The organism is Serratia sp. G204Y, assembly GCF_051172435.1.
GTDB lineage: Bacteria > Pseudomonadota > Gammaproteobacteria > Enterobacterales > Enterobacteriaceae > Serratia > Serratia sarumanii.
This window is the reverse complement of the sequence record NZ_JBPIZA010000007.1, coordinates 114,438-171,707: the sequence shown is the minus strand read 5'-3', so window position 1 is coordinate 171,707 and position 57,270 is coordinate 114,438. Positions and strand designations below refer to the sequence as shown.

Here is a 57,270-nt window from a genome sequence, read left to right as displayed (position 1 = left end):
TTTCGCCCTGGCCGGAAGGTTTTGGCCCGCTCTGGCTGGTGCTGCTGACGCTGGTGGTGTTTCAGTGCATTCGCAGCCAGAAGCGCATCGCCGCGGCGCAGGGCGAGCTGCGGCTGCTGGCGGACCGGCGCTTCAGCTGGCACGGCCGCGAGTGGCGGCTGGCGAAAAAACCGTGGATGCCGGGTTACGGCATGCTGCTGACGCTGCTGCCGATGGAGGGCAAAAAGCGCCGCCGGCTGTGGCTGGCTTCCGACTGCATGAGCAAAGAGGAGTGGCGCCACCTGCGGCAGCTGCTGCTGTATCCGCCGGCGGGTGACGGCGAGGATCCCTGATGAAACCCGTACTCTGGTTGGTGGAGGATGAACCCAGCATTGCCGATACGCTGGTTTACACGCTGGAGAGCGAAGGCTTCGAGGTGCGCTGGTTCGAACGCGCGGAACCGGCGTTGCAGGCGCTGGCGCAAGGCGAGCCCGCGCTCGCTATCCTCGATGTCGGTTTGCCGGACATCAACGGCTTTGAATTGTGTCGCCGCCTGCTGGCTCAGGCGGCCGACCTGCCGATTCTGTTTCTCACCGCCCGCAGTGATGAAGTGGATCGCCTGATCGGGCTGGAGATCGGCGCTGACGACTATGTCGCCAAGCCGTTCTCCCCTCGCGAGGTCAGCGCGCGGGTGCGCACCATTTTGCGTCGCCTGCACAAGCAGCAGCGCCTGCAGCAGAGCGCGCCCTACCATTTCGGCGCTTTCGCGCTCGACGAAGACGCGGCCACCATTTCCTACCATCAGCGGCCGCTGCCGCTGACCCGTTACGAATACCTGCTGCTGAAGACGCTGCTGTTGGCGCCCGGACGGGTGTTCTCGCGGCAGCAACTGATGGAAAGCGTTTGGGCGCAGGCGGAAGAAAGCCTGGATCGCACCGTCGATACCCACATCAAAACGCTGCGCGCCAAGCTGCGTGCGGTTGAACCCGGTGAGCCGCCGATCCACACCCACCGCGGATTGGGCTACAGCGTGAGCCGCCAGCCATGAAAATTGGCCTGCGCCTGCTGCTGGGGTACTTTCTGATCGTAGCGGTGGCCGGGTACTTCGTGCTGAGCATTTTCGTCCAGGAAGTGAAGCCCGGCGTGCGGCGCGCTACCGAAGGCACGCTGGTGGACACTGCCAACCTGTTGGCGCAGATCGCCCGTCAGGACATGCAGCGCGGCGATGCGGCGCATGGCCAACTGGCGCAGGCGTTTACGCAGCTGAATCAGCGGCCGATCGGCGCCAACATTTCCGGCATCCGCAAGGACCGCAGTGAATACCACGTCTATCTTACCGATGCCCAGGGCCGGGTCATCTTCGATTCCGCCGGCCGCGCGCAGGGGCAGGATTATTCGCGCTGGAATGACGTTTATCGAACGCTGCGCGGCCAGTACGGCGCCCGCAGCACCCGCAGCGACCCGCAGGATGAAAACAGTTCGGTGATGTATGTGGCCGCGCCGGTGATAGAACAAGGGCGCATTATCGGCGTGCTCACCGTGGGTAAACCCAACAGCACCATGGCGCCGGTGATCAAGCGCAGCGAACGGCGCATTCTGTGGGCCGGCGCGTTGCTGCTGGGGATCGCGCTGCTGATCGGGGCGGTGTTCGTCTGGTGGATCAACCGGTCGATAGGCCGGCTGGTGCGTTATGCCGATGGGGTGGCGCAGGGCGAAAATGCGCCATTGCCCAAAGTGGGCGGCCGGGAACTGACCCAGCTGGCGCAGGCGCTGGAGAGCATGCGCCTGAAGCTGGAAGGCAAAGCCTATATCGAACAATATGCGCATGCCCTGACGCATGAGCTGAAAAGCCCGCTGGCGGCGATCAGGGGCGCGGCGGAGCTATTGCAGGAGCTGCCGCCGCCGGAAACCGCCCGGCGTTTTCTCACCAATATCGAGCAGCAAAGCGCACGCATCCAGCAACTGGTGGATAAACTGCTGGTGCAGGCGCGGCTGGAGAGCCGGCCAGAAATGGAGACTGCGCCCATCGCGATCGCGGCGTTGATCGACCAGACGGTGGCGGGTAAAGAGGCGCAGGCGACGCAGCGCGGCGTCAGGTTGCGGCTGGAGGCGCTGGCGGAGGTGACGCTGAACGGCGATGCGTTGCTGATCAGCCAGGCGCTGACCAACCTGCTGGACAACGCGATCGACTTTACCCCGCCGGGCGGTTGCGTCAGCGTGCGAGGAGAACGGCGGGAACAGCATTACTGCATCAGCGTTTGCGACGACGGCAGCGGCATTCCTGACTATGCGTTCGATAAGGTGTTCGAGCGCTTTTATTCGTTGCCGCGCGCCGAACGGCCAAAAAGCAGCGGGCTGGGGCTGAACTTCGTGCAGGAGGTCGCCCGTCTGCATCATGGCGGCATTCACCTGCGCAACCGCCGGCCGCACGGGGTGGAAGCGACGTTCAGGTTATCGCTGTGACTTCACCTTCCCTTCACATAACCACATTCTGATTTCACCTGCGGGTTTTATCGTGGCCTCATTACCTACGAGGAGCGAGCATGATGAAATCGGTACTTTTCTGGAAAATAACCACGCTGCTGGGATTGATGGTGGTGATGTTGATCCCCATCGCCCAACTGATGAGCGTGATCGACGAACGCAGCGGCTATCGGCAAAGCGTGGTCGGGCAGGTGAGCGAAAGCACCAGCGGGGCGCAGCGCGTGCTCGGCCCGTTGATTGTAATTCCTTATGTTGAACGAGAAGAAAAAAAAGACGAGAAAGGGCAAACGGTGGTGCAGCGGGTGCAGCATCACCGCTATTTGCTGCCGGAGTCGCTTCAGGTGCAGGGGGCGCCGAATGTGGAAGTGCGCAAGTTGGGCATTTATCAGACGCAGGTTTACCAGGGGCCGCTGAACTTCAAGGTGCGTTTCGGCCAGCCGGAGCTGGCGGATTTGCAACGCGCCAACGTGACCGTCGGCCAGCCGTTCCTGCTGGTGGCGCTGAGCGACTCTCGCGGCATCAAGAGCATTTCCCCGCTGGCAACGCCGCAGCCGGTGGCGTTTGAGCCGGGCACCGGCGTGGGATCGTTGCGCCAGGGGATCCACGCACCGCTGACGCTGGCGGCGCTGCAACAAAAAGCGGGGCTGAGCGCCGACTTCACCCTGACGCTGGCGGGCACCAGCAGCCTGTCACTGGTGCCGCTGGGGCGCAGCAGCGAGCTGCAGCTGCAAAGCAACTGGCCGCACCCGAATTTCCTCGGCAACTTCCTGCCGGACGAACGCAAGGTGACGGAGCAAGGGTTTAGCGCTCGCTGGCGCAGCACCTGGTTCGCCAACAACATCAACAGTGCGTTCCATTACGACGATGGCATTATCGACGAGGACAAGCTGCCGGCCTTCAGCGCCAGCCTGGTCGAACCGGTCGATCACTATCAGTTGACCGAGCGCGCGGTCAAATACGCGCTGCTGTTTATCGGGCTGACGTTTATGGCGTTTTTCCTGTTCGAAACCTTGACCGGGCTGCGGGTGCACCCGATTCAATACCTGCTGGTCGGCGCGGCGCTGGTGTTGTTCTACCTGATTCTGCTGGCCTTCTCCGAACACCTGGGATTCGCTCTCGCTTACCTGGCGGCCAGCATCGCCTGCAGCGGACTGATCGGCTTCTACCTGAGCGCCGTGCTGCGCGGTAAGCTGCGCGGTGCGCTGTTCGCCGCGAGCCTATTGCTGTTGTACGGCGTGCTCTATTTGCTGCTGCAGTCGGAGGACAATGCGTTGGTGCTGGGGGCGGGGCTGCTGTTCGCCATTCTGGCGGGCATTATGCTGTTGACGCGCAAGTTGGACTGGTATCAGGTGGCCGATCCGGCGCGTCTGGCAAAGGAGACGCCGGCCGGCGAAGACGAACCACGCTTCCGTCTGTGGAAATAAGCGGGGGAAATCGGGCGCGTTGAGCGCCCGATAGCGGCTACAGCAGCGGCTCCATTTCCAGCAGGATCTGTTCGCACCATTGCTGCAGGCGCTCTTCGCTCAGATCGTATTGATTGACCTCATCGAGCGCCAGGCCGACGAAGTGTTTGCCGTCGGCGCTCAGCGGTTTGGGGCTGGTGAACTCGAAGCCCTCGGTTGGCCAGAAGCCGATGAACTGCACGCCCAGCGGCGCGATGTGATCGTGCAGCATGCCCAGCGCGTCAAGGAACCACTCACCGTACCCGAGCTGATCGCCCATGCCGTACATGGCGACGATTTTGCCTTTCAGATCCAGCGCCGGCAGCTGCGGCCAGATCGCTTCCCAGTCTTCCTGCAGTTCGCCGAAATCCCAGGTCGGGATGCCGAGGATCAGTATGGAATAGTCCTCCATCAGCTTGGGAGAGACGTCTTTCAGGTTGTGCAGGTCGACCAGGTCTTCACCCAGAATCTCACGGATTTTTTCTGCCGCCATCTCGGTGTAGCAGGTGCTGGAGCCGTAAAACAGACCAATCTTCATGTGTAAACCGTTACGTTGCCGTTTAGAGAATTGCAGCGAGTATACCTGATTTGCGTCGGCTTAAGGCATAATGGCGCGGGTGGAAATGCAACAAAGAGAGGACCGCGTGCAACAGCAAGACCATGCGCTGATTGAACAATTCCTGGATGCGCTGTGGCTTGAGCGCAATCTGGCGGAAAATACGCTGGCCTCCTACCGGCTGGATTTGCAGGCGCTGGGCACCTGGCTTGGCCAGCAAAACACCGCCTTGCTGCAGGCGCAGGCGTTGGATCTGCAGGCGTTTCTCGCCGAGCGGGTGGACGGCGGCTACAAGGCCACCAGCTCCGCGCGTTTGCTGAGCGCCATGCGCCGCCTGTTTCAGTACCTGTACCGCGAAAAGCTGCGCGCCGACGATCCCACCGCGCAGCTGGCGTCTCCCAAGCTGCCGCAGCGTTTGCCGAAGGATCTGAGCGAGGCGCAGGTCGATGCGCTGCTGCAGGCGCCCTGCGTCGATCAGCCGCTGGAACTGCGCGACAAGGCGATGCTCGAAGTGTTGTACGCCACCGGGCTGCGAGTTTCCGAACTGGTGGGGCTGAGCATCAGCGACGTCAGCCTGCGCCAGGGCGTGGTGCGGGTGATCGGCAAGGGCAACAAGGAGCGGCTGGTGCCGCTGGGCGAAGAGGCGGTCTACTGGATCGAAAATTATCTGGAGCACGGCCGCCCGTGGCTGGTCAACGGCCAGACGCTGGACGTGCTGTTCCCCAGCACCCGTTGCCAGCAAATGACCCGACAGACGTTCTGGCATCGCATCAAACACTATGCCATCCTTGCGGGCATCGACAGCGAGCGTCTGTCGCCGCACGTGTTGCGGCACGCGTTCGCCACCCATTTGCTGAACCATGGGGCCGATCTCCGTGTCGTACAGATGTTGTTAGGGCACAGCGATCTCTCTACCACGCAAATTTATACTCATGTAGCGACCGAACGACTGAAACAGCTACATCAACAGCATCACCCGCGCGCCTGAGCGGCGGGTTCGAAAGGATTGGAACAATGAAAAAAGGTTTAATGCTGCTCTCACTGCTGGTGGCTTCGGTGACCGGCGCCGCCCATGCCGATGACGCGGCGATCAAAAAAGCGCTCGCCAGCCTGGGCATCCAGCAGGCGGACGTGCAGCCTTCACCGGTCAATGGACTGAAAACCGTGCTGACCGACAGCGGCGTGCTGTACGCCTCCGAAGACGGCAAGCATATCCTGCAGGGCCCGTTGTTCGACGTCAGCGGCAAAGAGCCGGTCAACGTGACCAACCAACTGCTGGGCCGCAAGATGGACGCGCTGAAAGATCAGATGATCGTCTACAAGGCGCCGAAAGAGAAACACGTGATCACCGTGTTCACCGACATCACCTGCGGTTACTGCCACAAGCTGCACCAGCAGATGAAAGAGTACAACGATCTGGGCATCACCGTGCGCTACCTGGCGTTCCCGCGCCAGGGGCTGGCCTCTCAGGCTGAGAAAGACATGCAGTCGATCTGGTGCACCGCCGACAAGGCCAAGGCGTTCGACGCCGCCATGAAGGGCGACGCCATCTCCCCGGCGACCTGCAAAACCGACATCAGCAAGCATTACGAGCTGGGCGTGCAGTTCGGCATTCAGGGCACGCCGGCGATCATCCTGGAAAACGGCATGATGATCCCGGGCTATCAGGGGCCGAAAGAGATGGCCGCCATGCTGGATGCGCACCAGGCCGCCACCAAAGCCGGTGGTTAATCGCCGGTGAGTATCAAAACGCAACTACGTCGCCGCCCGGCGGCGGACGACACGCATCTGCCCGCCAGTTTGCCGCCGCTGCTGCGCCGGCTTTACGCCCTGCGCGGCGTGCAGGCTGAGCAAGAGCTGGAACGCGGCGTCAAGGGCATGCTGCCCTGGCAACAGCTGGACGGCATCGACGACGCCGTCAGCCTGCTGCAACAGGCGCTGGCCGACGGCCGCCGCATCATGGTGGTGGGCGATTTCGACGCCGACGGCGCCACCAGCACCGCACTGACGGTGCTGGCGCTGCGCAGCATGGGCGGCGCCAGCGTCGACTACCTGGTGCCGAACCGCTTTGAAGACGGCTACGGCCTGAGCCCCGAAGTGGTGGAGCAGGCGGCGGCGCGCGGCGCGGAGCTGATCGTCACCGTCGATAACGGCATCTCCTCCCACGCCGGCGTCGACGTGGCGCACGCCAAGGGCATGCAGGTGCTGGTGACCGATCACCACCTGCCGGGCGAGACCCTGCCGGCGGCCGAAGCGATCGTCAATCCCAACCTGCGCGGCTGCGCCTTCCCGTCCAAATCGCTGGCCGGGGTGGGCGTCGCGTTCTACCTGATGCTGGCGCTGCGCGCCCGGCTGCGGGACAGCGGCTGGTTCGAGCAGCGCGCGCTGGCGATGCCCAATCTGGCGGAACTGTTGGATCTGGTGGCGCTCGGCACCGTGGCCGACGTGGTGCCGTTGGACGCCAACAACCGCATTCTGGTGTATCAGGGGTTAAACCGCATCCGTGCCGGCAAATGCCGTCCGGGCATCCGCGCGCTGCTTGAGGTGGCCAACCGCGATGCCCGCCAGCTGGCGGCCAACGATCTCGGTTTCGCTCTCGGCCCGCGTCTTAACGCCGCCGGCAGGCTGGACGACATGTCGATCGGCGTGGCGCTGCTGCTGAGCGATGACATTGCGCAGGCGCGTATGCTGGCCAACGATCTCGACGCGCTGAACCAGACGCGACGCGAGATAGAGCAGGGCATGCAGGTGGAAGCCCTGCAGCTGTGCGACCAGTTGGAGCGCACCAGTACCGAGCTGCCTTACGGGCTGGCGATGTATCACCCGGAATGGCACCAGGGCGTGGTGGGCATCCTCGCCTCACGTATCAAAGAGCGTTTCCACCGCCCGGTGATCGCGTTCGCGCCGGCGGGCGACGGCATCCTGAAAGGCTCCGGCCGTTCGGTGCCTGGCCTGCACATGCGCGACGCACTGGAGCGGCTGGATATGCTGAACCCCGGCCTGATGATGAAGTTCGGCGGCCACGCGATGGCGGCCGGGCTGTCGCTGGAAGAGGCCCGGTTCGACGAGTTCCGCCAGCGCTTCGGCGAGCTAGTGGGGGAATGGCTCGATCCGGCGATGCTGGAAGGGGTGATCTGGTCTGACGGCGAGCTGGCGATGCAGGAGCTGTCGCTGACGACGGCGGAGCTGCTGCGCGAGGGCGGCCCGTGGGGCCAGGCGTTCCCGGAACCGACCTTCGACGGCAAATTCCGCATCCTGCAGCAGCGGCTGGTGGGCGAGAAACACCTGAAGCTGATGGTGGAGCCGCTCGGCGGCGGCCCGCTGCTCGACGGCATCGCATTCAACGTGGACACCACGCTGTGGCCGGACAGCAGCGTGCGCGAGGTCGAACTGGCCTACAAGCTCGACGTCAACGAGTTCCGCGGCAATCGTAACGTGCAGCTGCTGATCCAGCATCTTTGGCCGCGCTGAGGCGAAATTGAACACAATTCGGGGATTGGGCTCTCCAATCCCCCGCATCCTTCCCGATCGCCACAAAAACTGACCAACTCGCTATAAACTGCCGCCCGGATCCGTTAGAATTAGCGGTTCCAATGGCATTCCGCCATCGACGACATCAACGTAAAAGAACGAAACCATGTTTGAAATTAACCCGGTAAAAAACCGAATTCAGGACCTGTCCGAGCGGACTGCGGTTCTTAGGGGGTATCTTTGACTATGATGCCAAGAAGGAACGCCTAGAAGAGGTCAACGCCGAGCTGGAGCAGCCGGACGTTTGGAACGAGCCGGAGCGCGCACAGGCGCTCGGCAAAGAGCGCGCCGCGCTGGAAGCCATCGTTGAAACCATCGATCAGCTGGAGCAGGGCGGCGAAGACGTCGGCGGGCTGCTGGAACTGGCGGTGGAAGCCGACGATGAAGAGACCTTCAACGAAGCGGTCGCCGAGCTGGATCAACTGATGAGCAAGCTGGATCAGTTGGAATTCCGCCGCATGTTCTCCGGCGAATATGACAGCGCCGACTGCTATCTGGATATCCAGGCCGGCTCCGGCGGCACCGAAGCGCAGGACTGGGCCAGCATGCTGCTGCGCATGTACCTGCGCTGGGCCGAAGCCAAGGGCTTCAAGACCGAAGTGATCGAAGAGTCCGACGGCGACGTCGCGGGCCTGAAATCCGCCACCATCAAGATCATCGGCGACTACGCGTTCGGCTGGTTGCGCACTGAAACCGGCGTTCACCGCCTGGTGCGCAAGAGCCCGTTCGACTCCGGCGGCCGTCGCCACACCTCGTTCAGCTCGGTGTTCATCTACCCGGAAGTCGACGACGATATCGATATCGAAATCAACCCGGCGGATCTGCGTATCGACGTGTACCGCGCCTCCGGTGCGGGCGGTCAGCACGTCAACAAAACCGAATCCGCCGTACGTATTACTCACCTGCCAACCAACATCGTGGTGCAGTGCCAGAACGATCGTTCTCAGCATAAGAACAAGGATCAAGCGTTTAAACAGCTGCGAGCCAAGCTGTACGAGTTTGAGATGCAAAAGAAAAATGCTGATAAGCAGACGATGGAAGACAACAAGTCCGACATCGGCTGGGGCAGCCAAATCCGTTCTTACGTGCTGGATGACTCCCGCATCAAGGATTTGCGCACCAACGTCGAAACGCGTAACACGCAGGCCGTACTGGATGGCGACCTGGATAAATTCATTGAGGCAAGTTTGAAAGCCGGGTTATGAGGAATAGAAATGTCTGAACAACAAGTACAGGGCGCCGATCAGGCGCTGGATCTCAATAACGAACTGCAGTCCCGCCGCGAGAAACTGGCCGGCCTGCGCGAGAACGGCATTGCGTTCCCGAACGACTTCCGTCGTGACTCCACCTCCGACAAACTGCATGCCGCGTACGGCGATAAAGACAACGAAGAGCTGGAAGCGCTGGGCGTAGAGGTGACCGTCGCCGGCCGCATGATGACCCGCCGCATTATGGGCAAGGCATCCTTCGTCACGCTGCAGGACGTGGGCGGCCGCATTCAGCTGTACGTCGCGCGCGACGATCTGGCTGAAGGCGTGTACAACGACCAGTTCAAGAAGTGGGACCTGGGCGATATCCTCGGCGCACGCGGCAAGCTGTTCAAAACCAAGACCGGCGAACTGTCGATTCACTGCACCGAGCTGCGTCTGCTGACCAAAGCGCTGCGCCCGCTGCCGGACAAATTCCACGGCCTGGCGGATCAGGAAACCCGTTACCGCCAGCGTTACCTGGACCTGATCGCCAACGAAGAATCGCGCAACACCTTCAAGGTGCGTTCTCAGGTGATGTCGGCTATCCGCAACTTCATGGTGGAACGCGGCTTCATGGAAGTCGAAACCCCGATGATGCAGGTGATCCCGGGTGGCGCGTCCGCGCGTCCGTTCATCACCCACCACAATGCGCTGGATATCGATATGTACCTGCGCATCGCGCCGGAACTGTATCTGAAGCGTCTGGTGGTTGGTGGCTTTGAGCGCGTGTTCGAAATCAACCGTAACTTCCGTAACGAAGGCGTTTCTCCGCGTCACAACCCAGAGTTCACCATGATGGAACTCTACATGGCTTACGCGGATTACAAAGACCTGATCGAGCTGACCGAGACGCTGTTCCGCACCCTGACCGAGAAAGTGCTGGGCACCTCTCAGGTGCAGTACGGCGACGAAGTGTTCGACTTCGGCAAGCCGTTCGAGAAGCTGACCATGACCGAGGCGATCAAGAAATACCGCCCGGAAACCGATCTGGCTGACCTAGCCGACATGGGCAAAGCGGTGGCCATCGCCGAATCCATCGGCATCAAGGTTGAGAAGAGCTGGGGTCTGGGCCGCGTCGTGACCGAGATCTTCGAAGAAGTGGCGGAAAGCCATCTGATTCAGCCGACCTTCATCACCGAGTACCCGGCTGAAGTGTCGCCGCTGGCGCGCCGCAACGACGTGAACCCGGAAATCACCGACCGCTTCGAGTTCTTCATCGGCGGCCGTGAAATCGGCAACGGTTTCTCCGAGCTGAACGACGCCGAAGACCAGGCGCAGCGCTTTGCCGATCAGGTGAACGCCAAAGACGCCGGCGACGACGAAGCGATGTTCTACGACGAAGACTACGTCACCGCGCTGGAGCACGGCCTGCCGCCGACCGCCGGTCTGGGCATCGGTATCGACCGCATGGTGATGCTGTTCACCAACAGCCACACCATCCGCGACGTGATTCTGTTCCCGGCGATGCGCCCACAGAAATAATTCCGTTTAGCGTGAAACCACCGGTGCAGGCAACTGCGCCGGTTTTTTTCGCCCACCGGACTTAACCGCTTAAAACATCGACAGTTACGCGCCATCTCCGCTTGCCCGCCGCCGATAACCGGTTATAATGCCTGTCGCACACCGATGCGGGTGTAGTTCAATGGTAGAACGGCAGCTTCCCAAGCTGCATACGAGGGTTCGATTCCCTTCACCCGCTCCAGCACTCCCTCTTGAAAACATCCTGATTCTTCGAAACGTTATCCCGAACCAATCCTTTGTTCATAAAGCGCTGTTTCTGTTTGTCCGCCATTCCAACCGCATCATCAGCACTGTGGTGAAGAAAGCGGGGCAAAAAAATGCCGCCCCTGGGGACGGCATGTCGGCATTCAGCGAACCAGATGCAAGAAATGCAGGTGTTTCTCGTACTGGTCAAGAATATCGTTGATCAACTGCTCCTGATTCCAGCCCATGACATCGTAGTTCTGGCCGCCTTCTTTCAGGTAGATCTCCGCGCGATAATACTTGTGCTGCTCGGCTTGCTGTTCATCGTTATCCAGCCCGGCCAGAGCGAACGTCGGCGAACTGTAGCCGCGCAGTCTGACTTCATAGATGAAGTTAAGCTCATCGCCCAAATCGACCTCGAAACGAATGCGGTCTTCCGCGGTGGCATTGATGCTGCTGAGCGTGTTTTGTTTACTCAGCTCTTCCTGCACCAGCGTCATGGCAGGCTGGATGACCTCATCCATAAAGCGCTTAACCAGCGAGCGTTTTGGCAGATAGGCGATATTGCGCAGCCTGCGCTGCCAGGGAATGGGGTTGCGGGCGGCGGTGGGGGCGATGGTGGCCATATTTTGGCTGTCGCGTTTGGTCAGATCGCGGCGCAGGGCCTTAAGCAAGCCGTAAATGGATATCAGCAAGATGGCCGAGAAAGGCAATGCGCTGGCGATGGTGACGGTTTGCAGCGCGCTGAGCCCCCCGGCGATCAGCAAGGCGATGGCGACGATGCCCATCAGCGACGCCCAGAAAATGCGTTGCCAGACCGGCGTGTTGCTGGAGCCGCCCGAAGCCAGCGTATCCACGACCATGGCGCCGGAATCGGCGGAGGTGACGAAAAAGACGATAACCATCGCCATGGCGATAAACGAAAGCACGCTGGAGAACGGGAAATGCTCCAGGAAGTTAAACAACGCCAGCGCCACGTCTTGTTGTACCGTAGCGGCGAGGTCTGTCGCGCCCTTTTCCATGATGAGGTAAATGGCGCTGTTGCCGAACACCGTCATCCACATGAGGGTGAAGCCGGCCGGGACGAACAGCACGCCCGTGACAAATTCGCGGATGGTTCGGCCGCGGGAAACTCGTGCGATGAACATACCGACGAAAGGCGACCAGGAGAGCCACCACCCCCAATAGAGCAGCGTCCATCCGCCTAACCAGTTGCTGGATTTCGGCTCATAGGCATACAGGTTGAACGTCTTGCTGACCAGCTCGGACAGATAGCCGCCGGTATTTTCCACAAAGGATTTCAACAGCAGAACGGTTGGCCCCAACAGCAAGACCAAGGCCAGGAGCAACAGCGCCAGGCCAAGGTTCAGCTCCGACAGAAAGCGTATGCCTTTCTCCAGCCCTGAAACCACGGAAATGGTGGCCAGCCCGGTAATCACCACGATCAATATCACCTGAACGGTTTCGTTGATCGGCACGCCAAACAGGTGGTTAAGCCCGGCGTTGACCTGCAATACGCCATAACCCAGCGAGGTCGCGACCCCGAATACGGTGCCGATGACCGCGAAGATATCGACGGCGTGGCCGATAGGGCCATAAATGCGGTCGCCGATGATCGGATAAAGCGCAGAGCGCAGGGTCAACGGCAGGCCATGCCGATAGCTGAAGAAGGCCAGAATCAACGCCACGATGGCGTAGATCGCCCAGGCGTGCAGCCCCCAGTGGAAAAAGGTCAGGCGCATGGCCTGTTTGGCCGCCTCTACGCTCTCGGGCGTGCCGACCGGCGGCGAAAGATAGTGCATAACCGGTTCTGCCACGCCGAAGAACATCAGGCCGATGCCCATCCCCGCTGAAAACAGCATGGCAAACCATGAGTGGTAGCGAAAATCGGGTTGCGCATGATCGGGGCCGAGTTTGATGTCGCCGTAGCGGGAAAGCCCCAGAAACGTCACGCTGAGCAAAATCAGCGCCACGGCCAAAATATAAAACCAGCTGGCGTTGGTGAAGATTTGTTGCTGCAGAAGTTTGAAGTTCTTGTCAGCGACGTCGGGGAAAAAGGCGGCGAACGCGACCAGAAGAAAAATGAGGACTGCAGAGGTGAAGAATACCGCTTTGTTGATATGGCTTTGCGGATTTTTTAGGGGGGTGTCTTTCTCACTCATAAATTGATTTATTCCATTTGTTTGATTATCGCCCTGAATGGAGGAGAGGTGTAACCTGTTATATCGTAGCAAAATAGTCAGGCTGTCGGTGTCGGTCAATAGGGCGGAATTACCGCTGCCTGAGTGCGGTAATTCCGAGTTATTCCGTGTTGCCGTTAGTTAAATAAAAATGCCAATAACCCCGTCACCTTATTTTTATTTTCCCATCCTTCCAATTTCATGCAGGCATTAACGTGTTCTGTTCTGCGCATTGCATTGCTGTCCGAGGGAAAGGCGCCGCCACCGGCGTTGGGGATCTCCGTGCCGTTGATCGTCATGGAGGAGAAGGTCGGTGAGCTGGCGTGCAAAGACAGGCTGACGGGATAGCGTTGCTCGGCTTCTTGCCGGCAGCTGGCTCTGGCCGCTTCCAGGGGCGTCGGGGTTGCCGTTTGCGCTTCCCATTTCTCCGGCGTGGCGCAGGAAGACATCATCAACGCGGCGGCGATAACTGCATATTTTCGCAAAGTAAAAATCCATTTCTAAAATAAAATCCTCTGTATTCTACCCCCGGCGTTGCGCGATGGGCAGCGTTGGTGAAGGCGTCTGTTGTTTGACCGATATGGCCTGCGAAAGATGTGGCACTGTGCGGCCCGCTCAATAAGGTGAGCGGGCCGATGTGGCGAGTTAACTGAGGATATCTTCGGCGATCACTTTAAACAGCGTGTCTATTTCACTCTGGGTGTTGTAGTGCATCATGCCGATGCGCAGCACGCCGCCGTCCTGTAACCCCAACTGCTGGATCAGGCCCTGCGCATAGAAATGCCCGCTGCCGGCGCAGATGTTGTGCTGCCCGAGATGACGGGCGATTGCGTCAGGCGTCTGGCCGCTGAAGGTCAGGGCGAAGGTTGGCGTGCGGCGCGCGCTGTCCGCCTGTGAATGGCCGTAGAGCCGCACGCCGTCGAGTTGCTGCAGCCGTTGCAAAAAGTGGCGGCACAGCGCCTCTTCATGCTGGTGGTAGGCGGCGAAACTCTCCTGCAAGCGCTGCCTTAACGGCGCGCCGGGCGTGCCCCACTGCGCCAGATAGTCGATCGCCGCCGCGACGCCGGCCAGCGCCTCGAAGCTTTGCGTGCCGGTCTCGAAACGGCCGGGGCCGACGTCGGTGGCCGGTTCGACTTTATATGGCCGCAGGCGTTGCAGCCACTGCGGCGCAAGGTAGGCCATGCCGACGTGCGGGCCAAAGAACTTGTAGGCGGAGCACACCAGGAAATCACAGCCCAGCGCCTGCACGTCGATCAGGTTGTGCGGCGCATAGTGCACGGCGTCGACATACACCTGCGCGCCGACCCGATGCGCGGCTTCGACGATGGTTTTGATATCGACGATGCTGCCGGTGACGTTGGAGGCGTAGCTGACCGCCACCAGGCGAGTGTTGGCGTTGATGCGTTCACACACCTTTGCGGCGTCGAGAGAACAGTCTGCGCTCTCCAGCGGTATCTGATGCACCACGGCTCCTTTGTCGGCGGCGGCCTGCTGCCAGCTGGAGACGTTGGCGTAGTGATCGAGCGCGGTGACGATGACCTCATCGCCGGCCTGCCAGTCGCGGCTGATGATGCGGCTGAGATGGAAAGTCAGCGTGGTCATGTTCATGCCGAAGACAATGTTGTCGGGCGACGGCGCATTTAACAAGGCGCGCACCGATTCTCGCGCCTGGCCCATCACCTCGCCGGTGACCCGGCTGGAGAAGTAGTGGCCGCCCAGGTTGGCGTTGTATTTCCCCAGGTAGTCCGTCATTTTTTCCAGCACGCTCCGTGAAACCTGCGCTCCGCCGGGGCCGTCGAAAAAGATCGCCGGTTTGCCGTCGATTTGCTGAGACAGGGCGCTGAACTGGCGTCGGGCGAGCTCGGGCGTAAAGGTCATGCTTTCTCTCCCCGCGCGGTGAGGACGAAGAGATCCAAATGGCCTTCCTCAGTTGGGTTCACGGCGTTGATCGGCGTGGCGTTGTGCCACAGTTTGCTGTCCGCCAGCAGCACGGCCTCACCGTCCGCCAGCGCTTTTTTAAAGAAGGGATCGTGGTGGCTGTCGTCGTACAGCATAATTTCACCGCCGACGATGTTGTGCCGGTGAATGGCGATCATCGCGATATGGTCGAAACCGTCCTGGTGAATGCCTTCCGGCGCCACCTGGGTGTCTTTCTCGATGGCGACCACGCGCATCTGATGGATCTCAATCTCGGCGCCTTCCGGCAGCTCGTTGCTTTCTGCAAACAGGTTGCACATCTCCGCCATGCCGGCGCTCTGCAGTACGGCGCTGTCGATAGGCTCGAAGCGGCGCACCACGTTGCCCTGGAAATGGTTGATCTGATCGGACTGCATGAAGGTGCGTGGCCCCACTTCGGCGACGTTGGGGTTGAGGTATTTAACGACCGAATAACGGCGCAGGCGATATTTGCCGTCGGCGTGTTGCGTGTGGGGCAAGGAGGAAAACGAAGGCATCAGTTGTTGGGTGGCTTGCGGGCTTAGTACAGTCATACTTATTACGTTTTCGTGTTTCTGTAACATAATCACCTCTAATAATAATAATTTCTGATGTTGTAGGGGGTAATTCGATTGAATTGTAGACGACTCTATAACCAACGCAATTTGGCGGTGGCGAGGTGTGACGGCGGTCGTAAAGTGGGGTGAACAGCAGAGAGGGGGCGGTTGCATCAACGCACTTTTCGGTGGTAATGAGAGGCAAACGTCATTTTTACAAGAGCATCCCAATCAAGCTTGGTTTACACCTGGCTAAGGAGTGGGGGCATGATAGAACACTGCCCGTCAGATGAGGGGGGAGGGATAAGAGGACAAATTATCGAATGGTGTGCACAAGACTATCATATCTATTGGCGATTTTCCGTCAGGGCAGAGGTCTGCTTTATTATATTGAATTTTTTAACTTTAGTGAAAAGGAACGGTGGTCAAAGATATTTTATCCAAGATTTTTATGCATAGGTAAACCATTGTGAAGAACAAAATATCAGGCGGGCGTTGATTTTTTAGATTTAAACTTCAAAGTAAAAGTCTATAACTAGAAAAGTGGAGGAAAAAAAGCGCTGAGCTATTTTTATAAATAAGTGTCTGTATTGTGAGCTTGGAATATGAATAATCCATTAGCCTCATTATCATTAGCGTGGATGCTTTCTGGCTGTACCAGCCCTTATCCGATCTCGGTAGAAAAACCTCGGCCCGCACCGTGGTCGGTCGCGGCAGAAAAAAAACCTAAGATTGATAACATTAAAAAAATCGCTTTGGTTTATCGAGAATTATGGCGAGGGAAATACATAAGTCTTTATCGGAAAACCTATGGGTATAATGAGGTGGGTTTTTTTGGTACTCTCGTCGCTGTAATTTCTGCCGCAAGTGGTTCAGTGACGACTGCGATGTACAGTGGCGGCATTGCTGTTGGCGATAATATTTTTTCTGGTCATTATAATTATGCGGCGCAAATCTATAATTACAAGACGGCTGCGGCATCGGCTAATTACATGTATGAAGTTATCAACCTTTTAGACCAGGGTGTTGTGTTAATTATTGATAATAACAAGGCATACTATACTGATGTGGGAAATTATCTTTACCAAAATCTGGGGGATTTGGCATATGAATTGGAAATCAGGCTGGCGGGTGTTGAATTAATCACGCCTAATCTTGATGCAATGGCGGAGGCTATTAAAAAAGAACAACAAAACAAAGCAAGGTTGTTGGGTGTCACAACGAGTCAGGGGTATAAGTTTTACAGTAAAGAAGATAAAGAGTTAGCTGTCGCCTCTGTGACGTTGAAAATAAAAATCTGCCGAATTAATATGGCCGACAAACCGTCATAATTTATTATGTATGTCTTTATGCTTGTCGGTAATATATATCATTTGGCTCCATGCTTTCACCGAGGGTAACATTATGTCAAATGTCATCACCCACTCATGGAAAAATAGCCGGACTTCTCCAGGTGAGCCGGTCATGCCAGATCCTGTTGTTATGATTAAAGATGATGGCCATATTTTAATTATTGCCGATGCAGATACGGATGCCGATGGTAGTCCTGATGCGGAGGAAATCGATCCGACAGGTCAAAAGGAAACCAGCTTAAGAAGAGGAAATGGTTGGCGAGGTGAGGGAGATTATGTCAATGCGCGAATTATTCCTTATTTTGTTATTCCAGGTAATTGGAAGAAGATCACCGGAGTCGCTGTAAATATGGGGGATATGGCTAAAATAAATTATAGAGATAGTCATATCTATGCAATCTGTGCAGACGTCGGTGGAAAAGAGTCTATCGGAGAGGCTTCCATTGCCGCAGTTGAAGCGCTTGGCGTTAACCCATGGAGTAAAAATAAGGAAAAAATAATCAGAGGGATCGGGTATGGAGTGACCTATGAGATCATTGCAGGCTCTGCAAGCTTGGGGGCCACGGTGAGTTTTGAAACGATCCAGGCATATGGTCGAGAGTTGTTCAAGGAAAATTTGCCTTTTAGTTTGCCGATGAAAATCGAAGATATCTCAGGTGTTATGTTAGGTAGTAATGGAAAGGGAACGCCGACGGTAGTTATCTCGTCGAAATCGGGAGAAAGTCATGTTAAAGAATATAGTGATACTCAGGAACTTGCTCTGATATTGCAACTGCTGCCCAAAACAAAGGTCACGATAGATGCACCGTTTGTCGCGCAACTGGCTGATGCCGTGGTGTGGGATGATCATTTTTACAGCAGCGCTGAGCGGTTTGTCGGGATGTTTAAAGAAGATTACCGTTCAATCCGGGAAGCGGTAGAAGACTGGTTTGTGCCGGAATACAGCCCTACCGCGACAAGCAATGCCTGCGTTGCACACCAGGTTAGTTGCCTTAAGCTCTGTGGCTTGCCTTATCCGAAACTTGGCAGCATGCAGTCTATCAATGTTGATTACTTCGTTGAATGGGCTCTAGAGCAGGGATGGCAGAAGATAACCCACCGTGCGAGTCTGGCGCCGGGAGATATTTGTGTCTCCGGGCCGATTGGCCACCCCAAGGAATTTGACCACGTTTATTGCTTTGTCTCGTTTTCTACCGAGCAGGTTGGTTATGCAGTTATTTTTGATAATCAATACTTTGGCATCCATACACGTTCTCTCGACGGTATAGGTTCAAAGATAGGGGAATGGCGTTACGCAATAAGAATGCCCTAGGGAATTTTTATTGGCGTGATATCCAAAGCCGCCGCTCAAGAGAGCGGCGGCTACTGAGTTAGCTTTTTTTAAACAGATTCGCCGCCTGGAACAGCGCAAAGGAGCTGACCAGCATCTCGATGCCGACGATCGCCGTCACCAGCGTGACCGACGCCGCCGGGCCTGAGCCGATCAGCATCCAGGCGATGATCAAATCGAGCACGCCGATAACGAACTGCAGCCAGTTGCCCGGCAGCCCGCGGCGCATGTAGCCCGCCGCCAGGCGCGCGATACCGCCGAGCGCGAACAGCACGGCGAGGTACACCGCCAGCGCCAGAATGCCCGCCAGCGGGCTGGTGATGAACACATAGCCGATAATCAGGTAGGCCACGCCCAGCAAAATGCCGCCGATCATCGGCCAGGTATTCTGCGCCCGGTTGGCGATCATGGCGATAATCAGCCCGGCGCCGCTCAACAGCAGCAGGATGCCGACCACGATGCTCAGCGCCGCGCCGGAGGCGAAAGGATTGACCAGGCACAGTATGCCGCCCGCCAGCAGCAGGAAGGCGATGATCAAAAGGGTGGTGCGTTGCTTTTTGAGCAGCTCTTCGCTCAGGAGGGGCAGATTATTGCGGTCGAGGTTCAACATGACAGTACTCCATTTCGTCGTTGGGTAATTAATCAGTCATCCTTACCTGTTTAGCATAGACCGTCTGGGGGTTTTTGACTGACCCGGCGCAAATGTTACACTGTGCGGCTGACGCGTATCAGAACCGAAACGACGACTGGGGACAGGATTTGAGCACAGGAAGCAAACTGGCAGGGTGGCGCCGCGTGGCGGTGTGTTTGGCATTGGGGCTGCTGTTGGCCGGGTGTTCGGGCAAAAACACCTATAACCGCGACTATGACAAACTGCCGAAGGGCAGTTATTCCGGCAAAACCTATACCGTCAAACGGGGCGATACGCTGTATTACATCGCCTGGATCACCGACAGTGAAGTCAGCGAGCTGGCCAGAATCAACAAAATTCGTCCGCCTTATAGCCTCGAGGTGGGGCAGAAACTGCGGCTGAGCGGCAGCGCGCCGGCCAAAACCGCCGCTACGCGCCGTAAAAAGTCGTCTTCCGCCGCAATCGTCAAACAAACGCCGCCGCCGGGCGCTTCCCGCTGCTGGCGCTGGCCGACCAGCGGTCGGATCGTGCAGGCGTACTCCAATTCCGACGGCGGCAACAAGGGCATCGATATCGCCGGCAAGCGCGGCCAGCCGATCTACGCTTCCGCCAAGGGCAAAGTGGTGTACGTCGGCAACCAGCTGCGTGGCTACGGCAATCTGATCATGATTAAGCACGGTGAGGACTTCATTACCGCCTATGCGCACAACGACACCACGCTGGTGCGCAACGGCCAGGATGTGAAGGCGGGGCAGAAGATCGGCACCATGGGCAGCACCGGCACCGATTCGGTGTTCCTGCACTTCCAGATCCGCTACCGCGCCACTGCGCTCGATCCGCAGCGTTATCTGCCGCCGCAGGGTTCGTCGCCGTCTTGTTGACGTCAGTCAGGCTCCGTGAGGAGCCTGACTTTTGTTACTTCAGCGGCAGGTAAAGATCGGTCACCAGTTCATATTCCGCCACCTCGTGCACAAAGTTGTGGTAGTGGAAATAGAGCGGAAAATCGCGCGGTTCCTCGCCGCTGTTCGGCAACCACTCGCTGTAGAGATAACGAGCGCTTTCAGACAGCCCATCCAGCGAGCCGTGATGGCGCAGCACCGCGCAGCGTCCGGCCGGCAGCGTGCTGTTCACCACGCCGAAGGCGTTGTCTTCGGGGATCGGCGCAGTGACCTCGCCGCAAATGAAGAAGCGGAAGTCCTGCGCTTCGGTGGTGGCCGGATCGTGCGGTGCGATGCCGTAAGTGCGGCTGCTTCTGACCGGCGACAGGCCGCTGGTTTTGCGCCACTCGATAAAGCGTGAGGCGGTTTCGTTGACCAGCGCGGACGGGCCGCGATGTTCGATCATCGCCACTGGCGTGGCCGGGAAGTCGACAATGTCTACCTTCATGGGTTGTTTCCTTGTGTGTTTCGGCTCGGGAAAGCGCTGCTGCCAATCGATCCAGGCCGGCCGTTTGCGAAACTGGCTTGGCGTTTGGCTGAACGCCTGTTTGAAGGCGCGGCTGAAGGACTCCGGGTTTTGAAAACCTGCGTCCAGCGCGATGTCAATCACCGGCTCCAGCGGGTTATACGCCAGGCGGTACGAGGCGCGTTTGAGCCTCATCCACTGGATATAACGCCACACCGAGATGCCGCAATACGCGCTAAACTGGCGTTGAAAGTGAAAGCGCGAAAAGTGGGCCACTTCGCTCAGTTTTTCGACGGTGAGCGCCTCGTCCAGGTGGCGGTCGATATAGTCAAAGACCTGCGCAAAGCGCTTTGCATACGTCTGGGTCATGTGATTGTCTCCTCCATGCCTGAACTTTGCCCGAGCCGCCGCCGCTTCTCCTGACGGATGATGCTGAGTTGCCGCCGCAGGAAAACGGGATGGCTGCGGTGTTCGCCGCCGGCCAGGCCAAACTCATAACCCCCGCGCGGCCGTGCGCCGCGATCCCGACCGAGAAGATGAATATTACATGATGGATCGTTCCCGTTTGCTGAAATTCCTGCTGCCCTACCTGTGGCCGAAAGACAACCCGCGGCTGCGCGCGTATCTGGTGGTGGCCTTCGTGTTCATGGTGGCGGCCAAGGTCAGCACCACGCTGGTGCCGCTGGCCTACAAAGCGATGGTCGATGCGCTGAGCGGTGAGACGGCGAAAATGCTGGCGGTGCCGCTGGGGCTGATCGTCGCCTACGGCGTGGCGCGGGTGGGCGGCGCGCTGTTTGAGGAACTGCGCAACGTGATGTTCATTCACGTCAGCCAGAACGCCACGCGCCTGCTGGGCGTGCGGGTGTTTCGCCAGCTGCATGCGCTGAGCCTGCGCTTCCATCTGGAGCGCCAGACCGGCGGGCTGTCGTTGTCCATCGAGCGCGGCACTCAGGCGGTGTCCACGGTGCTGTCGCGGCTGCTGTTCTCCATCGTGCCGATCCTGTTCGAGCTCTCGCTGGTCACGGCGATCATGTGGCACATGCTGAACGGCTGGTTCGCGCTGGCGATCCTGACGACGGTCGGCTGCTACATCCTGTTTACCGTGCTGGCGGTCAGCTGGCGCACCCGCTTTCGCCGCGAGCTCAACAAGGCCAACGCCGACGCCAACAGCAAATCCATCGACAGCCTGCTGAACTATGAGACCGTGAAGTACTTCGGCAATGAAGAGTTCGAGGCCGAGCGTTTCGACCTGTCGCGCCGGCTGTACGAATATGCCGCCATCAAGAACCAATTCAGTTTTACGGCGATCAACCTGGGGCAAACCGCCATTATTTCGATCGGACTGATCGTGATGATGGCCATGGCGGCGCAGGGCATTACCCAGGGGAGGATGACGGTCGGCGACTTCGTGCTGGTCAACGCCTATTTGCTGCAGCTGTATCAGCCGCTGAACTTCTTCGGCTTTATTTATTCCGAGGTGCGCCAGGCGCTGATCGACATGGAGAACATGTTCGATCTGCTGCAGGAAAAGCGTGAGATCGTCGATAGCCCGGATGCGCAGCCGCTGCGTCTCGATCGCGGCGAAGTGCGGTTCGACGCGGTCAGCTTCGGTTACGACACGCGGCGGCCGATCCTCAAGCAGGTGAGTTTTACCATTCCGGCGGGCCACACGGTGGCGGTGGTTGGCGCCTCCGGCGCGGGCAAGTCCACGCTGTCGCGCCTGTTGTTCCGTTTCTACGACGTGCAGGGCGGCGCCATTACCCTCGACGGCCAGGACATTCGCCAACTGACCCAGGCCAGCCTGCGGCAGGCGATCGGCATCGTGCCGCAGGATACGGTGCTGTTCAACGATACGCTGCGCTACAACATCGGCTACGGCAAAACCGGCTCCAGCGATGAAGAAATCGAGCGGGCGGCGCGGCTGGCGCATATCCATGATTTTATCGTCGGTTTGCCCGACGGTTACGACACCCGGGTGGGCGAGCGCGGGCTGAAGCTGTCGGGCGGTGAAAAGCAGCGGGTGGCGATCGCGCGCACCATTCTGAAAAATCCGGCCATCCTGGTGTTCGACGAGGCGACCAGCGCGCTGGATACCCAGACCGAGCGCGAAATCCAGGGGCACCTGCGCGAGGTAAGCCGCAACCACACCACGCTGGTGATCGCCCACCGGCTCTCCACCGTGGTGGACGCCGATGAAATCATCGTGCTGGAGGCGGGGGAGATCGTCGAGCGCGGGGGGCACGAGGCGCTGCTGGCGGCGAACGGCCGCTACGCCGCGATGTGGCAAACCCAGTACAGCGAAGAGCAGGAGCCACACTGACGGAGGCGGTCACGCCGCCGATGGCGCGGCCTTGAGCCGTTGTATCACGTAGTCGCAGGCGATGCGGCAGTCCTGCTTCAGGTCAGTCTCGTCGCCGGCCAGGCTGCCGCGCAGCCAGAGCCCATCGATCATCGCCGCCAGCCCGCGCGCCGCGTCGCGCGCCTGCGGCAGCGGCAGCTCGCGGCGGAACTGGCTGCAAATATTGGAATAGAGCCGCCGATCGTTGGCGCGCTGCAGGCGGCGCAGCACCGGCTGATGCATGCTGGCGGCCCAGAAGTCGAGCCAGGCGCGCATGGACACGGCATTGGTTTGGCTGGGGTGGAAGTTGCCCTGGATAATGGCGAACAGCTGTGACTGGCTGTCGCTTGCCGCCTGCGCGCGGCACTCGGCCACTGCATCGCGCAGGTCGCGCAGGATTTTGCGCATGGTGGCGCTCAGCAGCCCCTCTTTATCGCCAAAATAGTGGCTGACGATGCCGGTCGACAGCCCGGCTTCTTTCGCCACCTGAGACAGGGTGACGCCGGCCAGCCCGACGACGTTAATGGTCTCGAAGGCGGCGTTAATCAACTGCTCCTTACGCTGTTCCGGAATGTCTCTTCGGTACATATTTTCCTCAACTGATAGGCCAATCACACTTTGGATTTGATTGATTGAACGGTCAATCAATACTCTATATGCTGCGGAAATGTCAAATAAATGGCGATAATATGTTAACTAAAAGTTGCATTGAAATCGTCTGTCTTTCGCATCATGGAAGCCTGCCAATGACAACAAAAACTCCCCCATCGCTTGACGAAGAACCTGTCAGATTGAATGTTCCGGTATTTTTCGGCTCGGCGGCGGTGATCCTGCTGCTGGGAACGCTGGTCGTTCTGTTCCCCTCCGCCAGCAAACTGTGGCTGAACGCCGCGCAAAGCTGGGTCGCCGACGTATTCGGCTGGTACTACATGTTATTGATGGTCGCCTGCATGGCATTCGTGTTCTGGCTGGCGCTGTCGCGCTTCGGCCATATTCGCCTCAGCCAGGATGACGAGCCGCCGCAGTTCAGCTATCCCTCGTGGGTGGCGATGCTGTTCTCGTCGGGCATCGGCATTGCGCTGGTGTACTACGGCGCCTATGAGCCGCTGGATCACTTTCTGTCGCCACCGGAAGGCAGCGGCGGCACCGTGCAGGCGGCGCGACAGGCGATGGCGCTGACCTTTTTGCACTGGGGGCTGCACGGCTGGGCGCTGTATGCGCTGATCGCCACCGCGCTGGCCTATTTCGCCTATTGCCGCGGCCTGCCGCTGGCGCTGCGCTCTGCGCTATACCCGATCTTCGGCGAGCGCACCCACGGTTGTGTCGGTCATCTGGTGGACAGCTTCGGCATTCTGGTGACGGTGATCTCGATGGTGACCAACCTGGGGATCGGCGCGCTGCTGGTGAACTCCGGGCTGTTTTATCTGTTCGACATCCCGCAAAGCACCGGCGTGCTGCTGGCGCTGATCGTGGTGATGATGGTGGTGGCCACGCTGGCGGCGGTCACCGGCGTCGAGAAGGGCATCGTCATGCTGTCGAACATCAACGTCGGCTTCCTGTGCCTGCTGCTGCTGTTCGTGTTTTTGGCCGGGCCGACGCTGAACCTGCTGAACGGCATGTTGCAGAACCTCGGCGATTATCTCACCTCGCTGGTCAGCCGCAGCTTCGATATGTATCTGTACGGCAAGGCGCGCCAGTGGCAGGGCGCCTGGACGCTGTTCTACTGGGCCTGGTGGGTGGCGTGGGCGCCGTTCGTCGGGCTGTTCATCGCGCGCATCTCCAAAGGGCGCACCATTCGCGAACTGATTTTCGGCGTGCTGCTGATCCCGCTGGGCTTCACGCTGGCGTGGCTGTCGATCTTCGGCAATACCGCCATCAGTCTGGTGCTGGAAGGCGGGCAGGCGATCCTGGGACAGGTGGCGCAAAGCGATCCGCCGATGGCGGTGTTCAAGCTGTTCGAATACTTGCCCTATACCCAACTGACCGCCGGCTTTGTGGTGGTGATCAGCTTCGTGCTGTTCCTGACGCCGGTCGATTCCGGCACGCTGATGATAGCCAACCTCTCCTGCCAGGGCGGCTCCGCCCATGATGACGCGCCGGCCTGGCTGCGCGTGTTCTGGGCAGCGGTCACCACGTTGGTATGCGCCGGCTTGCTGTACGCCGGCAGTTTCAGCGCGATGCAGACCGCGGTGGTGCTGTGCGGCCTGCCGTTCTCGGCGGTGATCGTGCTGTACATGATCAGCCTGCGCAAGGATCTGCGCCGTTACGCCATGAAGCCGGCGCTGCCCTGAGGCGGTTTATTCGCCCGCGCGCGGCCGGTGATGCACGTACTCGACAGTCGTGCCGTCCGGCAGGCGCGCATTGAAACAGGCGCCGGTGGGCACCTCCACCGGGCCGAAGAAAATCTCGGCGCCGGCGGCCAGCAGCCGCTGGTGGTAGGGATAAATGTCATCGACCAGCAGCGTGCCGACGGTGCTGCGGAAAGGGCGCAACTGCTCTTCCGCCCCTTCCAGGATCAGAAACGGCCCCACCGCCGCCAATACCAGCCGATGTTCGGGAAAATCGAAGCGCATGTCCGCCGTTACGCCGTGCAACTGCTCGTAAAAGGCGATGGCGCGGTCGATTTCGCCTTCGCCAACGTAGACCCGAATCAGCACGCGCGGCTCACGCAGCGATGAAGAGTCGGCGGTTTTGCGCCAGAAACCGGCTTTTGTCAATGCTGTCGTCATGTTCATCTCCTTGCTGGTTGCCTGCCGCTTATCATGCCGTTGTTTTCCCATCCGGGGTTGGATCGAGTTGGCATAAGCTAGCCGCGCCGGTAATAACCCGCTACCAGGGCGTTAAGGAGCGTTCTGTTTGTGATTCCTGTCACGGCCTGTGCTTTTATTATTATTCAGCATTGATAATGTCATTGCGTGATTATTGATTAACACAATGGAGTTAATAGTTCTCGTTATAGCCGCTATAAAGCAAACGGATTCAAATAATAAAGAGGACGGGGTAATGCGGCTGATGAAAAGGGAAATACCGTCCATTTATAAGCAGGAATTAAGTTTTATTTATTAACCTGTTTATAAATCAGCGCGTTTTGGCTTTTTCGATAAAAGTAAAAAGTGCCGATTAATTTTATTTAAATCAGTAAAAACAGAATGTTGATTTATTTTCATGTCATTCGCGTTCTGTGAAAAATACCTGAATTGCCTCTCCGTCGCCGTTTTCAACGGCTGTTTGACATGCCCGTAGCTTGAGATAAGTTTATATCATTAACATGTTAATGAGTTGTTATCGTGACCGATGGCCAATATCTCTCTTGGCCGAGCGCTTAACCGACTTATGCCATGGCCGCTCGCCATTTATAAGTTAACTTATGGACCAATGACGCTATGAATAATTCGCCAGGACAGCGCTCGCGATTGAGCGAAGAGAACCGATTGCTGATCATTTTGTTTTTCGTTTTCGGCTGCGTGTTCGTCGATCGTCTGACCATCTCTTTTCTGTTTCCGATGATTGCCGCCGATTTGAAGCTGAGCAACGTGCATCTTGGCACGCTGTCGGCGGTGCTGGCATTGACCTGGGCGCTATCTGGCGCGGGGCTGGGGGCGATTGCCGATCGCTTTAATATCCGCAAACCGATGCTGATCCTGTCGATCCTGGTGTTTTCGCTGTTCTCCGCGCTGTCGGGGCTGGTCAGCGGCTTTGCCATGTTATTGATCTTCCGCGGGCTGATGGGGATCGCCGAAGGGCCGGTGCTGCCGATCGCGCAATCGCTGATGGTGGAAAAATCGCAGCCGCAGCGCCGCGGCTTCAATATGGGGCTGATCCAGGGGGCGGCGCCGGGATTGTTGGGCGGTATTATCGCGCCGCCGCTGATCATCTATCTGGCGCAGAAGTGGGGCTGGAGCATGGCGTTTCACCTGACCGCCGTGCCGGGCATCATTCTGGCGTGGCTGATCTATCGTTATGTGAACGGCAAGAAGGATCCCGCTTTCAGCGCCGCGCCGGCGGCCGACAAGGCGGCGAACAAAGGCGCTTACGGCGAGCTGTTTAAAATCAAGAACGTAGCGCTGTGCATTCTGATCTCCTGCGTGTTCGTCACCTGGTTCATGATCATCATTACCTTCACCCCCAACTTTTTGGTGACCGACCGTGGCTTCAGCGAGGGCACGATGGGCGGCATCATGAGCGCCATCGGCGCCGCCTGGGTGTTTTGGGGCGTGGCGGTGCCGGCGATTTCCGATCGCCTTGGCCGCAAGCCGACGCTGATCTTCTTTTCGCTGCTGGCGGTGTGCTGCCCGCTGTTCCTCAGCTACGTCGATAACCCGTGGCTGCTGGGCGTGCTGGTGTTCCTGTCTTATACCGGCCTTGGCTGCTTCACGCTGTTTATGGCCACCATCCCGTCTGAAACGGTGTCGCCGGCCCGCATCGCCACCGCGTTGGGGCTGGTGATGGGGATTGGCGAGGTGATTGGCGGCTGTCTGGCGCCGTTTATCGCCGGGCTGATCGCCGATCGCTATGGGCTGGTCAGCGTGATGTGGCTGGCGGCTACCGGCGCCGTGTGCGCCGGCGTACTGAGTTGTTTTCTCGATGAAACTGCACCTGCGGTGGTGAGCCGCAGAGCGGTGAAACCGGCGGGCGTCGCCGACGTTTGAGGCGGTTTTCATCCCATTCAATCAAGGAGAGCGAAGATGTCAGCAGAACAATCCGTACTGAATCAGAATGCCGAACCGGACTGGAAGAATTACGACGATTTTGCGCGCGGTATCGACACTAACCGGCTGCCGGGCACTCAGGATTGGCGCGGCAAAACGCTGCAGATCGCTTTTGAAAGCAGCGGGGAAATCACGTTGCGCTTCAGCGCCGATCGGCAGCGGGTGCTGTGGGCCTGGGGCGGGGAGAGCGGCGAGGACGCTTACGAAGAGGTGCAAACCTCCGCCGCGCGCTATTTCTTCAATATTCCGCTGCAGTCGCCGGGCAACGAGTGCCTGACGCTGGTACTCAATCGTGACAGCGGCCGGGCGCTGCTGGTGCGCAGCACGCTGTTGCCGGAACAGGCGGTGGAAAAGGGATCCCGCCTCAAGCAAAGCTTCCACGTCGGCCGGATTGTCGGCGCCACGCCGGGTGGCGTCGCGCCGCATCTGACCCGCGAGCTTATCGGCTATCGCACGCTGAATGTCTACAGCCCCAACCACTATTACGAACATTTCTATGTCAACACCGAGCGCTACGCCTGGCAAAATCTGCGCGGCGAACAATTCGGCCACGGCGACATGGACTACGCCACCTACTACAAGTTTGAGGACGAGATGTTCCTGTTCACCTTCCGGGAAAAGATCATCCCGGTGTGCTCGGTGTTCTTCTTCGACTTTATTTCCGGGCGCTGCACCGGCACCTTCCTCGGGCTGGACGCCGCCGGCCGGGTGTTGGTGTCACCGGCCGGGGCCTTCATCAGCAAGATGAGCTATAACGCCTACCCGGAAGGCGTGCAGCCGCTTTGATTCAGGCGTTTCTGACCAGCGATCCGGCGTTGATTTCCGCAATGGTTTTCGCGCCGGTGAGCGTCATGGCGACGCGCATTTCCTTGTCGATCAGATCCAGCAAGTTAGCCACCCCGGCTTCGCCGGCCGCCGCCAGCGCATAGACGAAGGCGCGGCCCAGCAGCACGCTGTCGGCGCCCAGCGCGATCATGCGCACCACGTCCAGGCCGCTGCGGATGCCGGAGTCGGCCAGCAGGGTAATGTCGCCTTTCACCGCGTCGGCGATCGCCGGCATGGCGCGCGCGGTCGACAGCACGCCGTCCAGCTGGCGGCCACCGTGGTTGGAGACGATGATGCCGTCGGCGCCGAAGCGCACCGCGTCTTTGGCGTCTTCCGGATCGAGAATGCCTTTGATGATCATCGGGCCGTCCCAGAATTCACGGATCCACTCCAGATCTTTCCAGGAAATCGACGGATCGAAGTTGGCGCCCAGCCAGCCGATGTAGTCTTCCAGGCTGGTCGGTTTGCCGCGGTAGGCCGAGACGTTGCCCAGATCGTGCGGCTTGCCGAGCAGGCCGACATCCCAGGCCCACTGCGGATGCGCAAACGCCTGCAGCACGCGGCGCAGGGCGGCATTAGGGCCGCTCATCCCCGAGTGGGCGTCGCGATAACGGGCGCCGGGCACCGGCATGTCGACGGTGAACACCAGCGTTTTCACGCCGGCGGCCTTGGCGCGCTCCAGCGCATTGCGCATAAAGCCGCGATCTTTCAGCACGTAGAGCTGGAACCACATCGGCCGATCGATCGCCGGCGCCACCTCTTCGATCGGGCAGACCGACACGGTGGACAGCGTGAACGGAATGCCTTTTTTAGCCGCGGCGCGCGCGGCCTGTACTTCGCCGCGGCGGGCGTACATGCCGGTCAGCCCCACCGGCCCCAGCGCCACCGGCATCGCCAGCTGCTCGCCGAACAGCGTGGTATGCAGGCTGAGTTCGGACATATTGCGCAGCACGCGCTGGCGCAGGGCAATATCGGCCAGATCCGCGGTATTGCGCTTCAGCGTATGCTCCGCGTAGGCCCCGCCGTCGATGTAGTGAAACAGAAACGGCGGCAGTTTGGCCTGGGCGGCGGCCCGGTAGTCGGTTGACGCGGAGATGATCATAGTGTTTACCTTCTTGTCTTGCTTGCGATAACGAGTGGTCAGTCAGAGCGTGAGGATCGCCGCCATACCGGCCGCAATCCCGCCGTACGCCAGCATCGGCAGTACGGTCTTTCTGATGATTTTGCCTTCGGCGTTACCGATCCCGAGGATCGAACAGACGGCGATAATGTTGTTCAGGCACACCATGTTGCCCATGGCGCCGCCGACGGACTGCAAGGCCAGCGTCAGGTTGACGTCAAGGCCGCTGCTCTGGGCGATCGATTGCTGAATGCCGCCGAACGTCAGGTTCGAAACGGTATTAGAACCGGAGAAGAACGATCCCAGCGCGCCGAGGAACGAAGAAAACAGCAGCCAGCTCTCGCCGGTCAGCGCCGCCAGCGCTTTACCGATCAGGATCACCGGCGCGTTGTCGCCGCCCTGCATCATCAGGTTGACCATCACCAGCGCGCCGAACAGGGCGATAAAGGGCCGCGTGATACGCCCGCCGGTTTCGCTGAACATTTGCCGCACCTGGCCGCCATTCAGACGGAACAGCGGAATGCACAGCAGCACCACCAGCAGGAACGGGATCAGCGCCGGGACATACAGCGTTTTGTAGCCGGCGGCGGCGGAGGTGCCCAGCACCTGCTGCAGTTCGACGATCAGCGCCCGGCTGATGCGCAGCTCCCCGAGCCAGCCGAGGTTTTCCTGCCACAGCAGCGCGGTGTTGTTGAGCAAGGCTTTAAGGCCCAGCTGGTGGACGCGCGTCACTATCAGGATAGCAATCAGCAGCAGGGTTGGGGTCATGGCCTTGACCACCTGCATGAACGGCACCGCCTGCCCGGCGCTCTGCGGTTTGCCGCTGCGGGCGAGGCCGATGCCGCCGCGCGCCAGCAGCACCGACAGCGCCAGGCCGATGGCGCCGCCGACCAGCGCCGGGAATTCATAGTTCACCTGGGCCAGCAGCAGATAGGGCAGGGTGCAGCTCAGCACGCTGAGCAGGATAAACGGCAGGTTGCGGCGGATATCCTGCCAGGAAACGATAAAGCGCAGCGCCAGCAGAGGAATGACGAAGCCGGCGACAAAATGGATCAGCGCGGTCTGCCGGCCGATCTCCAGCAGGCTGGCGTCCGACAGGCCGAGGTTGGCAAAGCCGAACCAGGTGGGGGTGCCCACGGCGCCGAAGGAGACCGGCACCGAGTTCATCACCAGCGTCAGCAGGGCGACGCGCAGCGGGTTGAAGCCCAGCCCGACCAGAATCGGCGCGGCGATGGCGGCCGGGGTGCCGAAGCCGCTGGCGCCCTCAATCATAAAGGCGAACGCCCAGCCGATAATCATCAGCTGGGCCACGGGATTGGGGCTGATGGTTTCCAGCCAGCGGCGCACTACGTTCTCCGCGCCGCTTACCTGCATCAGTTTGTTGAGCAGGATGGCGCCGGCGATGATGGTGATCGGCGTCAGCGTCGATACCAGCGCGGTGATGATATTGGCATGCAGCAGCCGCAGCGAGGCATCGAACCACAGGAGCTGTACGGCGTAGACCACGGCGGCCGTCAGCGGCAGGGCGAGATAAGAGGGCACGCCATTCCTTTTGGTCATCATCCAAATCAGCAGGACGATGGGCGCAATACTGAAAAACAGGGGCATAAGATCCTCAGGGTTATTATTTTTATGGGCAGAGATATGTAGCTGAAAGGTTAATTAGCGCAACATTTTCATTCTAATCACAACGTCGACGACGATGCCATGCGGTATTTTTTTAACATCGGCGAACGGCGCCGGCGGTGGGAAATTGGCCGGTAGAAGGGGATGAATTAACTGCTTAAAAATCATGTTGATAGAAAGTATTATTGTGTGATGAATGCGCAGGCTCACATTAATTAAGCGGTAATGTTCAATAGATTATGTCCAAAAATGCCGTAATCTCCGCGGCCTTTTGCGGCCGCGGGGAAATAATCAGCGAGGAAAATTCAAAAATAGTGGCTGATATTTTGGTAGGAACCGATGATATGCTCGATCAGCAGACGGGTTTTTAACGGCAGATTGCGGGTGTAAGGATAGACGGCGTAAATGCCCAATACCTTGCCGCAGTGGCCGGCCAGGATCTCCGTCAGTTTGCCGTCCTGCAAATCTTCATACACCATGCAGCGTGGCACCATGGCGATGCCGTGGCCGCCGATCACCGCTTTGCGGATCGCCCGCGCATTGTTGGCCGACAGGTTGCCGTTCACCTGCAGCTCGTAGATGTCGTTGCGCCCCGGCCGCTTCATCAGCCAGTTGGCGGTGCCGCTCTCCTGATAGGTGTAGGTCAGGCAGTTGTGGCCGAGCAGGTCTTCGGCGCAACGCGGTTCCGGGTGGCTTTCCAAATACCCCGGCGAGCAGACGATCACCCAGCGGGAATCGAAGATCGGCCGGGCAATCAGGCTTGAATCCGGCATGGTGCCGGTGCGGATCGCCAGATCGATGCCTTCTTCCACCAGATCGGCAAAGCGATTTTCCAGCCGCATCTCGACTTTCAGGCTGGGATGCAGAGCGCAAAATTCCGCCACGCTCTCGCTCAGCAGCAGCTCGCCCGAAATGGTCGGCACCGACATGCGAATGGTGCCGGTCAACTCTTCGCTCTTTTCGCTGACGGCGTACAGCGCCTCCTGCACTTTGGCGCCAATCTCTTTGGCCTGCTGGTAGAGCGCCTGGCCGCTTTCGGTCAGCGTCAGGCTGCGCGTGGTGCGGTACAGCAGACGGGCGCCCAGCGATTTTTCCAGCCGCCTGATGCGTTTACTGACCACCGAGCTGGTGATGCCGGCGCTCTCCGCGGCCTTGCTGAACGAGCCGCAGTCGACGATCAGGGCGAACAGAATCAGGTCGTTGGCGTATTCGTGGGTGGCGAGCATGGGCATCCTGTAGAGTGAGAGTCCTTTTGTCCCAGTGTAAATCCGGCGCGCCAGGAAGCAATCTTTTCAGCGTGTCGCACGTCGTCACCAACTGGTCGGATCTGAATTTTTCTTATTTGTTTTTTCATTTTACTGAGAATTATCCTTTTTTATTTTTCTTGCTGAAACCGGTTTTAGTCTACTTTTCTTGTTTTTAGTCTTATTTAAATTGGAATAGTCCTGTAATCGAGCGTTACTTATTCGATTAACTTTAACTTGCAGTGTAAATAATTGTATTGATCTGCTCGTTTGGGATGGCTATGCTTTTTCCCGAAGCGCTCTCATTGTTATTGGTTAAATAGTTTTGAAACGTATTGAAGGATTGCTCTGTCTGCCGACAGGGTAATGGGTAGTGTGTTTATGTTTTAATATAAATAAGGATATTGTAATGAAAAAAATCAATCTGTCAGAAGCGGAAAACATCGTCGGCGGTACTTTTGTTTGTACCAAGGAATTTGCCTGGGTGGGCAGCGGCAACAACCGCACCTGCCAGCTGGTGAAAACCTGTGCGAACAAATTCGGTGGCGTACAGAAGTCTTATTACCCGGCGCCGGTAGCAAGCTGCCCGTCTAACCCAACCACGCCAAGCTGATGCGGGTTGACCCCCTGCATTTAGATTAGCGGTGGGCAGGCGGGCAGCGTTCGCGCTGTCCCGCCTGATACCGGCGAAAAAGTCGTCTTACGTTCTCATTATTTACGGCATTAACTCTTTTTCATGTATTCACTCTGCCGGGTGAATATTAATATATGCGCAGGATGCGTCCGTTATGTATAAACGTCCCTTGCTTTTTATCGGCTACACGCTCGTTATTATTTTTGCCTCTTCTTTTTTGACCGCATTTTATTTTCAACATTACGTCATGCAACCGGCGGAGGCGGAAAGCCTGAGTTTTATCTCCCCGGAAAAAATCGAACAAAGCCCGTTGCAAGACGATAATACCATTGTCGAAGTCTTCTCTTACGCCTGCCACTATTGTGAAGTCAACGAAAGCGGCGTGGCAGAGCTGGAAAAACGTTTGCCGGCGGGCGCCAAATTGGTGCGCTTGCACCTCAGCGACGACAGTCAAGCCGGCATGGCGGCCTTTGCGCCCCTGTTCGCCACGCTGACGATCATGGGGATCGAAGCACAGCATCGCCCCGCCGCTTATCGCGCCATTATCAAAGAAAACCTCAACCTGGCGGACGACAAGCAGCTCAGCGCCTGGCTGACGGCCAACGGTATCGATGAGGCTGCCTATCGGCAGGCCAGAGAGTCAGAGCGGGTCAAGGCGTTGTTGGCGCATATGACGGCGGTGAGCCGCTATTACCAGATCAACGCGACCCCCAGTTTTATCGTCAATCGCAAATGGCTGGCGCTGCAAGATCGCGAGTTTTCCGCTTTCAGCCGGCAACTGCTGTCGCTGTTGCAGCACGATAAACCGCTGGCCCCCTGATGCGCCTGCTCGCGGTTCGAGGGTATTTGGCCTGGCGCAACGGCCTGGACGCGATGGCCCGCTTATCGGCTGCCGGTGCCGGGATGGGCAACCGCCTGACGTGTGCCCTGCTGCGGCGCGTGGACTATCGCCTGTGGCTGGCGGTGCGCCGGCGGTTGAGGGGAAGCAGGCCGCAGCGCCGCTTTCGCCACCGGCATGCGGTAGCGCTGGCGAACCGCCAAAGCCTGTTGGGTGAAGGCAAGCTGGACTTCGCCTGGCTGATGCAGCGGCGGCAGTGGCTGGACATGGCGGCGGTCTCTGCCCGCAATGCGGCGTTGATGAGCCATTTGGCGCACTGTTCCGCGCAGCTTGATCAGGTCGTGGAACCGCTGCATCGCGCGGGCGTGCCGGTGCTGCTGGCGCCGATGCATACGGTCTCCGACGTGTTGGCGACGCTGGTCGGCGCGGGCGTTTATCCCGGGCGGGCCACGGTGATCGTTTCCGGCGATGTGCAGGCGTTTGCGCGGCGATCGCCGGAAGACGAATGGCGGCAGCGGCTCGACTATTGCTCGATTCACGACGATCCGCGGCACATCGCCGGCACCCTGTCGCAGGCGATGCTGGAAGCGGCGGAACATCGGCGCAACATCATCCTCTTCCCCGACATCACGCCGGATTACACCCTGCACAGCAATCAGGATGTGGCGGCTAAATTGGCCTGCCATCTGTTCGGCCGGCCGGCGCATTTGCACAGCGGCATCGTTCGGCTGTCCCGGGCGTTGCGGGCTCAGGTGGTGTTCTATTCGCTTTATTTCGATCGCGGCATCCGCATTCACATTGAAGAACCTGTCGCCGCAGATCGGGTCGGCCGCGTCATGCCGGCGATCGTCGAGCGAACCCTCCGGCGGCATACGGATGATTGGCTGCTATGGCATTCGCACTCTTTATTTTTTATTAACGAATAAGTCAGGGATATCACAACGTATGGAAAACACCCTTCCTACGCCGGTCTTGCAGAGCGAAATCAATGAGTGCGGGCTGGCCTGCATCGCCATGCTGGCGGAAACTCAGGGCATTCGCGCACCGTTGACGGAGCTGCGGGAGCGTTATCCCGCTTCGCAGCACGGCACTTCGCTGGCGACGCTGTGCGCCATTTTGGGAGAGCTGGCGCTACCGGCTTATCCGGTGGCGTTCGAGCACCGGGATCTGGCGGCGCTGCCGTTACCGGCCATTTTGCATTACGGCGCGGGCCACTATGTGTTATTGGCGTATCGCCAGGGGGGGTACGTGTGCGTAATGAACCCGGCGTTGGGGCAGCAGTTGCTGCCGTACGCCGCTCTGAAAGCGGAAATCAGCGGTTATGCGTTGGTGCTGGATCGCGATGATTTGCCAGCCACCGTCCCGGCCCGGCGCAGCCACCGCCGCAGCGCTTTCGCCAGCTTAAGCCTGAAGGATACCGCCGGCATCGCCGGCATCTATCGCCTGGCGGCGATGACGTTTTTTATCTCATTGACGCTGTTCATCATGCCGATGATGGTCGCCAGCGCGATCAATCAGGTGTTCGCCATGGCCGGCGAGGTCGCGTTCCCCTACGCCTATTATCTGCTGGCGTTTGTGGCGTCCACGGCGTTGGCGCTGATTGCGCGCACCCTCACCGAACGCTTCATCAAAAATTTCGTGTTGTTGCACGGCGCCGCCGGTTTTTCTCGCCTGCTGGAAAACTCACTCAATTTCTTCAGCAAGCGCGCCCCCGGCGAGATCTTCAGCCGTTTCACCAGCTGGCAGATGGCCGCCGGCCAGAAAATCGAACTGGACAACGGCCTGCGCACCGACTGGATCATCGGCGCTATCGCGCTGGCGGTGATGTGCTACCTGAGCCCGATGCTGGCGCTGGTGCCGGTTGTCGGCGTGTTGCTGATGGGGGCGGTCAGCGTATGGGCCATCTACCGCGATCGGCATTACACCCAGCAGCTGCAGGTGCGAGGCGCGGTGCAAAATGACTTCATCCTGGAAACCATCCAGGGTTTTTCGACCATCAAATCAGCCGGCTTGGCTGGCCAGCGGCAGGAAGGGTTCGCCGAACATGCCCGCTCGCTGTTCAATTGCCTGCAGCAGCAAAAGATCTATGAACAGATAAAAGGCAGCATTTACCAGCTGATCGGCAGTCTGGAGATGGTGTTGTTCATGCTGCTGGCGTTGCCGCTGCTCAAGGAGGGCGAACTCAGTCTGGGGGCATTCTTCGCCTACAGCTTTCTGCGCGAAATCTTTACTTCGTACAGCAGCAAGATCTTTTTTGCCGTTTTGCAGAAAAACCAGCTGCACGTCATCGATGAACGCGCGCGGGATCTGTTTCCTGCGGTATCTGCTCGGGCCCAGTCTGCGGACGAAAGCGTGAGCCATTTTGACGCGCGGTTGGCGTATCGGGGGGTGGCCTTCGCTTACGACGCCGGTCAACCGGTGTTGCGCGATTTGTCGCTGACGCTGGAGCGGGGCGAGTGCATCGCCATTTGCGGCGGTTCCGGCGCGGGCAAGAGCACGTTGCTGAAGGTGCTCGCCTGCCTGCTGACGCCGCAGCAGGGGGAGCTGACGCTGGATGGGCGCGTACTGGCAAGTGCCGCCGCGCAGCGGCTGTTCTTCCTGCAAAGCCAGGAGGACATTCTGTTCAACGCCTCGGTGTTGCAGAACATCTCGCTGTTCGCGCCGTCGGCGCCGGGCCAGCAACGGCAGGTGGAACAGGCGTTGCGCAGTTTGGGGCTGGCGGACGCGGTGGCGCAGCTGCCGGGCGGCGTGAACGCCCTGGTGCGGGAGAGCCATGCCGGGCTGTCGCTGGGGCAGCGGCAGCGTCTGTTGCTGGCGCGCGCCATGTACAGCCGTTGCCCGGTGTTGGTGCTGGACGAACCGACGGCGAATCTGGATGAAAAGACTGCGGCGGCGGTGATGTCGGCCCTGGTGGCGCATTGCCGTGAAAACCGTAAAACCCTGGTGACGGTCACCCATAATCCGCGGCTGTTGCCGTTATTCGATCGGGTCTTGCGCATGTCGCAGGGGCGGCTGGTGCCTGAATCCACCGACGACGCCAGGATGAATGATTGTGCAGAGGTGGAGTGAGGTGCCCGGAAAGAGACGCTGGCGGCGAGTGGTGTTGGCGATGGTCGTTTTGGCGGCGGTGGTTGGCGGGCTGTCGTTGCAGAATCGGCCCCCTGACACGCAACCACCGCAAACGGCGCGCGTCGAGCGCGGGGACATCGAAAAAAGCGTGTTGGCGACCGGGATTCTGAAACCGCTTCGGCAGGTGAACGTGGGCGCGCAGGTCAACGGGCAGTTGAAAAAACTGTATGTCAAACAGGGTGACAGGGTGATCCAGGGGCAGCTGTTGGCCGAGATCGATCCGACGCTGCAGCTTAACGAGCTGCGCAAGTCACAGGCTGAATTACGCAGCGCACAGGCACAGAAACTGGCGAGCCAGGCGCAGCTGAAGCAGTACCAGCTGGAGCTGAAGCGGCAAAGAGCGCTGGCGCGAGACCGCGCCGGCGTGGCCAGCGATTTGGAAAAAGCGCAGGCGCAGCACGACGCGCAACTGGCGCAGTTGAAAGTGAACGAGTCGCAGATCGTCCAGGCCGAAGTGGCGCAGGAAACCGCCAGGGCCAATCTGGCTTTTACCCGTATTACCGCCCCTATCGACGGCGAGGTGCTGGGCATCGTCACCCAGGAAGGGCAAACCATCGTCTCGTCGCAAAGCGCGCCGACCATTTTGGTGATGGCAGACGTGGATACGATGATGGTGCATACCCGCATATCGGAAAATGACATCTTGCAGGTGAAGACGGGGCAGCCGCTGTGGTTTTACGTCGCCGCCGATCCCAGCCGCCGATATGAGGGGGCGATGGGCGCGATACAGCAGGCGCCGGCGGAGGCGCTGGAAACCGACCCGCTGGGCAGGAATTCAAGCCAGCAAACGGCGGCGGTGTATTACAACGGCGTGTTTGCCGTCGCCAACGGCGAGCGTCGATTGCGCACCTCGATGACGGCGCAGGTATTCATCATGACCGAACGCGCACAGGGGGTGGTGCGGGTACCGATGGCTGCGCTGGGCGCGGCATTGGATGAAGGAAGCTATCAGGTCAAGGTGCTGGAAGGCGGGCAAACGGTGGTGCGCCGCGTGCGTATCGGTACCCGCGATCGCCGCTATGCCGAAGTGTTGGAAGGGCTGAACGCAGGAGAGCAGGTGCTGCTGGAGCAACAGCCTGATGTGGAGGAGGGCGCTGATGTCAGTTAACACCGCTCCCATCATTGCGTTGGATAACGTCTCGCGCGAGTTTCAGGCGGGGGAGCAGAAAATTGCGGTCCTCAAGCGCATTTCCCTGAGCATTCAACGGGGGGAAATGGTCGCTATCGTCGGCGCCTCCGGTTCCGGGAAATCGACGTTGATGAACATCATCGGCTGTCTGGACAAACCTTCTCAGGGCGACGTGCACATCAACGGAGTGGCTATTGGGCAAGCCGACGCCGATCGCCTGGCGCAGCTTCGCAGCCGGCATATCGGCTTTATCTTCCAGCGCTATCACCTGATGCCCTATCTGACCGCCGGTGAGAATGTGGCGATCCCGGCGTTGTATACCGCCATGCCGGCCGCCGAACGCCGCCTGCGGGCAGCGCATTTGCTGGCCCGGCTCGGGTTGGCGCAGCGCGGCGGTCATCGTCCGGCGCAGCTTTCCGGTGGGCAACAGCAGCGGGTCAGTATTGCTCGCGCCCTGATGAACGGCGCGGAAATTATTTTGGCCGACGAACCGACAGGTGCGCTGGATAGCGCCAGCGGTCAGGCGTTAATGACCATTTTGCACGAGCTGAACGCTATCGGGCATACCGTCGTCATCGTGACACACGATCGGCGGATCGCCGAACAGGCGCGGCGGATCATTGAGATCGGCGACGGCGAGATCGTGGCGGATCGTCACCATGAAGCCTCCCGACATCTTTCTACGTTCGAACGACCGCTGGCGGCGCCGCTGAAACGCATGGCGCCGGGCGCGGCGTTGAAAGAGGCCGTCGGCATGGCCTGGCGGGCATTGATGGGGCACCGGGTCCGGGCACTGCTATCGATGCTCGGCATCATTATCGGCATTGCGGCGGTGGTCTCCGCCATCGCCATCGGAGAAGGCACGCGGCGTAATATTCTCAAGGAAATCAGTCAGCTTGGCACCAGCACGCTGGAGATTCGCCCAGGCCTCGGGTGGGAGAAACCGCGGCCCGACCTTGCGCGCTCGCTGAGCGAGCGGGATGCCGCATTATTGGCGGCGCTGCCTTACGTCGACAGCGTCTCGCCGGTGATCGGCACCCAACTGCTGGCCGTTCGCGAAGGCAAACAGGTGCCGCTTGCCGTGATGGGCGTCGGCGAAGGGTATTTCCGCACGCAGGGCATTCGCCTGCTTTCCGGCGGCCTGTTTACCGCGCAGGATCTGAGTGAGCGCGCACCGGTAGCGGTGATTGATCCCTTGCTGAAACAGGCGCTGTTTGCTTCCCGGCAAGATCCGTTGGGCGCGGTAGTGCTGATCGCGGGCGTGCCTTATCGGGTGATCGGCGTCGCGCAGCGCCGCGGCGCTCAATACGCCGGCTCTCAACCGCTTGCCTGGCTGCCCTATACCTCTCTGACCGGCCGCATCGCCGGCGATATGCCGCTGGAATCCATTGTGATGCGAGTGAATGAAAAACTGACGCTGGAAGAGGCAGGACGGGATGCGACCCGGCGTTTGATCGTAGAACACGGGCGGCGTGATTTCTTCACGTTGACCGACGATCAGCTGACGCAATCCATTCAGCGCGCCTCAGGCTCCATGCAACTGTTGATTACCGCGATTGCCGCCATCTCGCTGCTGGTGGGCGGTGTGGGGGTGATGAACATCATGCTGGTCTCGGTGACGGAACGGACCCATGAGATCGGTATTCGAATGGCGGTGGGCGCCGCCGAGAAGGACATTATGCGGCAGTTTTTGATTGAGGCGGTGGTGATCTGCAGCTTGGGAGGCGTGTTGGGGATCGCCTGCGCCGCGCTGGTCAAAGGGGTTCTGAGCGGATTGGCGCCGCAGGTGACGATGATCTTTACCTGGCCGCCGTTGCTCCTGGCCTGCGGATTTTCGGCGTTGATCGGTGTCGGGTTCGGGTTCTTTCCGGCTCGCACCGCCGCGCGCCTGCAGCCGGTGGAGGCGCTGGCGCGAGAATGAGCCGACTTTGGGTTTACGGGCTGGTGATGCTGTCGCTGAGCGCCTGCGGAGGGCGGCCGATCGACGCCACGGTGCCACCGTCGTTGCCGCAGCAGTGGCGCGTGGTCGATGAGCGTTCCGGTTCGCTGCGGGCGGGCGTCGCCTGGTGGGAAAACTTCAATGATCCGCAGCTCTCCTCGCTGATCGATGGCGTGCTGATCGCGAATCAGGATTTGGCGCTGGCCGGATTGCAGTGGCGCGAGGCCATGTTGGAGGCCGGATTAACGGAGGGCAACTTGACGCCGGATTTCACCGCCAGCCTGAGCGGCCGCAATACCCGAGCGTTGCGGGGCGCGTCTACGGCGCAGGAAAGCTACCGTGCAGGGCTTTCTCTGAGCTATGAACTGGATTTATGGGGCAAGCTGGCGCGCATTCGCGAACAGGCCGAATGGCTGGCCGTCGCCTCGGAGTTGGACCGGCGCAATACCGCGTTGACCTTGATCGGTGCTACCGCGCGCGGGTACTGGCAGATTGCCGACTTGAATCAGCAAGTCCTCCATCAGCAACAGGCGCTGGCGATCGCGCGTGAAACTTTGCGGCTGGTGGCGGCACGTCACACCGCCGGCGACGTTGGCCGATTCGAGCTGTTGCAGGCGGAGCAAAGCTTGTTGGCGCGAGAGAATCAGCTGCATGAGCTGGAGCGGCAGCGGGAAGATGCGCGTAACTCGTTGGCACTGTTGTTCGGGCGATCGCCGCTGCTGCGCTATAGCGAACGGCGTTCGTTGCCGCTTGACGAGGTAGCTGTCGCGCAGCGTCAGCCGGCGTGGGTGATTGCGCGCCGGCCGGATGTTCAGGCAGCAGAACGCCGTCTGAGAGCGGCGCTGGCCGGTGCCGAGGCGGCAAGATTGAGTTTTTATCCGGCGCTGAGCCTGGAGGCCGGGTTGGATGCCGGCAGCGGACTTTTCCGCCAGTGGTTCAGTGAACCTTCTCGCTCGCTGGGCGCCACGTTGACGCTGCCGTTTATCGAATGGCGCAAGATGCGCTTGTCCAGCGACAAAGCGGCGTTGCAGGCGCAGCGGGCGGAGATTCAATTTCGCGATGCGGTCTACCGTGCGCTGGCCGATGTGGACAACGCCATGCGACAACGCCTGGAAGCACAGCGGCAAATCGGCAATCAGCGGTGGCATCTGGCGATGAGTCGACAAGCCGTGGCGTTGGCACGACATCAATATCAGGCTGGTTCCGTTGCGCTGCAAACGCTGCTGGATGCGCAAGAGGCGGTGTTGGCCAGCGAGAATTCGCTGTCGGCACTGCAATTCCGCTATCTGAACGCCACGATGCAACTCTGGCTGGCGCTGGGCGGCAACGAGGCTTTCGCATCCGGGCAAGGAGAATAAGCATGGAGAAAACAAGACGCGTAGTGGTTACCGGTTACGGTGCCGTCACCGCGCTGGGGGGCAACGCGCAGCAAAGCTGGCAGGCTATCATGGCCAGCCGTCTGGCCTATCGTTATCACGATAAATCGGCGGCGGGGATCCACGCGCGCTTTTTTGCTTTGCTGGAGGCCGAACCGCCGTTGGAGGGCGTTGCCGCGCGGGTAAGCCGCCGCTTGCCCAGATTCGCCAGACTGGCGCTTGCCGCCGCCGCGGAGGCGATCGAAATGGCGTTTTCATCCAGTTTTGTTGGGCCCGCGCACTTTTATTCGTCGTTGGAGTGCGGAGCGATTATCGGCAGCGGCTGGGGTGGCCAGGATGAGATCATGCAAAACAATGCGGACTATCTGCAATCCGGGCTGGGGCAGCTGTTTGGCTGTTTTCATGCGATGCCGAATATCGCGACCGCCATATGCGGCCAGCATTGGTTGCTACGGGGCTATCAAGGCTCGCCGGCGGCGGCCTGCGCGACCGGCGGCATCGCGATCGGCGATGCGTTTGAGGTGATACGCTGCGGCCGCGCTTCAATGATGCTGGCCGGTGCCTCGGAGTCGCTGCGCGGCAACGGCGCGATCTGGAATATGGATGCGTTGCGTTTGTTGAGCCGGGAGCAAAAGGATATCACCAAAGCCAGCTGCCCGTTTAGCCGGGAACGCAACGGTTTCGTCCTGGCGGAAGGGGCCGCCGTATTATGCCTTGAGGAACGGGAAGCGGCTTTAGCGCGCGGTGCGACGATTTTGGGCGAAATCAAAGGATACGGCAACTTTTCAGACGCTTTTGATCTTACCGCGCCGTCGAAGGATCCTCAGGCCAAGGTGAAAACCCTACGACGGGCCTTGGAGCAGGCGGGGCTCGGCAGCCATGAAATCGACTATATCAATGCGCATGGCACGTCTACGTTGCAAAACGACGTGAACGAAACCGAGGCGATCAAGGCGGCGCTGGGGTGCGATGCCTATCGCACACCGATTTCCAGCACGAAATCTTATACCGGGCACCTGCTTGGCGCATCCGGCAGCTTTGAGGCGATCGTCTGCCTGCAAGCGTTACAGCAGCAAATGATGCCGGCAACCTGCCATTTGCACGAAACCGATCCCGCATGCGATCTCGATTATATTCGCGAAGGACATCGGCATGGTCGTCTGCGTAATGTCATGAGCCTCAGTTTCGGTTTCGGCGGCGCTAATGCGGCGCTGGTATTTGGCAATCACTATGAATAACGGTAGAACGCATGGAAAAATATCATCGGTTATATGAGACGATTTGCGGCATGTTGCATGAAGCCCGAGGGCTGGAGAGAACGCTGCTGTCGGCAGACATGCCGCTACAGCAGCTTGGGCTGGACAGCCTGGATTATATGGAGCTGATGTTGTTGGTTCGGCGAGAATTCGGCATTACGCTCACTGCGGAAATGCTTATCGAGCATCCTGAATTGACCCTCGGCGAATTGTGCCACCTGATAACCCGTCAATAATTTCATCCCCCCAGGCGATCGCTTGCTAGGGTCTGGCCTGGGTTTTTCGTCTGTTGTAACGTCCATTCCATTCTTTTCGCATCCTGCTTCACTCAGTTATCGATATCCATAAATATTAATGCTTATCCGTCAGGTTAATATGGTCAGGGATGGCGTTTTTTTATTCAACCTTTGGCGATGTTATGAATGATGAGTGTTAATTATGTGGCGATATTTTTTAGGAATATTCTTTGTTTTGCCGGTTAATTTATCAATCTCACTCTACATCGCGCTTGTAAGTGATAATGCAAGCTAAAGAAAATAGGGGCAGTGCGGCCTCATTATTTATGATACGGCCGGAATGCTGCGCAGATTATTCACGATAGCGATTCTCAGGGGCGATTGATGGCCGCGAGAATAACGGTTGTCGCGCTGTTCGCATTCGGCAAATCCGCTATACTCCGCGCTGGATGCAGGAACCTATCCATATGTCAGGGGCTGCCCTGAGTGTCCATTGTGGTGATGTAAAAGGAAAATGACAGCCACATTTTTCCTATCAAAGTAATGAGGTTGTATGTCTAATCGTAAACATCTGACGCCTTCTGAAGTGGAGAGACTGCTTGAGGTCACGCTGCATGGAAAGAATCCAGAACGCGATTATTGTTTGATTTATATGTGTTTTATTCATGGGTGCCGCGCCAGTGAAATAGGGGGATGGCGTTTGTCGGATATCGATCTGGAAGGCGGTAATATCTATGTGCATCGGTTGAAAAATGGTTTTTCCACCGTGCATCCGCTTTATCTGCGCGAAAGACAATGTTTGCGGCGCTGGTTGGATAAACGTCAGCGGCACCGCTGGGCCGATCAGGAGTGGCTGTTTCTTTCCAATCGCGGCGGCCGCCTGTCGCGTCAACGTATTTACGGGTTGATTCGCCATTACAGCAAGGTGGCTAAATTGGAGGTCAATGCGCACCCGCACATGCTGCGGCATGGCTGCGGATTTGCATTGGCGGATCGCGGTGTCGACACCCGTTTAATTCAGGATTACCTCGGGCACCGAAATATCCAGAATACGGTGATTTATACCGCCAGCAATGCGCAGCGCTTCAAGGAAATTTGGTAAGTGTGATTTAAGTTAATAACGTTAAGGAGTCACTTTGAACTAAACTGAAACATACTGTAAGGACGCGTAAAAACAATGTCAATATTCCCATGCCTTCTTTCCAGGATAAAGATAAATATCATTTAAAAACAATGCATTGTGTTTTTTGTGCATGCCGTGTCATCCCTGGCAATCTAAGTAAAATCCTACTCAAAACCCCACAAGTTTAAATCACTGCGTTATCACCTCGGTTTTTTAGTCTGATTTATCAGTTATTCATCAATTGGTTGGTTTTAAATTCCGACAAATGTCTGTTTATTGGTTTAAAAATCCAAAGGAGTCACTTTAGTTCAAAATGAATCGTTTGGGTGAATAAGCCAGAATCCATCAATCAACTTGGCTTAAGACGTTTCCCATTCATGGAACTAAATAAAAGGAATGACATTAAGGATATGTCGGAAATAAACCCATGCACATTTTGCATAATTTTAAGGAAAGTAGGATGAAAAAGAATCTGTTGGCTGTAGCTATATTGACCGCGTCCGCATTTACCACTTCTGCATTTGCCGCCGACGGCGCGCTGAATATTACTGGCACCATCACCGATCAGTCTTGCACCGTCGATGCGGATTCCAAAAACAAGCAGGTCGCTCTGGGCAAGATCGCCAAAGATGCGTTCACCCTGTCCAAAACCGCCGGCGCCAAGGCGTTCAATCTGGTGCTGAAAAATTGCCCGGCCACCGTCACCGGCGCCACCGTGCGTTTTGACGGCACTCAGGTGCAGGGGCAGTCCGGGCTGCTGCAACTGACCGGCGCCGGCACCGCCGGGGTCGCGGGCGGCATTGGCGTGCAACTGCTGGACGACGGCAGCAACGTGTTAAATATCGGCAACGATTCCCGCGTCTATACCCTGGCCGAGAACAAAGACAACGTTCTGGGCTTTGTTGCGCGCTATTTCGCTTATGACAACGTTTCCGTCGGTAGCGCCAACGCTACGGCCAACTTCACCATCGTTTATCAGTAAGGCCATGCCGTTACGGCGGCAGAGCAGTTAGAAAAATGAGCCAGAGAGCGTGTTCTCTGGCTCTTATTCATCGGTGATGGAAACGGGAAGAAAGAGAATGAAAGCGGGATACTTTGTGCTGACGGCGGCGTTGCTGATGACGCTTTGGACTCCGGTACGGGCCGGTGTAGTAGTGGGGGGAACGCGCCTGATCTACGACGGCGGCAAAAAAGAGTCTGCTCTGAATATCAGTAATCCGGATGCGATGCCTTATCTGATCCAATCCTGGGTCGATGCGCAAGAAGGCGATAGCGCGAAAGCGCCTTTTATCATTACACCGCCGCTATTTCGTTTGGATGGCGGCCAAAATAACCTGCTGCGCGTGGTACGTGCGGGCGGCAATTTACCGACGGACAGAGAGTCGCTGTATTGGCTGAATGTGAAGGCGATCCCCTCGGTGGAAAAGAAAGAAAATACCCTGCAAATCGCCATCAAGACCCGTATCAAGTTGATTTATCGCCCGCAGGGGCTCACCGGCAATCTGGAGGAGGCGGCCGGTAAAGTGACGTGGCGGCGCAGTGGCGATCGTCTGCAGGTGACCAACCCTTCACCCTACTACCTCACCTTTTTCAATTTGAAGCTGAATGGCCGCGCCATTACCGGCAACACCATGGTAGCGCCGCAGGCAAGCGCCAGTTTCCCGTTGCCGACGGCGAATGGCGCAGGAGGCGGTCTGAGCTGGCAAATCATCAATGACTATGGCGGCACCGGCCAGACCTTCACCAGCACATTATAACCGGGCTGCGGTACGTGTTTTTTGCTCCGGAATAACGCTGGAGCAGGTGTTCGGCTTACCTGGCTTTTCGTCGGGCCGAGCCAATCGGGACAGGGAGTTAAAAGGATGAATAACCCGAATTGCATTGGTTTACCAGGGGCGCGATCGGTTCTTGCCGGCCTGATATCTTGCCAGGTGGCGCTGCTGAGCCCGATCGGCACGGCTTATGCACGCGATTATTTCAACCCGGCGTTGCTGGAAATCGATAATCCGGCGCTGCGCGGCGCCGATCTCTCCGTATTTGAGGAGAACAGCAGCCAGGCGCCCGGGAACTATCGGGTCGATCTTTACCTGAACGGCGAACAGATAGACAGCCTCGACGTCGAGTTCCGGCTTATGCCAGGGGCCGGCGGTAAACAAACGCTGCAACCTTGTTTCAGCACTGAAAAATTGGCTGAATTGGGCGTGAGGGTTGCCATGTTTCCGGCGATGGTGCCTGGGGAGAGTTGCGTCAATTTGGCGCAGGCCATTCCACAAGCCTCTTCGACATTCCTGTTTAATCAGTTGAGGCTGAATTTGAGCATCCCGCAGGCGGCGCTGCGCTTGAATGCGCGCGACTACGTTTCCCCGGATAAATGGGATTCCGGCATACCGGCGCTGTTGGTCAATTACAATTTCAGCGGCGCCAATAGCCAGATGCGCGCCAGCGAACGGCAAAACAACAATAACTATTACCTCAATCTGCGCTCGGGCATCAACTGGGGCGCCTGGCGCCTGCGTAACTATTCGATCTGGAATCATTACTCCGGTGGTTCTTCTTCCTGGCGCTCAATCAATACCTACCTGCAGCGCGATATCGTTGCGTTGCAAAGCCGCCTGACCCTGGGTGACAGCACAACATCCAGCGATGTGTTCGATAGCGTGCGGTTCCGCGGCGGGCAGTTGGCCTCTGAGGACGATATCCTGCCGGACAGCATGAAAGGGTACTCGCCGGTAGTGCGCGGGATCGCACGCACGAATGCGCAAATCATAATCCGGCAAAACGGCTACGTGATTTATCAAAGCTATGTGCCGCCGGGGGCGTTTGAAATTTCCGATCTGTATCCCACGGGTGGCAGCGGCGACCTGAATGTAAACGTGCGTGAGGCAGACGGCCAGGAGCAGCATTTTGTGGTGCCGTACGCCGTGGTGCCGGTATTGCAGCGCGAAGGGCGGTTTAAATACAGCCTGACCAGCGGGAAATACCGGTCATACAGCGGCGGCGTTGATGAACGCCCGTTCAGCCAGGCAACCGGGATCTACGGTTTGCCTTGGGGGGCCACGTTGTATGGCGGCGTGCAGGCGGCCAGTAAATATCAGTCTTTGGCGCTGGGATGGGGGCAGAACATGGGGGCGGTAGGCGCGCTGTCTGCCGATGTCACCCAAGCCTGGACCAAGCAGGAAACCCGGCCGAAGGAACAGGGGCAATCATGGCGTCTGCGTTACGGTAAAAACTTCATTGAAACCGGCACCAACTTTAGTTTGGCCAGTTACCGCTACTCTACGCGCGGCTTTTATAGCCTGCAGGAGGCGCTGGAGAGCTATGGCGGCAACAGCGCCGTCTATAGCGATCACAAGAAGAGCCGCGCCGAGCTGACGATGAGCCAAAGCCTGTGGGAGCGGGGAGGAACGCTGTCGCTCAGCCTGTTTAACGAAGACTACTGGGATAACAATCGCCGTTCGCAGTCTGTCAGCCTCAGCTACAACAACAGCTGGGAAGCGGTCAGTTACGGGCTGAATTACACGTTCAACCAGAACGGTTATGACAGTAACGGCAATCGCAGCAGTATTCGTGACCATATCGTGGCTTTCAACGTCAGCGTACCGCTCAGCAAATGGCTACCGGGCAGCTACGCCACCTACAGTATGAACGCCAGTCGCAATGGTGCCACCAGCAACAACCTTGGGTTGAGCGGTACGGCGTTGCCGGGAAACAATCTGAACTACAGCATCAGCCAGGGCTATACCGGCAGGGATGTGGGGGCGAACGGCAATATTCAGGCGGATTATAAAGGCTCTCTCGCCGAGTTGAACCTGGGGTACGGCTACGATCGCCATCGCCGGCAGGTGAACTACGGCGTGCAGGGCGGCGTTCTGGTGCACCAAAACGGCATCACGCTTTCCCAACCGCTGGGCGATACGGTGGCGTTGGTGCAAGCGCCTGGTGCTTCAGGGGTGAATGTCCTGAACCAGACCGGAGTCAGCACCGACTGGCGCGGCTATGCGGTTGTGCCTTACCTGACGCCTTACCGGCGCAACATCGTCGGATTGGACGGTGAATCTTTCGCAGAGGACGTCGACATGACTCTGAGTAGCCAAACGGTGATCCCAACTCGCGGCGCCGTGGTGCGCGCCCGCTTTAATCCGGACGTCGGTGCCCGTGTGTTGCTGACCTTGCTGACGCGCAGCGGCGCTCCGGTGCCGTTCGGCGCCACCGTCAGCACTCTCAACAGCCCCTCTGACAATGCAGCCATCGTCGGTGATGGCGGCCAGGTTTATCTGGCTGGCCTGGCGGATAGCGGGAGGTTGCGGGTTAAGTGGGGCAATGACGCGGCTCAGCAATGTCAGGCCAACTATCAATTGGCTAATCAGCCCGAGAGCGGTGGGATTCGCCTCGTTAACGGGCAGTGTTTATAAGGTGCATATGATGGCGACAGGAATATCGATTCAACGAGGGATCATCGTCGGTGGGCTATTGGCGTGCGCAACGTTGGGCGCACCACAGGTGCAGGCGGCTTTCGGGCAGTGTGTTCCTATTTCGGGGACCCATGGGTTTTCATTCCTTTTTTCCCCGGTTTTAACCGACCCGTCGCAAAACGTGGTGGGGCGGATTATTAAGAATGCTGACGGCGGCAACTGGAATTTGCCCGGTTCTTATCGGGTGAAGTGCGAATGTCAGACGCGTACGGCGTCTTATGTCACCGCCAAAATGCTGCTGAGCGAGCCGGTATTCAGCAGCGGGGGATTAACGTATTACGCGTTGAATGAATACCTGGGCGTGGCCAGCGAAGTTTTCGTTGCGGGGTATCGCAACGCGTTTATTGCCGCACCGTTCACCAATGAGTCTAACTTTAAGACCGATATGGATGGTGATGACGAATCCTGTGCCAGCACGCCCTACAACAGCGGTGCTCGCGGGCGAATTCACCTGTATTTCCGCCGCCCTTTCGTTGGCGTGACCACAATCCCCAGCACCCGCCTGGTAGACACCTACGTCTCCGTGGTGAGCGGGGTGAAAAGCGATGTGCCGGTCTCCACTATCTCCATGAGCGGCACCGTCACCGTGCCGCAGAGCTGTGAAATCAGTCCGCAAACGGTCACGATCGATTTTGGCGATATCTTGACGTCGAATATTCAAACCAAGGGGGCGATGGCGTCTGGCGTCACGCCAGAAGAGAGAACGCTGACGCTGGCTTGCCGCAATATTTCCGCCGGCGTCAAGGTCAGCCTGTCATTTCGCGGTGAGGCGGACGGCAGCATGCCCGAGGCTCTGAAGACCAGCAATCGCGACATTGGCGTGATGATTAAGGATATGCAGGGCAATGTTATTCGGCCTCAGAGCGGGCGCTTGCCGATCGATAACTTCCAATATCCCAACCAGAGTGGCAGCTCACGGATCAGCGTATATCCGATCAATACCACCGGCCAACCTCCTGCCGTGGGGCAGTTCAATGCAACGGCGACCATTCAGGCAGAAATTCAATAACGGATTTTTCAACGGTAGCACGCCGGGGGCCCGGCGTTAAACGAGAAGGAGCAGATTATGGGGAAGGTTTTTAGCGGTATTGGCTGTAAATTGGCGCTGGCGGGCCTGTTTCTCCTGGCGATGCCATCGGCGCATGCCGTATCAAAAATAGTGATTACCGGCAACATCAAAGCGGCACCCTGTGAAATCGACGGCGCGAACGGCACGGTTTCGGTCAATCTGGGGGACGATATTTCTGCCGCTGTACTGGCGACCTCCGGTGCCTTTAGCCCGTGGGTGGAGTTCCCTTTGACGCTAAAAAACTGCCCAAGCACCACCACGTCGGTCGTCGCGACCTTCAGCGGAACGGCTGCGGATGAAGGTGCCAGCTTGTACAAAAGCACCGGCAGTTCTCGTCGAGTGCAAATTGAATTGCAAAATAGCCAGGGGGCAAACCTGGGCAATGGCAAGAGTATGGCCCAGTTAGTTAATCGGGCGACGAATGAAGCCAAATTCAATTTGCGGGCGCGGGCATTCAGCGTCAATGGCGGTTCAACGCCCGGTTCGATAGAAGGGGCTCTGCAGGTCACTTTCGTCTATCAGTAGACAAAGGGCTGCCCTAGATGGAAGGTCAACGACAGATTTAAGGTGATGATATGAATATTAATTATCCCTATGGAACAACCTTGGCGGCCGGCAATGCGGCGACGGGGGCCGTGGCTATCATGGAACCTTGCCCCCTCACGGCGTTGGGGATGAGAAACCGATTGATTGAGTCCTGCGGTCTACAGCCCGACAACGTTCGACAGGTGACGAACCTGGTGGCGCTGAGAGCCTTATTCACTCAGCACACGCATCGTTTACTGGTGATGGATTTGTGCGGCAAATCAGAATTGGTATTGGACGGCTTCAGGCTGATTGCCGATGTGCGTGAAAGCTCGCCGGACACCGCGATAATTATTTGTACGGCATTGGATGAACCCAGGCTGCTGCGGCAACTGATCGCATCCGGCATCCGCGGCCTGATGTTGAAGCAAGAGCCGGCCATTGCGTTGACTCATTGCGTCCAACAGGTCTTGGCGGGCTGCAGCAGTTTCAGCCATCGGGTGCGTCAGCGTCAATTGCATGAGGCGACAGCCGACAAGCCTTTGACGGCGAAGGAACTGGATGTGCTGACCCAGTTGTTTTCCGGTAAAAGCGTGACCAGCGTGGCGTTAACGATGTGCCGTGATATTCGCACCGTCAGCACGCATAAACGCAATGCGATGTTGAAGTTGGGATTTCACAGCGATGGGGAATTGTATCTTCAGGGGAAATGGATGGCTGCGCAAGGTTCGTCTTTTGTTCGCTAGGCAAGCGTGCGATGCCTCTGGGGTAAGCAAGCATAGGAGCAGATTATGCATTCATGGCGTCAGCAGCCGCTGAACATAGCATTAATGGACAGATGCCCATTAACGCTGGAGGGGTTGGCGAGTTTTTTAAAAACGCTGCCAACCCAGGCAAAAGTCGTCGTAAAGGAAACCAGCGTCCGCGCGGTGGCGGATAGCGTGGTCTATCAGCAGGCTGACGTGCTGATTAGCGAGATGGATGGTGAAGATGAAACGGTCGCTCAGGGCAGGGAAACGTTGCTTGCCTTGTGCACGCAGTTGCCCGAATTGCGGGTGATCGTCTATACCCGCTGCCAGAATGCAGAAGAGGTGGGGCGTCTGTTGAACCAGCCCAATATCAGCATCGTAGCCAGAGATGACGCTTTACCGCTGGTGGCGGAGTTTTTTAATCGCGTGCTGCTTGGGGAACGCGTTTTGAGCCCGCAGATAGGCGCTTTTCTGGCGCCTTCCGTTAGCGGAGAGGAGGCGGCAACGCGAAAGTTGACCCGCTGTGAGAGCGACGTCTTGGCCTTTTTGTTCAACGGAATGAGCCTGCGGCAAATCGCCGAGTTGCAACGGCGCAGCATCAAGACGATCAGCGCGCATAAATGCAGCGCCATGCGTAAGCTGCAGGTGAAGAATGACAGCGAACTGTTTTCTCTGCACGGCAATATTACGCGGCAATTGGGGGGGAAATGGTCAAAGGGCACCTAACCTTTAATGAAACGGTATGGGCTATGATTTATCGGCAGGCTTGCCGTTAAAAGCTTACCCAGTGTGGCCTATCCTTGGCGCTGATGCATGAAAAGCAGCTCGGCGTTAAAATATCGCTGAGTAAGCCGTTGATGACGTGCCGGGCTGCCTCTCCCATCTGAATATTGCATTGCACTCGATGTGTTGTTTAACGGAGGACGGGGCTGCGTAATTATTTTCGTCGTGAGGTTAAATGTTGATCGTGCGGAATCGCTCAACGTTGGTCGCGGTGTAAATCACCGTATTCTGGATATTTTTGTGCCCTAAATAATCCTGAATCAAACGCGTATCGATCCCTTTATCCGCAAGGGCGTAACCGCAGGAATGTCGCAACATGTGAGGATGGACCTGAACGCTAATGCCGGCCATCTCGCCATACATTCTCATCAACCGATAGAGCTGCTGACGTGATATCTGCCCGCCGTGGCGCGACAGGAATAGCCATGGCGCTTCAGCGTCAGGATAGTTCGCCCGTTGGGCCAGCCAGTTTAACAGCGCCTGCCGTTCTCGCGGTTGAATGGGGTGCTGAACGGAAAACCCGTTTTTCAACCGGGATATATGGATCCTATTGGAGGTAAGGTCAATATCCTGAAGGCGCAATGCACGCAGTTCGCTAACCCGCAAGCCGTGAATAAAGCACATTAATAGTAAACAACGATCTCGAATGCTATTTTTTCCTTCATGCACAGCGGCTATCAGTTGCTCAATTTCAACCTGACTAAGAAACTTCCTTTTTTTCATTTTCCTTTCCTGCGTCTTAGATGTTGGCGATTTCTATTATGACGCTTTATTAAAGCATTGGAACATAATAGGCGGCAAAGAAAATAAATAATTTCATTTGTGAATGCATGGGTTTTTATTGTTTTATTTTTTAAGTGAATGGCTTTTTGATTAATATATGTTTATTTAATTTATTTCGGGAAGCTATTTAATCAGCGAATATTGAGCGTCCTGTAAGAGCCGTATGGAAATTTTGCCACCGTCAGATGACCACGGGGATACCGCCTCTCTCAGAACGGTGCTTGATAAACTGTGTTGAGAATTCGTCTTGATCTCATTCTCACGCCGCTTACAATGCCTGCCAGATCGCGACTTCAGAGGTTTTTTCATGGAACTGCTACGGGTGGTTTATCACCAGTATCGTTGGCCATTTCTGGCTGTCATGGCGTTGACCATGGCCAGCGCCGGCTTAGGTATCGGTATCATTGCTTTTATCAATCAATACCTGATGGACGTCGGCGGTGATGCCTTGGCCGTGCTGCCGGTGTTTCTCGCCCTGTTGGCATTGTTGATAGCGGTCACCTTAGGTTCGCAATTGGCGCTGACGACATTGGGCCATTACTTCGTCTATCGCCTGCGTGGGCAGTTAGTGAAGCGCATTTTGGATACTGATATTGAACGCCTCGAACAATTGGGCAGCGCCTCATTGTTGGCCAGCCTGTCCAGTGATATCCGCAATATCACCGTTGCCTTCGTGCGCCTGCCTGAACTGGTACAAGGGGTGATTTTAACCCTGGGGGCAGCGGCCTATCTGGGGTGGCTATCGCCGAAAATGCTGGCGGTCACGGCAGTCTGGGTGGCTGTGACCGTCGTGGGCAGCGGCTGCCTGGTATCACGGGTTTATCGTCATATGGCCAGTTTGCGTGAGTCGGAAGAACGTCTCTATCATCGTTATGAGTCGGTGATTGACGGCCGCAAGGAACTGACGCTGAACCGCAAGCGGGCGCAGGCGCTGTACGAACAGGCCTATGAGCCCGATGCGCAAGCTTATCGCCACCACATCATTCGCGCCGATACCTTCCATTTGAGCGCGCTCAACTGGTCAAACATCATGATGTTGGGCGCGATTGGGCTGGTGTTCTTTATGGCCAACAGTCTGGGATGGGCGGACTCGGCGGTGGCCGCCACCTATTCACTGACGCTGCTGTTTTTGCGCACGCCATTACTGCAAGCGGTCGGAGCATTTCCGACGCTGGTCAGCGCCGAAGTGGCCTTTAACAAGCTGAAGACGCTGCGCCTGGCCGAGTATCAACCGGCGTTTCCTGCCGCCGTTGGTCGCTCCTGGCAGACGCTGGAGCTGCGCGACGTGGTTTTTCACTATGCAGATACCGAACAGCAGCCCGGTTTTGCCGTCGGGCCGCTCAATCTGACGCTGCGGCGTGGTGAGCTGGTCTTTCTGATCGGCGGCAACGGCAGCGGCAAGTCAACGCTGGCGATGTTGTTGACCGGGTTGTACCGGCCGGTGAGCGGCCATATCGTTCTGGATGGCGTCGCACAGAGCGCAGCGGATATGCCGGACTACCGGCGGCTGTTTTCGGCGATTTTCACCGATTTTCATCAGTTCGATCGCTTGCAAGGGCCGGAAGGCGGTGAACCCGATGCGGATCTGGTCGCCATCTGGCTCGAGCGGTTGAATATGAAAAGCAAACTGCAGTTTGACGGCACCAGGGTGACCAATCCGCAACTGTCGCAGGGGCAACGCAAACGTCTGGCTTTGCTGCTGGCGGTGGCGGAACAGCGCGATATCTTGCTGTTGGATGAATGGGCCGCGGATCAGGATCCGCAATTTCGGCGCACTTTCTATCGTGAACTATTGCCGGAGCTGCGCGCGATGGGCAAAACGGTGTTTGCCATCAGCCATGACGATCACTATTTCAAACACGCCGATCGGTTGCTTGAGATGCGCTCAGGCCATTTACGTGAGCTGACCGGCAGCGAACGTGAACACGCCAGCCGGGATTCCGTCAGCAGAATCGGTTAACTCACGCCGGCCCGAGCGAGACCAAAACGGGCCGGTGCTTCTCTCCGCATGATCCCAGCACATCGCTTCATTTTCTCCCCCGTCTCCAGCGCTGCCTGTTGCCGATTTGGCTTACGGCCAGTCAAATAATTGATAGTTGAATTATTTACCAGTGGTTTAATTTCGACCTTCCAAGGTATGGCACACTGCACCTTCGTTCGCCTATCAATACAAGTTATCGCCTGCCGATAACAGTGATATCCACGGTGTCGTTCTTACTGAGGCGGTGATGCAGGCCTATGGCTGGCAGCTGTTTTTTAAATTTCCATAGGAAAAAGCTACTTTATCGATCGTTAAAATAGATCAATAATCACTGTTTGAATGGTTTAATCTATTGGTTGAGGGCGCTGTGGTGAGCAAGGATGGATCAGATATCAAACGTAGAGCATGGCTGTGTGTATTTATCGGTAGCGGGCTGTTCTGGCTGTTAACCGCCGCCGTGATTTACTGGTTACTGAGTTAGCAGGTTAAGCAGGAAGGCGATTCGTGAACAAGAAGCAGGCTAAAAACCGTGAGGGCGCTGAGCGTCGCGCACAGTCCAAAATTCCGCCGTCATGGGTGCTGAGCGATGAGCAGCGCGCCTTTATTGAAGACTTATGGCAGGATACCGACTCTGAGCCGCCGCGGCCCCCATCGCGCAGCCGCGTTAGCTGATCACGCGGCGGCGGCCGGCCAGCGCGCCGAACAGCATTTGCAAGACGGTCAGGCACAGCAGGGCGATCAACGGCAAACGCCAACCTGCCGTCAGATCGTGCAGCAGGCCGAATAGGGTAGGCCCCAGCGCCGCCAACAGATAACCGACGGATTGTGCCATACCCGACAGCAGCGTCGCCTGATGATGATGCTGGCTGCGCAATCCAAAGAACGACAGCGCCAGCACCAGCGAACTCCCCGCCCCCAATCCGGCAAACGTCAGCCACACCAGTGAACTGGCGGGTTGCACCAACAATCCCCCGACGCCGATAAAGATCAGCAGCGAGCTGCCCAGCGCTATCGCCCGTTGATCGTGTGCGCGCGGCAAAATCACCACCATGACAAAGTTGGCGACGATGGCCACCACCTGGTAAACGAACAGCTCGAAACCTGCCTGCTGAGCTGAGGTGCCGTAGCTGGCGGCAAAGGCGCTGAACCAGCCGATGATGGTGTAGAAGGCGATCGATTGCAGCCCCATGAACATCGCCACTTGCCAACCCAGCGCGCTGCCCCAGGGAGAGCGATAGCGCTGTGGCTCCGTCGGCTGCGGCGCTTTGGCGGCGGGAGTGGCTGAGCGTCGCAGCTGCGGCAGCCACACCAGCAGCGCCAGCAACGCGGGCAACCCCCAGCACAGTAAGGAGAAGCGCCAGCCGAGGTCGGCCAGGGCAGCCAGCGGCACCGCCAGGCCGGAGGCGATGGCGGCAACCAGCGACATCACCGCCGCATAGGCGGCGATCATCGCGGCGGCGCGATGCGGGAAATCTCTTTTCACCAGCGTCGGCAGCACTACGTTGGCGAAGGCGATGGCGGCGCCGATCAGGATGCTGCCCGGCCATAGCATGGCGTCTTGCGGCAGGGAACGCAGCGCGATGCCGCAGACCAGCAGCGCGAGGGCGAGACCCAGGGTGCGCTCGATGCCGATGCGTTTCGCCAGCGCCGGAGTCAATGGCGAGAGGATGGCGAACAGGATCAGCGGCAGCGAGTTGATCAGGCCGGCGGCGGTGGCGGACAACGCCAGCTGCTGCTGGATCTGTTCCAGCAGCGGGCCGACGCTGGTCAGGGCGGCGCGCAGGTTGGCCGCGATCAGCATAATGCCGACGATCAGCAGAACGGGGCGGTGTAATCGGCGACGCGGGGTCGCGGTGGACGCTGGGGGTGAAGCGGGTTGCGGCATGGGTTCCTCGCACCAGGGCATGCAGTCAATCAGTGCTGCATGGCATGATGCGTTGATTGACGTTAACGCTTACGTACCGACAAATCGACGGTATCCGATCGCAAGTGTAGGGAAGATGGCGCGCGCTGACAAGGGGATGGCCCGGCGGGATGGCGGCGGTTAACCCCCACCGGCCGCAGGATAATTGCCATTATGTGATCCTGGTCACTGAGTGAACTAAAAGTCAGGGCGCGGGGCGCGCCAGGCGCCGCTTTCGCTTTCCTCGCAGCCCGCACCTCGGCGCTCCGGGCTTCTCGCCCATCCTGGCATTTCACTTTTTCTCCCTTCCGCTTTTGGGCTTTTCGATCCGTTTCGATTCGAAAGGTTTTTTGACGGTTTTTTTGCTAAAACCGGGCTGTAAGCCCGATCACAATTTCATTGCTTTCGCTTTGCTGTAATGCCTGCGCAGTAGAGCGAAAGCCATCTTCTCCCCGGCGATGCCGGAAACCTGAGGACCGCAGCTCATGCCAGTGAATACCGCAAAGCGACGTGAACACATTATCGATCTGTTATGCGAGCACGGCAGCGTGCGCGTGGAGCAGCTCAGCAAACAGTTTGCGGTATCCACGGTGACGATCCGCAACGATCTGCGCTTTCTGGAACGAAAAGGGTGTGCGCTGCGCGCTTACGGCGGCGCGATGCTCAATCAGCAATTCGCTTTCGATCGGCCGCTGCGGGACAAGGGGCGGTTGAATCGCGACGTCAAAACGCTGATCGCCAACGCGGCGGCCAGCTATGTACGCGACGGCGATGCGCTGATCCTCGATTCCGGCTCCACCACCACGCAGATCGTGCCGTTCCTGAAGGGGCGGCGCGATCTGGTGGTGATGACCAATGCGCTGAACATTGCCTACGAGCTTTCGGGAAACGACGGGGTGGAGGTTATGGTGCTGGGGGGCAGCGTGCGCCGCAACTCTTACTCGCTCTACGGTCCGGCCGCCGAGCAGCAATTGCGTCAGTACCGCTTCGACAAGCTGTTTTTGGGCGTCGACGGGTTCGATCTGAGCGCCGGCATTACCACGCCTCACCCCGGTGAGGCGCACCTCAATCGCGTGATGTGCGAGGTGGCGCGCGAGATTATCGCGGTGGCGGATGCCAGCAAATTCGGTCGCAAGAGCTTTTGCATG

At 58.3% G+C, this 57,270-nt stretch carries 50 protein-coding genes and 1 tRNA gene (2 of these 51 running past the window's edge); 37 read left to right on the top strand and 14 right to left on the bottom strand.

Translation table 11 applies throughout. The annotated features are described in order from the left end of the window. From ACSBQQ_RS22565 to creD, 4 genes are all read left to right on the top strand, one after another. Window positions 1-332, top strand: partial view of a protein YgfX gene (locus ACSBQQ_RS22565; protein WP_033649453.1) — the 3' portion only. It extends 91 nt beyond the left edge of the window; only the last 332 of its 423 coding nucleotides appear in the window; its start codon lies off the left edge, out of view; its stop codon occupies window positions 330-332. Beyond that, complete coding sequence (creB, locus tag ACSBQQ_RS22560; RefSeq protein WP_060429284.1) at window positions 332-1,027, top strand: two-component system response regulator CreB; 696 nt, start codon at window positions 332-334, stop codon at window positions 1,025-1,027. Before ACSBQQ_RS22565 ends, creB begins: the two co-directional genes overlap by 1 nt. Beyond that, window positions 1,024-2,442 carry a two-component system sensor histidine kinase CreC gene (gene creC / locus ACSBQQ_RS22555; RefSeq protein ID WP_033649455.1) on the top strand — a complete coding sequence of 473 codons (1,419 nt, stop codon included), beginning with the start codon at window positions 1,024-1,026 and terminating at the stop codon, window positions 2,440-2,442. Before creB ends, creC begins: the two co-directional genes overlap by 4 nt. A gap of 80 nt (window positions 2,443-2,522) precedes the next feature. Continuing rightward, window positions 2,523-3,887 carry a cell envelope integrity protein CreD gene (gene creD / locus ACSBQQ_RS22550; protein ID WP_041036554.1) on the top strand — a complete coding sequence of 455 codons (1,365 nt, stop codon included), beginning with the start codon at window positions 2,523-2,525 and terminating at the stop codon, window positions 3,885-3,887. Between the two features lie 37 nt (window positions 3,888-3,924). On the opposite strand, the gene fldB is transcribed toward creD, so the two are convergent. After that, on the bottom strand, window positions 3,925-4,443 hold the full coding sequence (fldB, locus tag ACSBQQ_RS22545) for a flavodoxin FldB (protein ID WP_033635825.1): 519 nt from the start codon (window positions 4,441-4,443) through the stop codon (window positions 3,925-3,927). 106 nt (window positions 4,444-4,549) lie between these two features. Between fldB and xerD the strand changes: the two genes are divergently transcribed. The 6 genes from xerD to ACSBQQ_RS22515 all read left to right on the top strand — a co-directional run bounded on the left by xerD (window position 4,550) and on the right by ACSBQQ_RS22515 (window position 10,944). After that, window positions 4,550-5,449 (top strand): site-specific tyrosine recombinase XerD, encoded by a 900-nt coding sequence (xerD, locus tag ACSBQQ_RS22540; protein ID WP_033638574.1) that lies wholly within the window; start codon window positions 4,550-4,552, stop codon window positions 5,447-5,449. Window positions 5,450-5,475: 26 nt separating this feature from the next. After that, window positions 5,476-6,192, top strand: a complete 717-nt coding sequence (gene dsbC, locus ACSBQQ_RS22535; RefSeq protein ID WP_033649457.1) for a bifunctional protein-disulfide isomerase/oxidoreductase DsbC — start codon at window positions 5,476-5,478, stop codon at window positions 6,190-6,192. A 6-nt stretch (window positions 6,193-6,198) separates the two neighbouring features. After that, a complete protein-coding gene (recJ, locus tag ACSBQQ_RS22530; protein WP_033649458.1) occupies window positions 6,199-7,932 on the top strand; it encodes a single-stranded-DNA-specific exonuclease RecJ in 1,734 nt (577 codons plus the stop codon). A 166-nt stretch (window positions 7,933-8,098) separates the two neighbouring features. After that, window positions 8,099-9,197 (top strand): peptide chain release factor 2 gene (prfB, locus tag ACSBQQ_RS22525; RefSeq protein ID WP_096242572.1). Its coding sequence is split into 2 segments (ribosomal slippage): window positions 8,099-8,173 and window positions 8,175-9,197, totalling 1,098 coding nucleotides; the frame shifts between segments, so codons are not numbered across the junction. Between the two features lie 9 nt (window positions 9,198-9,206). Beyond that, window positions 9,207-10,724 carry a lysine--tRNA ligase gene (lysS, locus tag ACSBQQ_RS22520; protein WP_033649459.1) on the top strand — a complete coding sequence of 506 codons (1,518 nt, stop codon included), beginning with the start codon at window positions 9,207-9,209 and terminating at the stop codon, window positions 10,722-10,724. Window positions 10,725-10,870: 146 nt separating this feature from the next. Continuing rightward, a tRNA-Gly gene (locus ACSBQQ_RS22515) sits at window positions 10,871-10,944 on the top strand. A 166-nt stretch (window positions 10,945-11,110) separates the two neighbouring features. On the opposite strand, the gene ACSBQQ_RS22510 is transcribed toward ACSBQQ_RS22515, so the two are convergent. From ACSBQQ_RS22510 to ACSBQQ_RS22495, 4 genes are all read right to left on the bottom strand, one after another. Further along, complete coding sequence (locus tag ACSBQQ_RS22510; RefSeq protein ID WP_060388376.1) at window positions 11,111-13,108, bottom strand: BCCT family transporter; 1,998 nt, start codon at window positions 13,106-13,108, stop codon at window positions 11,111-11,113. A gap of 155 nt (window positions 13,109-13,263) precedes the next feature. After that, window positions 13,264-13,611 (bottom strand): hypothetical protein, encoded by a 348-nt coding sequence (locus ACSBQQ_RS22505; RefSeq protein WP_230199639.1) that lies wholly within the window; start codon window positions 13,609-13,611, stop codon window positions 13,264-13,266. A 160-nt stretch (window positions 13,612-13,771) separates the two neighbouring features. Then, on the bottom strand, window positions 13,772-15,004 hold the full coding sequence (locus ACSBQQ_RS22500) for a cysteine desulfurase-like protein (RefSeq protein WP_060388377.1): 1,233 nt from the start codon (window positions 15,002-15,004) through the stop codon (window positions 13,772-13,774). Next, window positions 15,001-15,615 (bottom strand): 2OG-Fe dioxygenase family protein, encoded by a 615-nt coding sequence (locus ACSBQQ_RS22495; protein WP_223182037.1) that lies wholly within the window; start codon window positions 15,613-15,615, stop codon window positions 15,001-15,003. Before ACSBQQ_RS22495 ends, ACSBQQ_RS22500 begins: the two co-directional genes overlap by 4 nt. Before the next feature lie 608 nt (window positions 15,616-16,223). Here ACSBQQ_RS22495 and ACSBQQ_RS22490 point away from each other — a divergent pair. Both ACSBQQ_RS22490 and ACSBQQ_RS22485 read left to right on the top strand, forming a co-directional pair. Further along, complete coding sequence (locus ACSBQQ_RS22490; RefSeq protein ID WP_140367562.1) at window positions 16,224-16,949, top strand: hypothetical protein; 726 nt, start codon at window positions 16,224-16,226, stop codon at window positions 16,947-16,949. 73 nt (window positions 16,950-17,022) lie between these two features. Then, window positions 17,023-18,282 (top strand): glycoside hydrolase family 75 protein, encoded by a 1,260-nt coding sequence (locus tag ACSBQQ_RS22485; protein ID WP_060388410.1) that lies wholly within the window; start codon window positions 17,023-17,025, stop codon window positions 18,280-18,282. Window positions 18,283-18,340: 58 nt separating this feature from the next. On the opposite strand, the gene ACSBQQ_RS22480 is transcribed toward ACSBQQ_RS22485, so the two are convergent. Next, on the bottom strand, window positions 18,341-18,910 hold the full coding sequence (locus tag ACSBQQ_RS22480) for an HdeD family acid-resistance protein (RefSeq protein ID WP_033649463.1): 570 nt from the start codon (window positions 18,908-18,910) through the stop codon (window positions 18,341-18,343). Between the two features lie 149 nt (window positions 18,911-19,059). Here ACSBQQ_RS22480 and actS point away from each other — a divergent pair, with 149 nt between their 5' ends. Continuing rightward, a complete protein-coding gene (actS, locus tag ACSBQQ_RS22475) occupies window positions 19,060-19,812 on the top strand; it encodes an amidase activator ActS (protein ID WP_033635813.1) in 753 nt (250 codons plus the stop codon). A gap of 34 nt (window positions 19,813-19,846) precedes the next feature. On the opposite strand, the gene ACSBQQ_RS22470 is transcribed toward actS, so the two are convergent. Beyond that, the gene (locus ACSBQQ_RS22470; RefSeq protein WP_060429286.1) at window positions 19,847-20,704 is read right to left on the bottom strand and encodes an AraC family transcriptional regulator; all 858 of its coding nucleotides are present in this window, start codon (window positions 20,702-20,704) and stop codon (window positions 19,847-19,849) included. Window positions 20,705-20,885: 181 nt separating this feature from the next. Here ACSBQQ_RS22470 and ACSBQQ_RS22465 point away from each other — a divergent pair, with 181 nt between their 5' ends. Further along, a complete protein-coding gene (locus ACSBQQ_RS22465; protein WP_039567921.1) occupies window positions 20,886-22,655 on the top strand; it encodes an ABCB family ABC transporter ATP-binding protein/permease in 1,770 nt (589 codons plus the stop codon). Between the two features lie 9 nt (window positions 22,656-22,664). Here the strand turns inward: ACSBQQ_RS22465 and betI are convergent, their stop codons facing one another. Further along, entirely contained in the window at window positions 22,665-23,261 is a 597-nt protein-coding gene (gene betI, locus ACSBQQ_RS22460; RefSeq protein WP_033649464.1) for a transcriptional regulator BetI, read from the bottom strand. 158 nt (window positions 23,262-23,419) lie between these two features. On the opposite strand from betI, the gene ACSBQQ_RS22455 reads away from it, so the two are divergent. Continuing rightward, window positions 23,420-24,964, top strand: coding sequence for a BCCT family transporter (locus ACSBQQ_RS22455; protein WP_060429287.1), 1,545 nt, complete (start codon window positions 23,420-23,422; stop codon window positions 24,962-24,964). A 6-nt stretch (window positions 24,965-24,970) separates the two neighbouring features. Here ACSBQQ_RS22455 and ACSBQQ_RS22450 read toward each other — a convergent pair whose 3' ends face one another. Next, complete coding sequence (locus tag ACSBQQ_RS22450; protein WP_060429288.1) at window positions 24,971-25,402, bottom strand: VOC family protein; 432 nt, start codon at window positions 25,400-25,402, stop codon at window positions 24,971-24,973. A 702-nt stretch (window positions 25,403-26,104) separates the two neighbouring features. On the opposite strand from ACSBQQ_RS22450, the gene ACSBQQ_RS22445 reads away from it, so the two are divergent. After that, on the top strand, window positions 26,105-27,322 hold the full coding sequence (locus tag ACSBQQ_RS22445; protein WP_080281317.1) for an MFS transporter: 1,218 nt from the start codon (window positions 26,105-26,107) through the stop codon (window positions 27,320-27,322). A gap of 36 nt (window positions 27,323-27,358) precedes the next feature. Continuing rightward, window positions 27,359-28,168: a MoaF C-terminal domain-containing protein gene (locus ACSBQQ_RS22440; protein ID WP_033649468.1), complete on the top strand. Its 810-nt coding sequence runs from the start codon at window positions 27,359-27,361 to the stop codon at window positions 28,166-28,168. Between the two features lies 1 nt (window position 28,169). Here the strand turns inward: ACSBQQ_RS22440 and lldD are convergent, their stop codons facing one another. The 3 genes from lldD to ACSBQQ_RS22425 form a co-directional block, all read right to left on the bottom strand. Further along, window positions 28,170-29,309: an FMN-dependent L-lactate dehydrogenase LldD gene (gene lldD / locus ACSBQQ_RS22435; protein ID WP_033654083.1), complete on the bottom strand. Its 1,140-nt coding sequence runs from the start codon at window positions 29,307-29,309 to the stop codon at window positions 28,170-28,172. Window positions 29,310-29,351: 42 nt separating this feature from the next. Next, entirely contained in the window at window positions 29,352-30,935 is a 1,584-nt protein-coding gene (locus ACSBQQ_RS22430; protein ID WP_060388384.1) for an L-lactate permease, read from the bottom strand. Between the two features lie 323 nt (window positions 30,936-31,258). Next, the gene (locus ACSBQQ_RS22425) at window positions 31,259-32,179 is read right to left on the bottom strand and encodes a LysR family transcriptional regulator (RefSeq protein ID WP_060429289.1); all 921 of its coding nucleotides are present in this window, start codon (window positions 32,177-32,179) and stop codon (window positions 31,259-31,261) included. 427 nt (window positions 32,180-32,606) lie between these two features. Here ACSBQQ_RS22425 and ACSBQQ_RS22420 point away from each other — a divergent pair, with 427 nt between their 5' ends. From ACSBQQ_RS22420 to ACSBQQ_RS22340, 17 genes are all read left to right on the top strand, one after another. Then, on the top strand, window positions 32,607-32,810 hold the full coding sequence (locus ACSBQQ_RS22420; protein ID WP_033635804.1) for a DUF4762 family protein: 204 nt from the start codon (window positions 32,607-32,609) through the stop codon (window positions 32,808-32,810). Between the two features lie 175 nt (window positions 32,811-32,985). Continuing rightward, entirely contained in the window at window positions 32,986-33,651 is a 666-nt protein-coding gene (locus ACSBQQ_RS22415) for a DsbA family protein (protein ID WP_033649473.1), read from the top strand. Next, on the top strand, window positions 33,651-34,595 hold the full coding sequence (locus ACSBQQ_RS22410; protein WP_060388385.1) for an ABC transporter: 945 nt from the start codon (window positions 33,651-33,653) through the stop codon (window positions 34,593-34,595). The genes ACSBQQ_RS22415 and ACSBQQ_RS22410 overlap by 1 nt, the downstream gene beginning before the upstream one ends. Window positions 34,596-34,614: 19 nt before the next feature. Continuing rightward, window positions 34,615-36,738, top strand: a complete 2,124-nt coding sequence (locus ACSBQQ_RS22405) for a peptidase domain-containing ABC transporter (RefSeq protein ID WP_060388386.1) — start codon at window positions 34,615-34,617, stop codon at window positions 36,736-36,738. Beyond that, window positions 36,716-37,906: an efflux RND transporter periplasmic adaptor subunit gene (locus ACSBQQ_RS22400; protein WP_060427155.1), complete on the top strand. Its 1,191-nt coding sequence runs from the start codon at window positions 36,716-36,718 to the stop codon at window positions 37,904-37,906. The genes ACSBQQ_RS22405 and ACSBQQ_RS22400 overlap by 23 nt, the downstream gene beginning before the upstream one ends. Next, window positions 37,896-39,848 carry an ABC transporter permease gene (locus ACSBQQ_RS22395; protein WP_060427154.1) on the top strand — a complete coding sequence of 651 codons (1,953 nt, stop codon included), beginning with the start codon at window positions 37,896-37,898 and terminating at the stop codon, window positions 39,846-39,848. Before ACSBQQ_RS22400 ends, ACSBQQ_RS22395 begins: the two co-directional genes overlap by 11 nt. Beyond that, complete coding sequence (locus ACSBQQ_RS22390) at window positions 39,845-41,224, top strand: efflux transporter outer membrane subunit (RefSeq protein WP_060388388.1); 1,380 nt, start codon at window positions 39,845-39,847, stop codon at window positions 41,222-41,224. The genes ACSBQQ_RS22395 and ACSBQQ_RS22390 overlap by 4 nt, the downstream gene beginning before the upstream one ends. Before the next feature lie 2 nt (window positions 41,225-41,226). Then, entirely contained in the window at window positions 41,227-42,480 is a 1,254-nt protein-coding gene (locus ACSBQQ_RS22385) for a beta-ketoacyl-[acyl-carrier-protein] synthase family protein (protein WP_060426879.1), read from the top strand. A gap of 11 nt (window positions 42,481-42,491) precedes the next feature. Continuing rightward, window positions 42,492-42,734, top strand: a complete 243-nt coding sequence (locus ACSBQQ_RS22380; RefSeq protein ID WP_033649480.1) for an acyl carrier protein — start codon at window positions 42,492-42,494, stop codon at window positions 42,732-42,734. Between the two features lie 553 nt (window positions 42,735-43,287). Then, window positions 43,288-43,836, top strand: a complete 549-nt coding sequence (locus ACSBQQ_RS22375) for a tyrosine-type DNA invertase (RefSeq protein WP_033635795.1) — start codon at window positions 43,288-43,290, stop codon at window positions 43,834-43,836. Between the two features lie 481 nt (window positions 43,837-44,317). Then, window positions 44,318-44,839, top strand: coding sequence for a fimbrial protein (locus tag ACSBQQ_RS22370; protein ID WP_033635794.1), 522 nt, complete (start codon window positions 44,318-44,320; stop codon window positions 44,837-44,839). 97 nt (window positions 44,840-44,936) lie between these two features. Beyond that, window positions 44,937-45,614: a fimbrial biogenesis chaperone gene (locus ACSBQQ_RS22365; RefSeq protein WP_033635793.1), complete on the top strand. Its 678-nt coding sequence runs from the start codon at window positions 44,937-44,939 to the stop codon at window positions 45,612-45,614. 105 nt (window positions 45,615-45,719) lie between these two features. Then, complete coding sequence (locus ACSBQQ_RS22360) at window positions 45,720-48,269, top strand: fimbria/pilus outer membrane usher protein (protein WP_060429290.1); 2,550 nt, start codon at window positions 45,720-45,722, stop codon at window positions 48,267-48,269. A gap of 7 nt (window positions 48,270-48,276) precedes the next feature. Further along, entirely contained in the window at window positions 48,277-49,338 is a 1,062-nt protein-coding gene (locus ACSBQQ_RS22355; RefSeq protein WP_079656753.1) for a fimbrial protein, read from the top strand. Window positions 49,339-49,395: 57 nt separating this feature from the next. Further along, on the top strand, window positions 49,396-49,923 hold the full coding sequence (locus tag ACSBQQ_RS22350) for a fimbrial protein (protein ID WP_033649482.1): 528 nt from the start codon (window positions 49,396-49,398) through the stop codon (window positions 49,921-49,923). A 50-nt stretch (window positions 49,924-49,973) separates the two neighbouring features. After that, window positions 49,974-50,669, top strand: a complete 696-nt coding sequence (locus tag ACSBQQ_RS22345) for a response regulator transcription factor (RefSeq protein WP_033649483.1) — start codon at window positions 49,974-49,976, stop codon at window positions 50,667-50,669. 45 nt (window positions 50,670-50,714) lie between these two features. Further along, window positions 50,715-51,398 carry a response regulator transcription factor gene (locus ACSBQQ_RS22340; RefSeq protein ID WP_004931798.1) on the top strand — a complete coding sequence of 228 codons (684 nt, stop codon included), beginning with the start codon at window positions 50,715-50,717 and terminating at the stop codon, window positions 51,396-51,398. Between the two features lie 228 nt (window positions 51,399-51,626). Here the strand turns inward: ACSBQQ_RS22340 and ACSBQQ_RS22335 are convergent, their stop codons facing one another. Next, window positions 51,627-52,178: a tyrosine-type DNA invertase gene (locus tag ACSBQQ_RS22335; protein WP_049194775.1), complete on the bottom strand. Its 552-nt coding sequence runs from the start codon at window positions 52,176-52,178 to the stop codon at window positions 51,627-51,629. Between the two features lie 367 nt (window positions 52,179-52,545). Here ACSBQQ_RS22335 and ACSBQQ_RS22330 point away from each other — a divergent pair, with 367 nt between their 5' ends. Together ACSBQQ_RS22330 and ACSBQQ_RS22325 are read left to right on the top strand one after the other, a co-directional pair. Next, entirely contained in the window at window positions 52,546-54,198 is a 1,653-nt protein-coding gene (locus tag ACSBQQ_RS22330) for a multidrug ABC transporter permease/ATP-binding protein (protein ID WP_060419397.1), read from the top strand. Between the two features lie 388 nt (window positions 54,199-54,586). Beyond that, the gene (locus ACSBQQ_RS22325; protein WP_049232362.1) at window positions 54,587-54,700 is read left to right on the top strand and encodes a YmiA family putative membrane protein; all 114 of its coding nucleotides are present in this window, start codon (window positions 54,587-54,589) and stop codon (window positions 54,698-54,700) included. Between the two features lie 183 nt (window positions 54,701-54,883). On the opposite strand, the gene ACSBQQ_RS22320 is transcribed toward ACSBQQ_RS22325, so the two are convergent. Further along, window positions 54,884-56,104 carry a CynX/NimT family MFS transporter gene (locus ACSBQQ_RS22320; RefSeq protein ID WP_049194773.1) on the bottom strand — a complete coding sequence of 407 codons (1,221 nt, stop codon included), beginning with the start codon at window positions 56,102-56,104 and terminating at the stop codon, window positions 54,884-54,886. A 503-nt stretch (window positions 56,105-56,607) separates the two neighbouring features. Here ACSBQQ_RS22320 and agaR point away from each other — a divergent pair. Then, window positions 56,608-57,270, top strand: the 5' portion of a protein-coding gene (gene agaR, locus ACSBQQ_RS22315; protein ID WP_060388391.1) for a transcriptional repressor AgaR. It continues 111 nt past the right edge of the window; 663 of the gene's 774 nt are visible here — the first part of the coding sequence; its start codon is at window positions 56,608-56,610; its stop codon lies beyond the right edge, outside the window.

Bases quoted from the DNA above. Each gene is read 5' to 3' on its own strand.
- ACSBQQ_RS22350 (WP_033649482.1), top strand. From the start codon at position 49,396: ATGGGGAAGGTTTTTAGCGGTATTGGCTGTAAATTGGCGCTGGCGGGC.
- ACSBQQ_RS22405 (WP_060388386.1), top strand. From the start codon at position 34,615: ATGGAAAACACCCTTCCTACGCCGGTCTTGCAGAGCGAAATCAATGAG.
- fldB (WP_033635825.1), bottom strand. From the start codon at position 4,443: ATGAAGATTGGTCTGTTTTACGGCTCCAGCACCTGCTACACCGAGATG.
- ACSBQQ_RS22355 (WP_079656753.1), top strand. From the start codon at position 48,277: ATGATGGCGACAGGAATATCGATTCAACGAGGGATCATCGTCGGTGGG.
- ACSBQQ_RS22420 (WP_033635804.1), top strand. From the start codon at position 32,607: ATGAAAAAAATCAATCTGTCAGAAGCGGAAAACATCGTCGGCGGTACT.
- dsbC (WP_033649457.1), top strand. From the start codon at position 5,476: ATGAAAAAAGGTTTAATGCTGCTCTCACTGCTGGTGGCTTCGGTGACC.
- ACSBQQ_RS22470 (WP_060429286.1), bottom strand. From the start codon at position 20,704: ATGACCCAGACGTATGCAAAGCGCTTTGCGCAGGTCTTTGACTATATC.
- ACSBQQ_RS22340 (WP_004931798.1), top strand. From the start codon at position 50,715: ATGCATTCATGGCGTCAGCAGCCGCTGAACATAGCATTAATGGACAGA.
- ACSBQQ_RS22360 (WP_060429290.1), top strand. From the start codon at position 45,720: ATGAATAACCCGAATTGCATTGGTTTACCAGGGGCGCGATCGGTTCTT.
- ACSBQQ_RS22390 (WP_060388388.1), top strand. From the start codon at position 39,845: ATGAGCCGACTTTGGGTTTACGGGCTGGTGATGCTGTCGCTGAGCGCC.
- ACSBQQ_RS22450 (WP_060429288.1), bottom strand. From the start codon at position 25,402: ATGACGACAGCATTGACAAAAGCCGGTTTCTGGCGCAAAACCGCCGAC.
- ACSBQQ_RS22385 (WP_060426879.1), top strand. From the start codon at position 41,227: ATGGAGAAAACAAGACGCGTAGTGGTTACCGGTTACGGTGCCGTCACC.
- ACSBQQ_RS22485 (WP_060388410.1), top strand. From the start codon at position 17,023: ATGTCAAATGTCATCACCCACTCATGGAAAAATAGCCGGACTTCTCCA.
- lldD (WP_033654083.1), bottom strand. From the start codon at position 29,309: ATGATCATCTCCGCGTCAACCGACTACCGGGCCGCCGCCCAGGCCAAA.
- ACSBQQ_RS22380 (WP_033649480.1), top strand. From the start codon at position 42,492: ATGGAAAAATATCATCGGTTATATGAGACGATTTGCGGCATGTTGCAT.
- ACSBQQ_RS22365 (WP_033635793.1), top strand. From the start codon at position 44,937: ATGAAAGCGGGATACTTTGTGCTGACGGCGGCGTTGCTGATGACGCTT.
- creD (WP_041036554.1), top strand. From the start codon at position 2,523: ATGATGAAATCGGTACTTTTCTGGAAAATAACCACGCTGCTGGGATTG.
- ACSBQQ_RS22440 (WP_033649468.1), top strand. From the start codon at position 27,359: ATGTCAGCAGAACAATCCGTACTGAATCAGAATGCCGAACCGGACTGG.
- ACSBQQ_RS22430 (WP_060388384.1), bottom strand. From the start codon at position 30,935: ATGCCCCTGTTTTTCAGTATTGCGCCCATCGTCCTGCTGATTTGGATG.
- ACSBQQ_RS22335 (WP_049194775.1), bottom strand. From the start codon at position 52,178: ATGAAAAAAAGGAAGTTTCTTAGTCAGGTTGAAATTGAGCAACTGATA.
- ACSBQQ_RS22455 (WP_060429287.1), top strand. From the start codon at position 23,420: ATGACAACAAAAACTCCCCCATCGCTTGACGAAGAACCTGTCAGATTG.
- ACSBQQ_RS22495 (WP_223182037.1), bottom strand. From the start codon at position 15,615: ATGACTGTACTAAGCCCGCAAGCCACCCAACAACTGATGCCTTCGTTT.
- betI (WP_033649464.1), bottom strand. From the start codon at position 23,261: ATGTACCGAAGAGACATTCCGGAACAGCGTAAGGAGCAGTTGATTAAC.
- ACSBQQ_RS22490 (WP_140367562.1), top strand. From the start codon at position 16,224: ATGAATAATCCATTAGCCTCATTATCATTAGCGTGGATGCTTTCTGGC.
- ACSBQQ_RS22465 (WP_039567921.1), top strand. From the start codon at position 20,886: ATGGATCGTTCCCGTTTGCTGAAATTCCTGCTGCCCTACCTGTGGCCG.
- ACSBQQ_RS22395 (WP_060427154.1), top strand. From the start codon at position 37,896: ATGTCAGTTAACACCGCTCCCATCATTGCGTTGGATAACGTCTCGCGC.
- ACSBQQ_RS22500 (WP_060388377.1), bottom strand. From the start codon at position 15,004: ATGACCTTTACGCCCGAGCTCGCCCGACGCCAGTTCAGCGCCCTGTCT.
- lysS (WP_033649459.1), top strand. From the start codon at position 9,207: ATGTCTGAACAACAAGTACAGGGCGCCGATCAGGCGCTGGATCTCAAT.
- creB (WP_060429284.1), top strand. From the start codon at position 332: ATGAAACCCGTACTCTGGTTGGTGGAGGATGAACCCAGCATTGCCGAT.
- ACSBQQ_RS22320 (WP_049194773.1), bottom strand. From the start codon at position 56,104: ATGCCGCAACCCGCTTCACCCCCAGCGTCCACCGCGACCCCGCGTCGC.
- ACSBQQ_RS22410 (WP_060388385.1), top strand. From the start codon at position 33,651: ATGCGCCTGCTCGCGGTTCGAGGGTATTTGGCCTGGCGCAACGGCCTG.
- ACSBQQ_RS22415 (WP_033649473.1), top strand. From the start codon at position 32,986: ATGTATAAACGTCCCTTGCTTTTTATCGGCTACACGCTCGTTATTATT.
- ACSBQQ_RS22425 (WP_060429289.1), bottom strand. From the start codon at position 32,179: ATGCTCGCCACCCACGAATACGCCAACGACCTGATTCTGTTCGCCCTG.
- creC (WP_033649455.1), top strand. From the start codon at position 1,024: ATGAAAATTGGCCTGCGCCTGCTGCTGGGGTACTTTCTGATCGTAGCG.
- ACSBQQ_RS22370 (WP_033635794.1), top strand. From the start codon at position 44,318: ATGAAAAAGAATCTGTTGGCTGTAGCTATATTGACCGCGTCCGCATTT.
- ACSBQQ_RS22330 (WP_060419397.1), top strand. From the start codon at position 52,546: ATGGAACTGCTACGGGTGGTTTATCACCAGTATCGTTGGCCATTTCTG.
- ACSBQQ_RS22400 (WP_060427155.1), top strand. From the start codon at position 36,716: ATGATTGTGCAGAGGTGGAGTGAGGTGCCCGGAAAGAGACGCTGGCGG.
- ACSBQQ_RS22345 (WP_033649483.1), top strand. From the start codon at position 49,974: ATGAATATTAATTATCCCTATGGAACAACCTTGGCGGCCGGCAATGCG.
- ACSBQQ_RS22510 (WP_060388376.1), bottom strand. From the start codon at position 13,108: ATGAGTGAGAAAGACACCCCCCTAAAAAATCCGCAAAGCCATATCAAC.
- ACSBQQ_RS22480 (WP_033649463.1), bottom strand. From the start codon at position 18,910: ATGTTGAACCTCGACCGCAATAATCTGCCCCTCCTGAGCGAAGAGCTG.
- ACSBQQ_RS22375 (WP_033635795.1), top strand. From the start codon at position 43,288: ATGTCTAATCGTAAACATCTGACGCCTTCTGAAGTGGAGAGACTGCTT.